This window comes from Xanthomonas sp. WHRI 7065, assembly GCF_040203115.2.
GTDB lineage: Bacteria > Pseudomonadota > Gammaproteobacteria > Xanthomonadales > Xanthomonadaceae > Xanthomonas > Xanthomonas arboricola.
On sequence record NZ_CP168194.1, the window covers coordinates 4970172 to 5027842 of the forward strand.

45 protein-coding genes and 1 other RNA gene (2 of these 46 cut by a window edge) are annotated in these 57671 nt (G+C 66.3%); 19 read left to right on the plus strand and 27 right to left on the minus strand.

Annotation, left to right across the window (positions count from 1 at the left end; genetic code table 11):
• Positions 1 to 2303, minus strand: the 5' portion of a protein-coding gene (gene recC, locus ABQY64_RS20655) for an exodeoxyribonuclease V subunit gamma (RefSeq protein WP_349779571.1). 1102 nt of this gene lie to the left of the window's left edge; the window shows 2303 of its 3405 coding nt (coding positions 1-2303); it begins with the start codon at positions 2301 to 2303; the stop codon falls past the left edge of the window.
• 380 nt (positions 2304 to 2683) lie between these two features.
• On the minus strand, positions 2684 to 7309 hold the full coding sequence (locus ABQY64_RS20660; RefSeq protein ID WP_349779572.1) for a putative Ig domain-containing protein: 4626 nt from the start codon (positions 7307 to 7309) through the stop codon (positions 2684 to 2686).
• A gap of 318 nt (positions 7310 to 7627) precedes the next feature.
• On the opposite strand from ABQY64_RS20660, the gene ABQY64_RS20665 reads away from it, so the two are divergent.
• The 4 genes from ABQY64_RS20665 to ABQY64_RS20680 all read left to right on the plus strand — a co-directional run bounded on the left by ABQY64_RS20665 (position 7628) and on the right by ABQY64_RS20680 (position 9939).
• A complete protein-coding gene (locus tag ABQY64_RS20665) occupies positions 7628 to 8173 on the plus strand; it encodes a tail fiber protein (RefSeq protein ID WP_349779664.1) in 546 nt (181 codons plus the stop codon).
• A 65-nt stretch (positions 8174 to 8238) separates the two neighbouring features.
• Entirely contained in the window at positions 8239 to 8766 is a 528-nt protein-coding gene (locus tag ABQY64_RS20670; RefSeq protein WP_024940540.1) for a phage tail protein, read from the plus strand.
• 59 nt (positions 8767 to 8825) lie between these two features.
• Positions 8826 to 9365, plus strand: coding sequence for a phage tail protein (locus ABQY64_RS20675; RefSeq protein ID WP_024940541.1), 540 nt, complete (start codon positions 8826 to 8828; stop codon positions 9363 to 9365).
• 4 nt (positions 9366 to 9369) lie between these two features.
• Entirely contained in the window at positions 9370 to 9939 is a 570-nt protein-coding gene (locus ABQY64_RS20680; protein ID WP_024940542.1) for a GNAT family N-acetyltransferase, read from the plus strand.
• Here ABQY64_RS20680 and ABQY64_RS20685 read toward each other — a convergent pair.
• The gene (locus tag ABQY64_RS20685; protein ID WP_024940543.1) at positions 9932 to 10219 is read right to left on the minus strand and encodes a hypothetical protein; all 288 of its coding nucleotides are present in this window, start codon (positions 10217 to 10219) and stop codon (positions 9932 to 9934) included. The two genes, ABQY64_RS20680 and ABQY64_RS20685, sit on opposite strands and share 8 nt — an antisense overlap.
• Positions 10220 to 10454: 235 nt before the next feature.
• On the opposite strand from ABQY64_RS20685, the gene ABQY64_RS20690 reads away from it, so the two are divergent.
• The 6 genes from ABQY64_RS20690 to ABQY64_RS20715 are packed head-to-tail and all read left to right on the plus strand — an operon-like array spanning position 10455 to position 14563.
• On the plus strand, positions 10455 to 11249 hold the full coding sequence (locus ABQY64_RS20690; RefSeq protein WP_039518202.1) for an ABC transporter ATP-binding protein: 795 nt from the start codon (positions 10455 to 10457) through the stop codon (positions 11247 to 11249).
• A complete protein-coding gene (locus ABQY64_RS20695; protein ID WP_016902129.1) occupies positions 11249 to 11998 on the plus strand; it encodes an MlaE family lipid ABC transporter permease subunit in 750 nt (249 codons plus the stop codon). Before ABQY64_RS20690 ends, ABQY64_RS20695 begins: the two co-directional genes overlap by 1 nt.
• A gap of 11 nt (positions 11999 to 12009) precedes the next feature.
• Complete coding sequence (mlaD, locus tag ABQY64_RS20700) at positions 12010 to 12555, plus strand: outer membrane lipid asymmetry maintenance protein MlaD (RefSeq protein WP_016902127.1); 546 nt, start codon at positions 12010 to 12012, stop codon at positions 12553 to 12555.
• On the plus strand, positions 12552 to 13214 hold the full coding sequence (locus ABQY64_RS20705) for a phospholipid-binding protein MlaC (protein ID WP_016902124.1): 663 nt from the start codon (positions 12552 to 12554) through the stop codon (positions 13212 to 13214). Before mlaD ends, ABQY64_RS20705 begins: the two co-directional genes overlap by 4 nt.
• Positions 13204 to 13503: an STAS domain-containing protein gene (locus tag ABQY64_RS20710; protein WP_349779573.1), complete on the plus strand. Its 300-nt coding sequence runs from the start codon at positions 13204 to 13206 to the stop codon at positions 13501 to 13503. Before ABQY64_RS20705 ends, ABQY64_RS20710 begins: the two co-directional genes overlap by 11 nt.
• Before the next feature lie 10 nt (positions 13504 to 13513).
• Positions 13514 to 14563 carry a VacJ family lipoprotein gene (locus ABQY64_RS20715; protein WP_349779574.1) on the plus strand — a complete coding sequence of 350 codons (1050 nt, stop codon included), beginning with the start codon at positions 13514 to 13516 and terminating at the stop codon, positions 14561 to 14563.
• Between the two features lie 163 nt (positions 14564 to 14726).
• On the opposite strand, the gene ABQY64_RS20720 is transcribed toward ABQY64_RS20715, so the two are convergent.
• From ABQY64_RS20720 to rmuC, 4 genes are all read right to left on the minus strand, one after another.
• Positions 14727 to 15146 (minus strand): lysozyme inhibitor LprI family protein, encoded by a 420-nt coding sequence (locus ABQY64_RS20720; RefSeq protein ID WP_161961104.1) that lies wholly within the window; start codon positions 15144 to 15146, stop codon positions 14727 to 14729.
• 349 nt (positions 15147 to 15495) lie between these two features.
• Positions 15496 to 16047: a glutathione peroxidase gene (locus tag ABQY64_RS20725; protein WP_349779575.1), complete on the minus strand. Its 552-nt coding sequence runs from the start codon at positions 16045 to 16047 to the stop codon at positions 15496 to 15498.
• Positions 16048 to 16200: 153 nt separating this feature from the next.
• Positions 16201 to 16605, minus strand: a complete 405-nt coding sequence (locus ABQY64_RS20730) for a hypothetical protein (protein WP_206515220.1) — start codon at positions 16603 to 16605, stop codon at positions 16201 to 16203.
• Positions 16606 to 16788: 183 nt separating this feature from the next.
• Positions 16789 to 18324, minus strand: a complete 1536-nt coding sequence (gene rmuC / locus ABQY64_RS20735) for a DNA recombination protein RmuC (RefSeq protein WP_349779665.1) — start codon at positions 18322 to 18324, stop codon at positions 16789 to 16791.
• A gap of 279 nt (positions 18325 to 18603) precedes the next feature.
• On the opposite strand from rmuC, the gene ABQY64_RS20740 reads away from it, so the two are divergent.
• The 3 genes from ABQY64_RS20740 (at position 18604) to ABQY64_RS20750 (ending at position 21336) form a co-directional block, all read left to right on the plus strand.
• Positions 18604 to 19224, plus strand: coding sequence for a glutathione S-transferase family protein (locus tag ABQY64_RS20740; protein ID WP_104555859.1), 621 nt, complete (start codon positions 18604 to 18606; stop codon positions 19222 to 19224).
• Between the two features lie 134 nt (positions 19225 to 19358).
• Entirely contained in the window at positions 19359 to 19739 is a 381-nt protein-coding gene (locus ABQY64_RS20745; RefSeq protein ID WP_016902107.1) for a hypothetical protein, read from the plus strand.
• Positions 19740 to 19920: 181 nt separating this feature from the next.
• The gene (locus ABQY64_RS20750; RefSeq protein WP_228600259.1) at positions 19921 to 21336 is read left to right on the plus strand and encodes an amino acid permease; all 1416 of its coding nucleotides are present in this window, start codon (positions 19921 to 19923) and stop codon (positions 21334 to 21336) included.
• Positions 21337 to 21776: 440 nt separating this feature from the next.
• Here ABQY64_RS20750 and ABQY64_RS20755 read toward each other — a convergent pair whose 3' ends face one another.
• From ABQY64_RS20755 to ABQY64_RS20820, 14 genes are all read right to left on the minus strand, one after another.
• The gene (locus ABQY64_RS20755; protein WP_115510053.1) at positions 21777 to 24254 is read right to left on the minus strand and encodes a GH92 family glycosyl hydrolase; all 2478 of its coding nucleotides are present in this window, start codon (positions 24252 to 24254) and stop codon (positions 21777 to 21779) included.
• Between the two features lie 120 nt (positions 24255 to 24374).
• Positions 24375 to 24635, minus strand: a complete 261-nt coding sequence (locus tag ABQY64_RS20760) for a hypothetical protein (RefSeq protein ID WP_039518179.1) — start codon at positions 24633 to 24635, stop codon at positions 24375 to 24377.
• A gap of 580 nt (positions 24636 to 25215) precedes the next feature.
• Positions 25216 to 25608 carry a DUF2628 domain-containing protein gene (locus ABQY64_RS20765; protein WP_016902101.1) on the minus strand — a complete coding sequence of 131 codons (393 nt, stop codon included), beginning with the start codon at positions 25606 to 25608 and terminating at the stop codon, positions 25216 to 25218.
• 137 nt (positions 25609 to 25745) lie between these two features.
• On the minus strand, positions 25746 to 27476 hold the full coding sequence (locus tag ABQY64_RS20770; RefSeq protein ID WP_374151326.1) for a diguanylate cyclase: 1731 nt from the start codon (positions 27474 to 27476) through the stop codon (positions 25746 to 25748).
• A 142-nt stretch (positions 27477 to 27618) separates the two neighbouring features.
• Complete coding sequence (locus ABQY64_RS20775; protein ID WP_046345186.1) at positions 27619 to 28797, minus strand: sugar diacid recognition domain-containing protein; 1179 nt, start codon at positions 28795 to 28797, stop codon at positions 27619 to 27621.
• Between the two features lie 153 nt (positions 28798 to 28950).
• On the minus strand, positions 28951 to 30120 hold the full coding sequence (locus ABQY64_RS20780; protein ID WP_228600262.1) for a glycerate kinase: 1170 nt from the start codon (positions 30118 to 30120) through the stop codon (positions 28951 to 28953).
• Between the two features lie 25 nt (positions 30121 to 30145).
• Positions 30146 to 31456, minus strand: a complete 1311-nt coding sequence (locus ABQY64_RS20785; protein WP_349779576.1) for an MFS transporter — start codon at positions 31454 to 31456, stop codon at positions 30146 to 30148.
• A gap of 421 nt (positions 31457 to 31877) precedes the next feature.
• The gene (locus ABQY64_RS20790; RefSeq protein WP_349779577.1) at positions 31878 to 33134 is read right to left on the minus strand and encodes a dipeptidase; all 1257 of its coding nucleotides are present in this window, start codon (positions 33132 to 33134) and stop codon (positions 31878 to 31880) included.
• A gap of 122 nt (positions 33135 to 33256) precedes the next feature.
• Positions 33257 to 33733 carry a hypothetical protein gene (locus ABQY64_RS20795; protein ID WP_349779578.1) on the minus strand — a complete coding sequence of 159 codons (477 nt, stop codon included), beginning with the start codon at positions 33731 to 33733 and terminating at the stop codon, positions 33257 to 33259.
• Between the two features lie 82 nt (positions 33734 to 33815).
• Positions 33816 to 35948 carry an acylase gene (locus ABQY64_RS20800; protein ID WP_228608140.1) on the minus strand — a complete coding sequence of 711 codons (2133 nt, stop codon included), beginning with the start codon at positions 35946 to 35948 and terminating at the stop codon, positions 33816 to 33818.
• 11 nt (positions 35949 to 35959) lie between these two features.
• Positions 35960 to 38722, minus strand: coding sequence for a TonB-dependent receptor (locus tag ABQY64_RS20805; RefSeq protein ID WP_349779579.1), 2763 nt, complete (start codon positions 38720 to 38722; stop codon positions 35960 to 35962).
• Between the two features lie 156 nt (positions 38723 to 38878).
• Entirely contained in the window at positions 38879 to 39847 is a 969-nt protein-coding gene (locus ABQY64_RS20810) for a FecR domain-containing protein (protein ID WP_102257251.1), read from the minus strand.
• Positions 39848 to 39849: 2 nt separating this feature from the next.
• Entirely contained in the window at positions 39850 to 40437 is a 588-nt protein-coding gene (locus ABQY64_RS20815; protein ID WP_039529506.1) for an RNA polymerase sigma factor, read from the minus strand.
• 101 nt (positions 40438 to 40538) lie between these two features.
• Entirely contained in the window at positions 40539 to 40868 is a 330-nt protein-coding gene (locus ABQY64_RS20820) for a DUF3088 family protein (protein WP_228608145.1), read from the minus strand.
• A gap of 20 nt (positions 40869 to 40888) precedes the next feature.
• Between ABQY64_RS20820 and ABQY64_RS20825 the strand changes: the two genes are divergently transcribed.
• Positions 40889 to 41383 carry a hypothetical protein gene (locus tag ABQY64_RS20825; protein WP_349779580.1) on the plus strand — a complete coding sequence of 165 codons (495 nt, stop codon included), beginning with the start codon at positions 40889 to 40891 and terminating at the stop codon, positions 41381 to 41383.
• A 229-nt stretch (positions 41384 to 41612) separates the two neighbouring features.
• On the opposite strand, the gene ABQY64_RS20830 is transcribed toward ABQY64_RS20825, so the two are convergent.
• Positions 41613 to 41930 carry a hypothetical protein gene (locus ABQY64_RS20830; RefSeq protein WP_039518152.1) on the minus strand — a complete coding sequence of 106 codons (318 nt, stop codon included), beginning with the start codon at positions 41928 to 41930 and terminating at the stop codon, positions 41613 to 41615.
• A 31-nt stretch (positions 41931 to 41961) separates the two neighbouring features.
• Positions 41962 to 43128 carry a class I SAM-dependent rRNA methyltransferase gene (locus ABQY64_RS20835; protein ID WP_104646547.1) on the minus strand — a complete coding sequence of 389 codons (1167 nt, stop codon included), beginning with the start codon at positions 43126 to 43128 and terminating at the stop codon, positions 41962 to 41964.
• A 261-nt stretch (positions 43129 to 43389) separates the two neighbouring features.
• Here ABQY64_RS20835 and ABQY64_RS20840 point away from each other — a divergent pair, with 261 nt between their 5' ends.
• Together ABQY64_RS20840 and ABQY64_RS20845 are read left to right on the plus strand one after the other, a co-directional pair.
• Positions 43390 to 44346: a TerC family protein gene (locus tag ABQY64_RS20840; protein WP_016901852.1), complete on the plus strand. Its 957-nt coding sequence runs from the start codon at positions 43390 to 43392 to the stop codon at positions 44344 to 44346.
• Positions 44347 to 44702: 356 nt separating this feature from the next.
• Positions 44703 to 45488, plus strand: coding sequence for a rhomboid family intramembrane serine protease (locus ABQY64_RS20845; protein WP_047129934.1), 786 nt, complete (start codon positions 44703 to 44705; stop codon positions 45486 to 45488).
• 86 nt (positions 45489 to 45574) lie between these two features.
• Here ABQY64_RS20845 and ABQY64_RS20850 read toward each other — a convergent pair whose 3' ends face one another.
• A complete protein-coding gene (locus ABQY64_RS20850; RefSeq protein WP_349779581.1) occupies positions 45575 to 46675 on the minus strand; it encodes a glycerophosphodiester phosphodiesterase in 1101 nt (366 codons plus the stop codon).
• A gap of 77 nt (positions 46676 to 46752) precedes the next feature.
• Between ABQY64_RS20850 and ABQY64_RS20855 the strand changes: the two genes are divergently transcribed.
• A non-coding RNA gene (locus ABQY64_RS20855) (sX9 sRNA) lies at positions 46753 to 46828 on the plus strand.
• Positions 46829 to 46925: 97 nt separating this feature from the next.
• On the opposite strand, the gene ABQY64_RS20860 is transcribed toward ABQY64_RS20855, so the two are convergent.
• Positions 46926 to 49226, minus strand: a complete 2301-nt coding sequence (locus tag ABQY64_RS20860; protein WP_349779582.1) for a TonB-dependent receptor domain-containing protein — start codon at positions 49224 to 49226, stop codon at positions 46926 to 46928.
• A 195-nt stretch (positions 49227 to 49421) separates the two neighbouring features.
• Between ABQY64_RS20860 and ABQY64_RS20865 the strand changes: the two genes are divergently transcribed.
• A complete protein-coding gene (locus ABQY64_RS20865; RefSeq protein ID WP_349779583.1) occupies positions 49422 to 50282 on the plus strand; it encodes a phosphatase PAP2 family protein in 861 nt (286 codons plus the stop codon).
• Positions 50283 to 50982: 700 nt separating this feature from the next.
• Positions 50983 to 54042, plus strand: a complete 3060-nt coding sequence (locus ABQY64_RS20870; protein WP_102585323.1) for a TonB-dependent receptor plug domain-containing protein — start codon at positions 50983 to 50985, stop codon at positions 54040 to 54042.
• A 101-nt stretch (positions 54043 to 54143) separates the two neighbouring features.
• Here the strand turns inward: ABQY64_RS20870 and mnmE are convergent, their stop codons facing one another.
• Together mnmE and ABQY64_RS20880 are read right to left on the minus strand one after the other, a co-directional pair.
• Entirely contained in the window at positions 54144 to 55484 is a 1341-nt protein-coding gene (gene mnmE / locus ABQY64_RS20875) for a tRNA uridine-5-carboxymethylaminomethyl(34) synthesis GTPase MnmE (protein WP_349779584.1), read from the minus strand.
• Positions 55485 to 55648: 164 nt separating this feature from the next.
• Positions 55649 to 57671: the 3' portion of a polysaccharide deacetylase family protein gene (locus ABQY64_RS20880; protein WP_104571594.1), read on the minus strand. The gene runs 680 nt beyond the window's last position; 2023 of the gene's 2703 nt are visible here — the last part of the coding sequence; its start codon lies beyond the right edge, outside the window; it ends in the stop codon at positions 55649 to 55651.

Sequence of the window (57671 nt, forward strand, 5' to 3'; positions counted from 1 at the left end):
AAGGCGGCGGCGGCAAACGGCTGCAACGGGTGGTGCACCACCAGCGTGTCGATTGCCGCCAGGTCGGCGTGGTACTGCGCGGCGCTGCCCAGCAGCTCGCTGACCAGCACCGACGGTTCGCGCGCGCTGCCGTCGCGCGCATCGGCGCCGAGATAGCTCAGGTAGAACACTTCCTGCGCGGAGGCGAACAACTGCAGGAACAGGAACCTGTCGTCCTCGCGGGTCGAACGGTCGCCGTGCCGGCGACGCTCGGTGCCCAATTCCGCGGTGAGGCGATTGAGCCCGGCGGCCGGGTCGCGGCGCGGGAAGTCGCCATCGTTCATGCCGAGCAGGCAGATGGCGCGGAATGGCAGCAAGCGCATCGGCACCATGCGACCGAAACTGATGCCGCCGGTGAGCAGCGGCGCACGCGTGTCCGACTCGCCCAGCACCGCAGCAAAATGCGCGCGCACTACCTCGGCCGGCACGCTGCCTGCGTACTCGGCGCGCACTGCATCGCGGGCGAACTGGTCGATCAAGGTGCGCAGCCGATCCAGCGCGCGCTGCGCACGCGGTGCCGAAGGCGCTTTTGGCATCAGCGCCTCCAGCAGGCCGAGCAGCCGCTCGCGCCACTCGACCGGCGTCATCGCCTCGGCCAACACGGACTGGTGGCGTTCGAGCACGCGCAGCAGCTTCAACAAGATATCCAGTGCGGCCAGCGCGCTGCCTTCCAGCTGCGGCCATGGCGCCACGCCCTCGATATCGTCGTCGGCGCCGCTGGCATGGCCAAGCAGCAGCCGGTCCAGCGCGAAGCGCCAGGTGTAGGCGTCGTCGCTCGGTGCCTGATGCTGGCGCCGGTGCGCTGCATCCAGCCCCCAGCGCGCGCCGGCCGCATGCAGCCAGCCGCGCAGACGTTCCAGTCCGGCTTCGTCCAGGCCGGCGGCCTCGGCAATCGGCGCACTGGCGAGCAGGTCGAGGATCTCGTGCAGGCCGAAGCGTGCGATCGGCAGGCCGAGCAAGCTCAGGAACACTTCGGCCAGCGGCTCGCTGGCCAACGGGCTGGCATCGGCCAGCGCGTACGGCAAGGCATCGTCGTTGCCGTGGCTGCCGAACACCGCATCCAGATACGGCACGTACGGGTCGATATTTGGCGACAGCACCGCGATCTCGCGCGGCTGCAGCGGCGGGTCGAAGCGCGCATCGTCGAGCAAGGCGCGCAGCTGGTCGTGCAGCACCTGCAGCTCGCGCAGACGGGTGTGGCAGGCGTGCACCTGCAGGCTGGGGTCGTGCAGATTCACCGCCGGCAACACCGCAGGCACGCTGGGCGCGCGGCGATGGAACAGGTCGCTCTGCATGCGCCGCAGCAGGCTGTCGCCCAGGCCGCCGTCGGCCAGTGCGCGGCGGCCAGACTCCAGCGGGTCGGCGTAGGCGGCGATCTCGGCCAGCGGGTGCACCACCTCGTAGTCGCCGACCAATGCCATGAAGTCGCGCCCGGCCGCGCCCCAGGCCTGCAGCAGCGGGTTTTCCTGCACCTGCTCGGCAAACAGCTGCACCGCACCGTCTTCGCGACGGCGCTGCCACAGGGTTTGCAGGTCGCCCCAGTAACCTTGCGTGGGCGTGGGCAGGTAGAAATGCAGCGTGCCCACGCGCGCCTGCGTGGCCAGCACGCGCAGCACGTCGGGCGAGATGTTCAAGATGGCGAAGGCGAACAGGCGCCTGGGCAAGCCCTGCGGCAGCGGGCCGTCCGGGCGCGCGTAGCGATCCAGATACTGGCCGATGCGACGCGCGCGGTATTGCCGGCCGGTGGCGATGCTGCGCCACAGCCGCGCCTGCGGATCATCGGGGTCGGCGCCGCCTTCCCAGCGCAGCAACCAGTCGCGTCGCCAGGCCTGGTACTTCTCGAACACATTGCCCAGCTCGCCGGCCAGCGCCCAGGGCTTGAGCGCATCGCCATCGGACAGATAACCGGCCAGGGGCGCCAACGCCGCGTCGCTGCCCAGATCGGCCTGCAAGGCGGCATAGAGGCGCCACTGCGTGGTGGCCATGTCCAGGTCGTCGTCGGCCGGGCCAAGATTGCATTCCAGCGCGCGCGCGACGAATTCGCCGGGGGTGAGGAATTCCAGATTGGCCGCAACCCCATGCTCGGCCGCCAGCGTGGACTGCAGCCAGCGCCGCATCGCCACCTGCGGGATCAGCACCACCTCCGGCTGCAGCAACGGCTGCTCCGGCACCGGCCGGCGCAGCTCCTGTGCGAGCAAGGCAGCCAGCGTATCCAGCGCATTTGAGGGATAGAGGCGGAAATCGGGCGCGGAAGTGGCGTGCATGCGTACGCGCATTGTGCCGGATGCGGCCGTACTGCGCTGTTGGCCCAGGGCCGGTGCGCAGCGAGTGGGGCCGCTGTTCGGGCCCTACTGGAGTGGGCAGGCGCGGGGCCAACCATGGCGATGACGGCCGACACGCTGCGGAGCTACTGCACCCGAACGCAGCAGGCGCGAGCGGATTGCCGATTGCCTGCAATGTAGTATTGCCTGCGATGCCGTGCGGCCGCGGCGCTCGGCGGTATCGCTGCAAGCTACCGTCGACCAACGCGCCTCCAGGCGCAGGCGCCGCCATGCAATACCCCTGCGGCGGCATCACAAAAAGCGATGGGCCGGGGTCTTCGCCCGGCCCATCGTGTTGGCTTGGTGCACGACGCTGGAGACGATCAGTATTTCTTTTCCAGGTTGATCATCCAGGTCTGATCGTTGTTGCTGTCGCCGTCGGTGATGCCGCGGTATTCCAGCCGCGTCGACAGGCCCTGCTCGGTCAGCAACGCCGCGCCGATGCCCACCATCAGGCGGTTGCGATCGAACGCGCTCTGGCCCGCGCGGTAGAACGGCCCGCCGTTCAGATCGGCGTAGCTCAGCGTGGCATCGCCGCGGCCCTGGAAGTCGCGCTGATATTCCACGCGCAACTGCGGGGTCAGCCGGCCCCAGGCCACTTCGCGGCGCCATTCCAGGCGCAGGCCCAGGTTGCCGGTGGTGGTGGCCACGTCCATGTCGTCATAGCGCAGCGCGAACGGCGCCACGCCATCTTCGACATAGCCATCCAGCGTGGCGCGCGCCACATCCACACGCGCATACGGGGTGATCTGCAGCTCGCCGCGTTGCAGGTCCGCACCGGTGGACAGCGAGGCGATCCACTGCTTGCCGTCGCGGTTGCCTTCGGCCATCGAGGCGTCGTCGGTGACATAGCGGCGCAGGTCGTAGGACAGCAGCTGGTAGCCGACCAGGGTGTCGAAGAAGAACGCATTGCCCGGATGGAAGCTGGCATACAACGCCATGGTGTAGGCGGTGGCCTTGGAGTGGCTGCCGTTCCTGCCCACATCGCTGTCGTCGCGGCCCCAACCCAGGCCCGCACCGATCGCCAACGACTGCGCCACCCGGTAATCGGCGCCCACGCTCAGGCCGTCGGTCTGGAAGTCCACGCCGTTGCTGTTGGACTGCTTGTCCAGGCTGCCCGAGCGGATCGCACCACCCACCCACAGCCCCAGATCGCCCTGGCCCTGCGCGGTGCTGGTGCCGCTGCTGGCCACTGCCGGCGCATCGCGGAAGTCGTTGTCGGCCTCCTGCGTGTCCGGGCTGCACGGCTGCGCACTGATGCCGCGGTCGGCCTGGCGGCAATGCGAGGTCGGCTGGAAGCTCACCGCGTTGCTGAAGGTGCTGCCGCCGCGATGGGTGGCTTCCAGACGGCGCTGGAAGTTGTCGATCTGCGCCCGCGCAAAACGCCGCGTGGACTCGGACTGCGCATCGATCAGGCCACGCACTTCCGCATCCACGCTGGGGTCGCGGCGCGGCGCGATGGTGAACACCACGTTGGCCGGCACCGAGGTGGCGAACGCGTTGGACAAGGTGAACTGCACCGTGGCCTGGCCGACGAAGGCCGGGTTCGGGGTGAAGGTCAGCATGAAGGTCGGCGTCTCGGCCATTGCAGCAGCCGCCGGCGACGGGCCCGAAGCACGTGCCGCCGCCGCGGTGGCGAGACCACCAACCTGGGTGATGGTGGCGGTACCGGCCGACGCAGGCAGCACCGCGACCACGGCCGCCGCCACGAACGGCCCGCCGGTGGCATTGCGGGTCAGGTCGACCTGCTGCGCCTCGCCCGGCACTGCCGCCGCAGTCACCGACACCGCAACCGGCCGCGCGTTGACCGCGATGGTCACGGTGGCCGCCGCCGAGGTGCCGCCGCTGCCGGTGACCGTGTAGCTCACCACATCGGTGCCGACGAAACCGGCAGCCGGCGTGTAGACCAGCTCCAGCCCGTTGACCACGGCGGTGCCGTTGGTCGGCGCAGTGGCAATGGCGATCGTGGTGATGTTGCCGGTGTCGTTGGCGGTCACCGCCACCGACACCGCAGCATCGGACATGGTGGCCGCCACATCCGCCACCGCCACCGGCGCCGCATCGCTCACCGTGAAGCTATAGGCCTGGGTGGCGCTGGCATTGCCGGCATCGGCCACCGCGATGGTGAAGGACGAAGTGCCCTGCGTCGTCGGCGTGCCCGACAGCGTGCCGTCGCTGGCCAGCGTCAGGCCGGCCGGCAACGTGCCGCTGGCGATGCTGTAGCGATAGGGCGCAACGCCGCCGCTGACCGTGAGCACCTGGTTGTAGGCGCTGCCGCGCACCGCCGGTGGCAGGGTCGGTTGCGCCAGCACCAGCGTTGCCGCCGCGATGGTGACCGAGTAGTTCTGGCTGGCCTGCACAGCCGGGCTGGGCGTGCTGTCGGTGGCGGTCAGGGTGAAGTTGAAGGTGCCGGACAAGGTCGGCGTGCCACTGAGCGCGCCGGTCGCTGCATCGACAACCACGCCATTGGGCAATGCGCCCGCAGTCAATGCATAGCGGTAAGGCGCAGTGCCGCCGGTGGCCGAGGCGATCGTCGCCGCATACGCCTGCCCGGCCGTGCCTGCAGGCAAGGTGCTGGCCGGCAACGCCAGGTTCGGGCCGGCCACGGTCAGTGCATAGGCCTGCGTGGCGGTGAAGGTGTTCGCATCGGTCGCGGTCACGGTGACGTTGAAGCTGCCTTCCACCGTGGCGGTGCCCGACAACGTGCCGTTGCTGGCCAGCGTGATGCCGGCCGGCAGGCTGCCCGCGCTGACTGCATAGGTGTACGGCGCGGTGCCGCCGCTGGCGCTCAACGTCTGGCTGTAGGCGGTGCCGCGGGTGGCGGCCGACAGCGTTGTGGGCGCGATCACGACCACAGGTGCCGTGATGGACAGCGTGTAGCTGCGGCTGGCCTGCGCCGCCGGGCTGGGCGTGCTGTCGGATACGGTCAGGGTGAAGTTGAACGTACCCGCCACGGTCGGCGTGCCGCTGAGCGCGCCGGTGGCCGCATCCACGACCACGCCCGCCGGCAGGACACCGCCGGTCAATGCATAGCTGTAAGGCGCCGTGCCGCCGGTGGCCGGCGTGATCGCCGCGGAGTACGCCTGCCCGGCCGTGCCTGCCGGCAAGGTGCTCGCCGGCAAGACCAGATTCGGGCCAGCCACGGTCAGGGTGTAGGCCTGGTTGCCGGTGAAGCTGCCCGCATCGGTCGCGGTCACGGTGACGTTGAAGCTGCCTTCCACCGTGGCGGTACCCGACAACGTGCCGTTGCTGGCCAGCGTGATGCCTGCCGGCAACGTGCCACTGGCGAGCGAGTAGGTATACGGCGCGGTGCCGCCGCTGGCGCTCAACGTCTGGCTGTAGGCGGTGCCGCGGGTGGCGGACGGCAGCGCGGACGGCGCGACCACGATCGGTGGCGCAGCGATGGTCAAGGTGTAGCTACGTGTGGCCTGCGACGGCGTGCCTGTGGTGCTGTCGGTGGCGGTCACGCTGAAGCTGAAGCTGCCCACGCTGCCGGGGGTGCCGGTCAGGGCGCCGCTGCTGCCGTCGAGCGTGATGCCCGCCGGCAAGGCACCGGCGGTGACGGCGTAGGTGTACGGCGCAACGCCGCCGGTCGCCGGATTAAGCGCACTCGAATAGGCCTGGCCGGCGGTGCCGGCCGGCAGGCTGGTCGCCGGGAAGGTGGTCGTGGCCACGGCCACGGTCAGCGTGTAAGCACGGGCGCCGCTGGTGGGGCTGCCGCCGCTGTCGGTGGCGGTCGCGGTGAAGTTGAAGCCGCCGCTGGCGGTGGGCGTGCCGGACAGCACGCCGCCAGCGCTCAGGCTCAACCCGGCCGGCAACGCACCGGCCGTGATGGCAAAGGTGTACGGCGCGGTGCCGCCGCTGGCGCTCAGGGTCTGGCTATAGGCGCTGCCCGCGGTCGCCGCCGGCAGCGATGCCGGCCCGACCACCACCACCACATCGTCGTTGACGATGGTGCCGGTACCAGTGGCGCGGGCGATGCTCGCGTTGCTGGCGCCGGACAGGCCGACGCTGAAGGTCTCGTTGGGTTCGACCGCGGTGTCGCCATTGACGGTGATCGCCACGCCCTGCGCGGTAACTCCCGGCGCGAAGGTCAGCGTGCCGGAGCGGGCGGCGTAGTCGCTGCCGGCGGTGGCGGTGCCATCGGCGGTGATGTAATTGACCGACACGGTCTGGCCGCTGGCCGCACTCAGGCTCACCGTGAAGGTGGCCGTGGTGGTGCCGCTGTTGCCTTCATTGACGCTGACGTCGTCGATCGACAGTGCGGGCAGCGCATCGTCGTTGACGATGGTGCCCTGGCCCTGGCCATCGCCCACGCTCGCCCCGGTGACGTTGCTGACGTTGACGAAGAAGGTCTCGTTCGGCTCGCTGAGCGTGTCGCCGTTGACCAGCACGGTGAAGGTGGCGCTGCTGCTGCCGGCGGGAATGGTCTGCCCGGTCAGGCTGGAGGCAACGTAGTCCACGCCGGCAGTGGCGGTGCCGTCGGCGGTGGCGATATCGAAGCTGACGCCGCCGGTGCCCGCCGGCTGGCTGAGCGAGACGGTGAAGGTGGCATTTGTGGTGCCGGCATTGCCCTCGTTCACCGACACGTTGTTGATCGACAGCGTCGGCTGGTTAGGAGTGATGGTGATGTTGACGGTGATGGTGTCGCCCCGGCCATCTTCCAGCGGGAACGTATCGCTGGTGGCGCTGTCACCGTTGTGGGTGTAGGTGACGATCTGCGTGCCCTGCGCACCACTCGGATTGGGCACCACGAGCGTGCCGTGCGGGGGTTGCACGCCGTTCCAGCCGATGCCGATATCGTCTGCTCCCGTGCCATCGCAGGTCGTCACGTCGATCTGTACCGAACCGCCCTGCACCACGGTGGCGTTCAGCGTCGGGCAGTAGGTCGAGGCTTGCGCCATCGCCCAGCCTGGCGCCAAGAGCATCATCGCGAACAGGACAAACATCACGGCCAAACGTGCGCGGCCGCCGGTGGCGTCCGCTGGAAACCTACGTTGCTTGTTCACTGTCCACACCCCTGGAGCGCGCCATCCCCGGCGCCGGCAACGATCCTCGTGCCTGAAGACAACGTCGCCCTAGTGGGATTGCTCCCTTCGACATTGCGAGGGTATTTGAACAGGAACTGACTAACGAATAAAGAACAAAAACTTAATACTTCATTCCAATTCTGAATAGTTGAGACTTGCTCTATTCAAACATGACATGTATCTGTGCAAATTATTCCGACACGCAGTCGGCGTTGCACTTACGGGAAGGAAGTCCGCATGAGTGAGTTCTTCTTGGGTCAGATCATGATGACCGGCTTTGTGTTTGCGCCCAAGTATTTTGCGCAGTGCAATGGCCAACTGCTGCCAGTCAATCAAAACCAGGCACTCTTCAGCTTGCTTGGTACGCGTTTCGGTGGCGACGGCCGCACTACCTTTGGTTTGCCGGACATGCGCGGGCGCACGCCCATCGGCTTCGCAGCGTCAACGGATCCGAGCTGGCAACCGCCGGTACCGCCACTGGGCCAGATGGCTGGCAGCGAGAACGTGACGCTGCTGCCAAGCAATTTGCCCGCACATGCCCACCTGATGGAATCCACCAGCACCGCGGGCAATAACCGCAGTCCTTCTGGCCGCAACTTCGGCAACAATGCCAGCACCACGGGTCCGGCCACTGCGCTCTATGCGGCACCGGGGACGCTGGTGTCCTTGGACCCGAAGTCGGTAGGCCCTGCCGGCGGCAGCCAACCGCATCCAAACATGCAGCCTTACACCACGATCAATTTCTGCATTGCGCTGTCCGGCATCTTTCCCTCGCGTAGCTAGTTCGCCGGCACTTCTACACGCTGCGTGCCGATGACGGCGCGGCATCACAGACCAGGAAGGACACCATGGCCACTCCATTCATCGGCGAGATCCGCATGTTCGGCTTCGGCCGCACCCCGCAGGGCTGGCAGGCCTGCGACGGCAGCCTGCTGTCGATCTCCGAGTACGAGACCCTGTTCGTGCTGATAGGCACGCTCTATGGCGGTGACGGGCAGAACACCTTTGCGGTACCGGACCTGCGCGGACGCGTGCCGCTGCACCAGGGCCAGGGCCCTGGTCTGAGCAACTACGTCATTGCCCACACCTCTGGCACCGAAACGGTGACGCTCGACAGCCTGCAGATGCCGGCGCACACGCACACGCTGGTCGCCACACCCACTGCCGCCACCGCGACCGCGCCTGCGGGATTGCTGCCCGGCACAGTGACCGGCGACGTGTTCTACGCGACCGATACGACCGGTGCCACGGCAGCGCCGATGGCGACGCAATCGACGACGATCACCGGCGGCGGCCAGGCGCACGACAACACTATGCCGACCTTGACGGTGCAGTACTGCATCTCCACCGCCGGCATTTTTCCACAGCAGAGCTGATCGATTCGGCGCACCGCACTCATCGCGACGCCCACCCGTTCCATCGGAGGAATGAGTTCATGACCGAACCTTATACCGGCGAAATCCAGCTGTTTGGCTTCGATTTCAATCCCGTCGGCTGGGCGCTGTGCAATGGCGCCACATTGCCGATCGTTCAGAACACTGCGCTGTACTCGCTGCTGGGTGTCGCCTACGGCGGCAACGGCTCCAGTACGTTCCAGTTGCCCAACTTCTGCGCGCGCGCCGGCTGCCAGCAAGGCCAGGGCGGCGGACTGAGCAACCGGCAGCGTGGTGACACGTTCGGCACAGCCGGGGTGAGCCTGCTGAGCAATCAGATTCCGCCGCACCAACACGGCATCAACGCATTTTCACAAGCGGACTCGACCAAAAAGACCGGCACACCCGCCAATGGTGCGGCACTGTCGACGATGAGCAGCAGCACCGCACGTCCATTCGTGACGGTGACGCAGCCTGATACGCAGTTCTCGCCGACCGCGCTGCTGCCAACCGGCAATGGCGTAGCGCACGAGAACCAGCAGCCCTATCTGGCAGTGAACTTCTGCATTGCGTTGTACGGCGACTACCCAGACTTCGGTTGACGTCATGGCACGCCTGCTTTCCAGCAAGGTGATGACAGCATCATTGGGCGCAGGCCAGGCCGCTGTACCGGATGCGCATGCCATCGCATTGCGGGCCGAGCAGGATGCCGATCTACCCTGGCTGCAGGATCTCTACGCGAGCACGCGCAGCGAAGAGCTGGCGCAGGTGCCCTGGCCGGACGCAACCAAGCGCGCGTTTCTGGATCAGCAGTTCGCCCTGCAGCGCGCGCATTATCTGCGCCATTTTCCCGATGCGGACTTCATGGTCGTGCAGTGGCAGCACGAACGCATCGGCCGGCTGTATCTGCAGCGCGCACCGTCGCAACACGCAGTGATCGATATCAGCCTGATGCCGGCATGGCGTGGTAAAGGCATCGGCACTGCGTTGATTGTGCAGGCGCAAACCCGCGCATGTGCAGCGGGATGCGGCTTATCGCTGCACGTTCTGCATGCCAATCCAGCTGCCCAACGTCTCTATGCGCGTCTGGGGTTTGTCGCCGGCGATTCCGGCGATACGCATCTGGCAATGCATTGGCGCGGCGCCGAAGCAGACGCGGTCACGCAGCTCAGTTGAAGATCGCCTGATACAGGAACCCGTCGCGCTCGCGTGCCACCGGCACCAGGAAGATGCCGATCTCGCCAAGCCGCGTGTGACGTAACCGATAGGTCTGCTGCGGAAACAGGAATGCCGAGCTGTTGCGAAACAGCAGCGAGAATGGCGCGCGATGCACCGCATGCGTGGTGGGCAGCGCGCGCGCCTCGACCAGCACGAATGGAACCTCGCCTTCGTTCAATGCGGCAGAGAACGTGTCGTTGACGCTGCCTGCAAAGTGCTCCAGGGTCAGTAAGTCCATTTTGTGCTCGTGGTCGGCAGAAAATCCGATCATCCACATAGGGCATACCTGCCACAACACCTGCGCATTCGAAGATTGCGTTGCGTCATGCATGAGACGGCCTGTTGCATACGTACCGGCGGTGACGCGTCTGCTGCAGTACAGGCGTCATGCGACAATACTGCACGCGTCGGTTCGGTTATGTTCAGCCGTGTGACGGTTACTCTATCGCGTTGGAATTCTGTTAAAGGCTTCGATGACGGCGTCCGCATCCCCTGTCGTGCAGTTGTCCGGTGTCCGCATCGATCGCGGCGGTCGCACGATCCTGCGCGACGTCTCGCTCGACGTGCCACGCGGCAGCATCACGGCCGTGCTCGGTCCTTCCGGTAGCGGCAAGTCCACCTTGCTGGCCGCACTGACCGGCGAACTGCGTCCGGTTGCCGGCACGGTCACCCTGTTCGGCAGCGAGATCCCGCATGGCAACCGTGCACTGCTGGAGATGCGTCGCAATGTCGGCGTGCTGCTGCAGGGCAATGGCCTGCTGACCGACCTGAGCGTGGCCGACAACGTCGCGCTGCCGCTGCGCACGCATACCCGCCTGCCGGCGCCGGTGCTGCAGCGCCTGGTGCAGATGAAGCTGCATGCGGTGGGCCTGCTGGCCGCCGCCGATGCCTGGCCGCGCGAACTGTCCGGCGGCATGGCGCGGCGTGTGGCGCTGGCGCGGGCGCTGGCACTGGACCCGCCGCTGATGATCTACGACGAACCGCTGACCGGGCTGGACCCGATCGCGTCGGGCGTGATCATGAGCCTGATCCAGCGCCTCAACGACAGCCTTGGCCTGACCAGCATCATCGTCAGTCACCACGTGCACGAAACCCTGCCGATCAGCGACCAGGCGGTGGTCATCGCCAATGGCGGCATCGTGTTCGCCGGCACGCCCGCGCAATTGCAGGACAGCACCGACCCGCTGGTGCAGCAGTTCCTGCATGGCCAGCCGGATGGCCCGATCGCCTTCGATGCGGCGCCGCGGCGCGACCGGAGTGCTGCCTGATGGCCATGGTCGACTCGATCCGCGCCTTCGGCCGCGCCGGGCTGTTCTCGCTGACCGTGCTGCGCGGCTCGGTGCCCACGCGCGACTTCATCGCCGAACTGGTGCGCGAGATCTACAAGGTCGGTGCGCGCTCGCTGCCGATCATCGCCGTCGGCGGCGCCTTCGTCGGCCTGGTGCTGACCCTGCAGGGCTACCGCACGCTGACCACCTATGGTGCGTCGGATGCGCTGTCCACCTTGCTGGGGCTGTCGCTGTACCGCGAACTGGCACCGGTGCTGACCGCGCTGTTGTTCATCGGCCGGGCCGGCAGTTCGATCGCGGCCGAGCTTGGCCTGATGCGCGCCACCGACCAGATCAAGGCGCTGGAGCTGATGGCCATCGATCCGGTCGCCAAGGCGGTGGCGCCGCGCTTCTGGGCGGCGGTGCTGACGGTGCCGTTGCTGACCGGCGTGTTCTGCTCGCTGGCCATTACCGGCGGTTACTTCGAGGCCGTACACGTGCTGGGCATCGACAACGGCACATTCTGGTCGGGGTTGAGCAACAGCGTGGACTTCTGGGACGACTTCGGCGTGGCGATGCTCAAGTCGGCGATCTTCGGCGGCACGGCCGCGTTGGTCGCCGCCTACGTGGGCTTCCACGCCGAGCCGACAATCGAAGGCACCTCGATCGCCACCACCCGTGCGGTGGTGAACGCCTCGCTGCTGGTGCTGATGTTCAACTTCGTCCTTTCTGCAATGTTGTTTAGGTGAGTGGAATAACTATGGCCATGCGTGGACCACGACTCGAATTCGCCGTCGGCGCCTTTCTGCTGCTGACCCTGGCCTCGCTGCTGGTGCTGGCGGTGGCCTCGACCAACCAGCGCTGGGGCTTCGGCTCCAGCCAGTACACGCTGACCGCGCGCTTCAGCCAGATTGGCCAGCTGCGGGCACAGGCGCCGGTGAAGATCGGCGGCGTGACCATCGGCAAGGTGTCCGACATCAGCCTGGACCCGACCAAGTTCGACTCGGTGGTCACCCTGTCGCTGGACAACAAATACAAGGATCTGCCCGCCGATACCTCCGCCGGCATCTTCACCAGCGGTTTGCTGGGCGAGAGCTATATCGGGCTGCAGCCGGGCGGCGACCCGGAGACGCTCAAGCCGGGCGAAGAAATTGGCTTCACCCAGCCGGCGGTGGATCTGCTGCAGCTGGTTGGCAAATACATGTTCAGTGGTGGCGGTGGTGGCAGCAATGCCCCGGCCGCCACCGATGGCCAGGCCCCGGCGCCTGCCCAGACCGCTTCTCCCTCTACGGAACCACATCAATGAAGACCACCCTGCTTTCCGCCATCCTGGCCTCGACCCTGCTGGTGTGCGCACCGGCCACCGTGCTGGCGCAGCCGGCTGCCGCCAGCGCGCCTGCGCAGGGCGCGGCGACCAAGACCGTCATCGACAGCAGCACCCGCATCCTGAGCACGCTGGATCAGCGCCGCGCCGAGTTCCGCAGCAACCCGGCCGCCCTGCGCCAGTACATCAATGGCGAATTGAACAAGGCCTTCGACCGCGACTACTCGGCCCGCCTGGTGCTGGGCGTCAACGGCCGTGGCGCCTCCGATGCGGACGTCAAGCTGTTCGCCGATGCGCTGGCCGACAACCTGATGCAGCGCTACGGCACCGCGCTGCTGAACTTCGAAGGCAAGCCGACCTTCCGTGCCAAGTCCGAAAGCGCGCTGCCGGGCAACCGCGGCGTCAAGGTGTCCACCGACCTGATGCGCGCCGGCAACGACCCGACCCCGGTCGACTACATGATGCGTAACGTCGGTGGCCAGTGGAAGATCTTCGACGTGATGATCGAAGGCATCTCCTACGTGCAGACTTTCAAGACCCAGTTCGACGGCCCGCTGCGCGAAAAGGGTATTGCCAAGGTTGCCGCAGAGCTGCGTAGCGGCAATCTGCAGGTCGGTCCGGCACCGGCCAATGGCAAGTAACAGCTCCGTGCAACGCAATGGCGACACGCTGGTACTCACCGGCGTGCTCGACCGCGACGCGGTCACTGCGGCCTGGCCGCAGGCGATCGCGCAGCTGGACGGCATTCGCACGCTGGACCTGTCGGGTGTACAACGCCTGGACAGTGCCGGCGTGGCGATGCTGGCCGAACTGGCTGCGCGTGCGCGCAGCAGCAGTGCCGGTCCTGTCACGGTGGTGGGTGAAGCGTCCGGTCTGGACGAATTGCGTGCCGCCTACCGTTTGTCCCCTACTTTCGATTTCCAGGCCTGAGCGCCACCCCATGACCCAGCTTCGCCCCCTTTCCCTGTTGGCCTGCCTGCTGCTTGGCGCCTGTGCCAGCCATGCTCCGAAGCCCGCACCGCCTGCGGCCGCTGCCGCGCCCACCCCGGATGCGACGCCGGCGCCGGCACGCGACGATGCCGGTGTGACCGCGCAGCCGGCCGCCGCCGGCTTTGCCGCCCCTGACGCCCTGCCGGCCACCGCGGCGGCGCCTGCCGACCAGACCGGCGCCGATGCCGGCACGGCCGGTGCCCCCACCTCGGCCGAGGACGACTTCGCGGCGCTCTACGGCCCCACCACTCCGCAGGCCGGCGCCAACGGTGCACCGGCACAGCCCGGTGACGCGCCGTCCTACGATCCGTGGGAGCGCTACAACCGCGGCATGCACCGCTTCAACCTGGCGGTGGACCGCGGCGTGGCGCGTCCGTTGGCCACCGGCTACACCAAGGTGGTGCCGCGTCCGGCCCGCCTGGGCGTGACCAACTTCTTCGACAATCTCGGCACGCCGCTGACCATGGTCAATCAGCTGCTGCAGGGCCACCCGGTGTATGCGGTGCAGTCGCTGGGCCGCTTCGTGATGAATTCCACGCTGGGCGTGGCCGGTCTGTTCGACCCGGCCTCCGCGGCCGGCATCCCGCGCCGCAGCGAAGACTTCGGTCAGACCCTGGGTGTATGGGGCTGGCGCAATTCGCGCTACTTCGAGCTGCCGTTGTTTGGCCCGCGCACCGTGCGCGATACCTTCGGCCTGGGCGGCGACATTCCGCTGTCGCCGTTGCGCCAGGTCGACGACAGCGGTGCACGCTTCGCCCTGCAGGGTCTGCAGCTGGTGGATACGCGCTCGCAGCTGATGTCGCTGGATTCGCTGCGCGACCAGGCACCGGACGAATACGCGCTGACGCGCGATGCGTGGATGCAGCGCCGCAATTACCAGATCGTGCGCGATCTGCGCAGCCATCGCGAGAAGGATAACGAGCTGCCCGACTACCTGCGCGAAGACAAGGACAGCACCGTGCCGGTGGATGCGATGCCGATACCGCAGTGGATTCGTTGATCGGTTGAGCTTGCGGTTTGCAGTAATACGAAAAGCCCGGGATCGCTCCCGGGCTTTTTGTTTTCCGCAACAATCATGCGAGGTGGTCACCGAAGACCTGGTTGCGTCTGCGGGTGATTACTTCGGGCAACCAGAACCGAAGAATTGGATTGCACTTGCGATATCACTTGCCGGAGCGCAACGCGGGTTCGGGCCTGAGCGACGGCGTGCGGTCGACATAGGTGAGGTAGTGTTTCCACAGGTCGTGCGCCCGCTGATCGTTGAGGTCGACGATGCAGCTCGCTACCTTTGCCGGCCGGACTGTCGCATCGCGCCAGCGCGTTCGCACATTGCCGCATTGAAGATCGCGGTAAGTCGTCCACGCCGTCTGTGCATTGTCGAACGCGTCGGCGGGAACATCCGACGTGGAAATGGCGGTGTCGCGCGCGGTAGCCAGATAATCGTCCAGACGTTCCTGCGATATACCGACTTGCTGGTTCCAGCAGGCATTACTTGCCGAGGTTGTCTGCAGGTCGCGGCAAGGTTCCGCAGCGTGCAGCGACAAACTGCCAAGCTGCATCAGGGCGACAAAGATAAGACGCATCGACAGGCTCCTTGTTGTGTCGCCTTCGCGGTGATGGCACTGCCACATCGGATGCAGCTTGCTCGCAGCTCGGGCGGCCGGTGACTGAAAATCGAGCAGTGCAATCGCCTGCTGCTAGTAGAGCCCGGCCATCCGCAACCGCCATGATGTTTTGGCCAAGCCAGCAAACGCAGCGTGTTCCTGCGCTCATGGGATCACTCCAGACATCTGCCTGTTTCAGCGTCGAATGTAGATGGTGCAGCCGTCTTTAAGCGTCTCCCTCACGCAAGCCCTGCTTCGCGGTGTGCGCTTCAAGCCACGCGTGCCACTAGTGCGCACGCGTGGTGTCTGGCCCTGGTAGAGAGGGGCCTCAAGCAGCCGCCGCCAGGGCCGCATCCACCGCTGCACGCAGGCGCGCATCGTCTGCCGGCACGTCGGGGGCGAAGCGGTCGATGACCTGGCCGTCGCGGCCGATCAGGAATTTCTCGAAGTTCCACAACACGCCCGGTGCCGGGTTGGGTGCGATGCCGTAGCCGGCCAGCTTCTCGCGCATCGGGCCATCGCCGGTGGCTTGCGGGCGGGCGTTGGTCAATGCCTGATACAGCGGATGGGTTTCGGCGCCGGTGACGGCGATCTTGGAGAACATCGGAAAGCTCACGTCGTAGGTGAGCTGGCAGAACTGCGCAATCTCCGCCTCGCTGCCCGGCTCCTGTCCCTTGAAGTCGTTGGCCGGAAAGCCCAGCACTTCCAGCCCCTGTGCCTGCTTGTCGCGATACAGCGCCTGCAGGCCTTCGTACTGCGGGGTCAGCCCACACTTGGAGGCAACGTTGACCACCAGCAATACCTTGCCGCGATAGTCGGCCAGCGTAGCGGGCTCACCGTCGATGCGGGCCACGGGGATGTCGTACAGCGTCTGGCTCATCGGTGCGTCCTGGACAGGTGGAGCCGAGAGCATAAACCGCCAGGGTGGAGCGAGCGATGCCGCTGGCTCATGACGCTTGCAGTTATCTGCCGCGACGCGCACAGGTCGATCGACTGATCGGCCCGTGCGCGCGCTTGGCCCTGTTCGCAGCCATCAATCGATGCACAACGCGGCCTGGCCCATGCCGCCGACCACTTCCTGGCGGCAACCGAAGCGGTCGCTGTCGCGCTGGCAGGTGCCGGAGGTCGCGGTGCCGGTCGGCACGATGCTGGTGGCCAGGCAATCGCCGCTGCAGTCGGAGTTGTCACTGCAGGTCTTGCCGGCGTCGGCATACGGCACCACGCAACGCACCGTCTGCATGCGGCCGACCGGACGCAGCTGCCCGCCCTTTGCCGTGCATTCGGCAGCGTCGGCGGAAACGGCGCGCGGAGGCTGCGGGGCGTCCGCCGCAGCGCCCGACCTGGCCGCCGGGGTACTGCTGCATGCGGTCAACAGCAGCGCGCAGAGCACTGCGTGGATCCATCGGGTTGCCATGTTGAAACTCTCGTCTTGAACCAGGTAAGTGCAAGCATCGCGGTGGCGATGTCTGCGCGGCGTGCTCGCTATCGGCGCAAGAGGACTCGCCAAAGACCTGCGTTGGTAGGAGCGCACCCGGGCACGATGAGGCGTTATCGGTAACGGCTGGTCGCGCCCGGGTGCGCTCCTACGTCATGGCGTGTGGCATCACCGTCTGCAGCCGGATCACTCCTGCTCGTCTTTGCTGTCGTCTTCGCTGCTGCTTCCGGTGTCGTCGCTGCCGGCATCATCCAGCAGTGCCTGGGACTGTTCGCTGGCCAGGGTTTCCACGCCGCGCAGGCGGCGTTCGATGGTGCGGGTCTTGCGGCTGGCCTCGCCCAGGCTCTTGCCGACCGTGCTGATCTGCCGCTCGGCCTTTTCGAGAATGCCGGCGAACTTGCCGAACTCGCTCTTCACCGCGCCCAGCACCTGCCAGACCTCGCTGGAGCGCTTTTCGATCGCCAGCGTACGGAAGCCCATCTGCAGGCTGTTGAGCAGGGCGGTGAACGTGGTCGGGCCGGCCAGCACCACGCGATGTTCGCGCTGCAGCAGGTCGACCAGGCCGGCGCGGCGGATCACTTCGGCGTACAGGCCCTCGGTCGGCAGGAACATCACTGCGAAGTCGGTGGTCTGCGGCGGGCAGACGTACTTGTCGCTGATCGACTTGGCCTGGATGCGGATGGCGCGTTCCAGCTGCGCGGTCGAATTCTTGATCGCGTCCAGGTCGCCCTTTTCCTGCGCATCGATCAGGCGTTCGTAGTCCTCGCGCGGGAATTTGGCATCGACCGGCAGCCACACCACGGTGTCGTCGCCACGCCCCGGCAGGCGGATCGCAAAATCCACCGCTTCGGCGCTGTCGGGCTTGACCCGCACGCTGCGCGCGTACTGCTCCATCGTCAGCGTCTGCTCGAGGATGTTCTCCAGCTGCACCTCGCCCCAGCCGCCGCGGTCCTTGACGTTGGTCAGCACGCGCTTGAGATCGCCCACGCCGGTGGCCAGCTGCTGCATTTCGCCCAGACCGCGCTGTACCTGCTCCAGGCGTTCGGAAACAAGCTTGAAGGAGGCATCCAGGCGTGTGTTGAGCGTGGTCTGCAGTTTTTCGTCGACGGTGGCGCGCATCAGCTCGAGCTTGCTGGCGTTGTCGTTCTGCAGGTTGGCCAGCTGTTGTTCCAGCGTGGCGCGCATTTCGCCGATGCGCAGTTCGTTGCGCTGGGTGAGTTCGGTCAGACGTTGGCCCAAGGCCTCGGTGAAGCGCTGCTGCGACTCTCCGGCCTCTTGCCGGCCCTTGCGGGAATCTTCGGCTAGCGCATCGCGCAGGGCGGCCATGTGGGTATCGGTGCGTGCGATCAGCTCGGTCAGTTGCTGGCCGAACACCTGGATACGGGTTTCCTGCTGCTGGCCGAAGCCGTCGAGCTGGGTGCGCAATTCGGTCAGCCGCAGCGTCAGCAGTTCGCCGGTGCGTTGTTGCGCCAGGGCGCTTTCTTCGCGGGCCTTGCGGGCATCTTCGCCGAGTGCGTCGCGCAACAGGTCCAGGCGCTGGTCGGTGCGCGTGGACAGTTCGGTGAGATTGCGCGCGAAGGTTTCCAGGCGGCCGTCCTGCTGCCGCGCCAGGCCTTCGAGTTGCTCGCGCAATTCGCCGCGGCCGTCGCGTTGCTCGGCGCGCAGCGCCAGCTCCAGGCCGCTGGTGGAAGGACGTCGCAGCAGCGCGATCAGCTGCAGCACCAGGACTGCGACGAGCAGTCCGAGAAGGATCAGGGATTCGGATGACATGTGCGCAGTGTAGCCGGGCCGGTCGCAGGGGCTGCGTCAGTGGCTTGCCGGCCGGCGGCGGCTGCAGGGCGCAGTTGGGGGCGCGCGCACTACGCCGGACCCAGGTGGGCGAAGCTTGCGAGGTGCCTGGCGGTGGTGCGAAGCGGCCTGGCATCGCGCCACGGTCTGGGCTGCTGCGCAGATGCAGGCATGCGCGCTAAGGTGAGCGACCTGCCCAAGCCGCGACCGACCGTGCTCGAACTTTACGGAAAACCGACCTCCATCAATGTGCGCAAGGTGCTGTGGCTGTGCGAGGAACTGGCGCTGGACTACACGCTGCACGCGTATGGCAGCGGGTTTGCATCGGTGGAGACGCCGGCGTTTCGCGCGCTCAATCCCAATGCGCTGGTGCCGGTGATCCGCGATGGCGATCTGGTGCTGTGGGAGTCGAACACGATCTGCCGGTATCTGGCCGCACATGCAGGTCGCACCGACCTGTTGCCGACGGCTCCCGCTGCACGTGCGCTGGTCGAGCAATGGATGGATTGGCAGGCCACCGAACTCAATAACGCCTGGCGGTACGCGTTCATGGCCACGGTGCGTGGCAGCGCGGCACATGCCGATGTGCAGGCGATTGCCACGAGCGTGCGCGAGTGGAATCGGCACATGGGAATTCTTGAGGCGCAGCTGCAACGCGGCGGCCCGTTCGTGCTCGGAGCGGACTTCACCCTGGCCGATATCGTGTTGGGGTTATCGACGCAGCGCTGGCTTGCCAGCCCGATCGAGCGGCCGGCGTTGCCTGCGGTGGCGGCGTATCACGCTCGCCTGAAGACGCGTGCCGGCTTTCAACAGCATGGCTGCAACGCGCCGTAAAGGATGCGGCAGCCGCTGCGCGAAGCGGGCCAGACAGCGCCGCGGTGATGAAGTTGCAGGCAGATTGCAGCGCATTGACCTCAACGTGACCTGCGCATGGCTAGGGTGGGGCTTCGTTCCTGCCAGGCCAGCTGATGACCACTGCCACCAACCAAACCCGTCTGTTCGCGCTGGGCCTGTTCGCGTTTCTCGGCAGCTTTGCGGCAATCGTGTGGTACCTGATGCGGCCATACGGCACGGCGTATTTCTTCCCGGTGCACTTCTTGATCGGCGCGGCCTTGCCGTTCGGGTTCTATGCGATCGGCGGCACGCGGCTGTGGTTCTGGATCGGGATCGGGGTCACCGCACTGGTGCTGCTGTGGTTCAACTTCTGGGGACATGATGCCAACGGGGCGGCGCCACGCCTGCTCGACTGGACCCACTTTGCCGCCGGTGCGGTGGGTCTGGTGGGCGCGTGGGCGGTGCAGTTGGTGTATCGCAATGTGCGTCCACCGCATCGCCCGTCGGTCGAGTGAGCGGGGATTGTGCGGGGCGGGCGCGTTTGGCCAGGGAACGGCGAGGTGCGGCGCGCGCTCAAATAACGCGGTGGGCGTGTCTGCGCTGCCATGCTTGCGCCGACGCATGACCTTGGACCGATAGCTTTGCTGCGGCGCGTTGGGCGACACTCGGGAATTCTTTGATTCCCGCGAGGTCCGCATGTCGTCTTGGCTCAGGCGCAAATCCATCGATCAGGTCACCGTGCACGAGGCCGGTCGGCAACTGGTCCGCAGCCTGAGTTGGCCGCATCTGGTCGCGCTGGGTATCGGCGCGATCGTCGGCACCGGCATCTATACGTTGATCGGGGTGGGCGCGGACAAGGCTGGCCCGGCGGTGCTGCTGTCGTTTGTGGCCGCCGGCATCGTGTGCGCCTGCGCGGCGCTGGCGTATGCGGAGATGGCCACGATGATGCCGGCCGCCGGCAGCGCCTACACCTACAGCTACACCGCGCTCGGCGAGAGCATCGCCTGGGTGGTGGGCTGGAGCCTGGTGCTGGAGTACTCGCTGGTGGTGAGCACGGTGGCGGTGGGCTGGTCGGGCTATTTCGTCGGCTTCCTGCAGTGGTTGGGGGTCAACCTGCCGCATGCCCTGGTGGCCGGGCCGCACGCCGGCGGCATCGTCAACCTGCCGGCGGTGGTGATCACCTTCCTGGTGGCCGGCATGCTGATGGCCGGCACCAAGGAAAGCGCCACGCTCAATGCGGTGTTGGTGGTGCTGAAGATCGTGGCGCTGGGCGTGTTCGTGGCGATCGCCCTGCCGGCCTTCGACAGTGCCAACCTGCAGCCGTTCATGCCGTATGGCTTCCCCAAGACCGCGGGCCCGGATGGCGTGGAGCGCGGGGTGATGGCGGCGGCGGCGATCATCTTCTTCGCGTTCTATGGCTTCGATGCGATCTCCACCGCGGCCGAGGAGACCAAGAACCCGGGCCGCGATCTGTCGATCGGCATCGTCGGTTCGATGATCGGCTGCACGCTGATCTATGTGCTGGTGGCGTTGTCGGCGGTGGGCGCGATGAGCTTCACCGTGTTCGGCAAGAGCCCGGAGCCGCTGGCGCTGATCATGCGCGAACTTGGCCACGGCAAGGCGGCGTTGGTGATCGGTGCGGTGGCGATCATCGCGCTGCCGACGGTGCTGCTGGCGTTTCTGTACGGGCAGAGCCGCATCTTCTTCGTGATGTCGCGCGATGGCCTGTTGCCGCGCGGCTTGTCCAAGGTCAATGCACGCACCGGTACGCCGGTGGCGATCACCTTGTTCACGGCGGTGCTGGTGGCCGCGTTGGCCGGTGTGGCACGCCTGGATGAAATTGCCGCATTGGCCAATGCCGGGACCCTGGCCGCGTTCACTGCGGTAGCGGCGTGCCTGCTGGTGCTGCGCGTGCGCGAGCCGACGCGTGCGCGCTCCTTCCGCACGCCGCTGGCGTGGGTGGTGGGACCGGTGGCGATCCTGGGCTGCCTGTACCTGTTCTGGAGCCTGCCGAGTACCACGCAGGGCTGGTTCCTGGTCTGGAACGTATTGGGCGTGGTGGTGTATGTGGCCTATGGGCGGCGGAATAGCCGCTTGGCGAAGGTTGGGTAGTTCCAGCTCCCATCGGGCGAAGGTGGCCCGAAGGGCCGGATGAGGGGCGCCCCGGATATCCACCAATAGCCAGCGATGACGAACGCGTCGCCACGCGCCTTCAAGCTTGAATCGTCGATGGGAAAGTCATGGCGGTTGCAGTCCCGTGCTGCACGACTGCTTGCGGATGCACGCTGACCACTCCCCTCTCCCATCGGGAGAAGGTGGCCCGAGGGGCTGGATGAGGGGACGGGCGACGCCTGGTGTTATCCAACTTGGTCAGGTGCTTCGCTCCGTACCCGCGCCCCGGCCCGCGCTAGCAGCGCGGGCGCTCCCAGGCACGCGCGCCAGTGGCGCGCAAGCTGTGCCTTATCGCCCCGCAGGAGAGGGGCTTGAGCACGTGCGCCGGCAACGTCAGGGCTTTCCCTCGCACTCCCCACAACCCGGGGAGGAGCGTTGGCTCAAGGCGCGGCTGCAGGCGTGGCGCAGAACGAGGTTGGGAGTGCATCCGCCTGCGTGCCCCAGCCCTGGGTCGGGGGCTGTTTGGTCAGCGCGAACGACAGCGTGCCGCCCTGCTGCAGCTGGGCCCAGTCCAGGAACACCTGACGCTGCGGTGTGCCGTTGAAACGTACGCTGTCCACGTATTGCAGCGCGCGGCCGTCGGCGCCGGGGGCGTCGATGCGCAGGCGCTTGCCGTTGCCCAGGTCCAGCGTGGCCCGCTTGAAGCGTGGGGCATGCAGCAGGAACTGCCCGCTGCCCGGCACCGCCGGATACAGGCCCAGCGCGCTGAACAGGTACCAGGCCGACATCGTGCCGAGGTCGTCGTTGCCGGTGACGCCGTTGGGCGCATTGGTGAACAGCTGCTGGGCGGCGCGCACCACGGTGGCGGTCTTCCACGGCTGGCCGATCAACGTGTACATCCACGGTGCGTGCAGGTCCGGTTCGTTGTTGGGGTTGTAGCGGTACTGGTTGTAGTAGCTGTACGGGCCGACCACCCAGTGCGTACGCGCGGCATTGAGCGGGTCCTTCAGCAGGTCGTCGTAGGCGAAGAAGGCATCCAGGCGTTGGCCGGCCTGCTCGCTGCCATGCATGGCCTGCAGCATGCCGGGGATGTCCTGCTGCACCAGCCACTGGTATTGCCAGGCGGTGCCTTCGTGGAAGCCGTGCTGCGAACGCGGGCTGTAGCGATCGTCTGAGGGTGCGTACCAGCTGCCGTCTTCCAGCCGGGGCCGTGGAAAGCCGCTGAAGCCGGTGTCGGCATCGCGCACGCCGGCGTCCCAGACGTTATGCCAGTTGCCGCCGCGTTTGCGCAGCAGCGCGCTGTCGTCGGGGTGGCCGAGCGCCTGCGCCATCTGTGCCAGCGCACAGTCGGCCAGCGCGTATTCCAACGTGGCCGAGCCGCCGTGGTGCGGGTCCACGTCCATGCCCTTGGACGGGAACGCGCGGTCGTACTGCACGAAGCCGTTGGCCAGGTAGCTGGCGTTGCCGGAGCGGCCGGCGTGGCGCGAGTTGATTGGCGGTTGTTCGAAGGCGTTCTGGCGCAGCGCTGCGTACGCCTGCGCCTGGTTGTCCTGCAGCGCGCCGAAGCGCCACAGGTCGACCAGGAACGGGGTCACCGGGTCGCCGGTCATGATGTTGGTATCGAAGTTGGCATAGCCCCAGCGCGGCAGCCAGCCGCCTTGCTGATGGATCGCCAGCAGCGAGCGGCCGATGTCGCGCGCGCGCGCCGGCTGCAGCAAGGCGAGCAGCTGGTTCTGCGAACGATAGGTGTCCCACAGCGAGAAATACTCGTAGTAGGTCCAGCCATCGGCGCGGTGGATCGCATCGTCGAAGCCACGATAGCGGCCATCGGCATCGCTGCCGGTCAGCGGCTGCAGCAGGGCGTGATACAGCGCGGTGTAGGCCACGCTGCGATCGTCGTTGCTGGCGCCATCCAGTTGCAGGCTGGCCAGTTGCTTGCGCCAGGCCTGTTGCGCGCGCTGGCGCATCTGCTCCAGGCCCAGCAGCTTGCCGCCGAGCATGCCGTCGGCGCGCAGGTTGTTGCGTGCACCTTCGGCATCCACGTGCGAGATGGCGCTGACCACAGTCACTGCGCGCGCGTTCTTGTTGTTGCCCAGCGGGAAACTGAGCCAGGCACCATTGGGCTTGAGTTCGCCGCCCATGCCGTGGCGCGCATCGGGCACGCCGCCGTCTTCGCCCCAGACCCCGTGCGCGGTGAACGGGCGGTCGAATTCCAGCCGGAACCAGGTGGTGTATTCGTGGCCGCCGCAGAAACTTTGCGTGGTCAGTTTGCCTTCGACCACGCGGTCGCCGACCACCTGCAGCTGGCTGCCGATCACCACGTGACGGTCGTTGGCCTGGCCCAGGTTGACCAGCACATGCCCGGTATCGGCGCCGGGGGCAAAGGTGTAGCGCTCGGCGGCGGCGCGGGTGAGCGCAGTGGCTTCGGCGTCGATGCCGCCGTAGTCGGTCAGCCGCACCTTGTAGTAGCCGGCCTGGCCGACTTCGCCGTCATGGGTGTAACGGGCGGCATAGCGCTTCTGGTCGAAGGCCTTGGCGTCGCCGGTGTCGAAGTCGCCGCCCGGGCCGATGCGGCCGGTGACCGGCAGCACCGAGACCTGCCCGCCCTGCTCCCAGCAGCCGGCCCCGGACAGGAACGAATGGCCGAAGCCGCGGATGCTGGGGTCGTCGTAGCGCCAGCCGGCGTAGTGCGCGCCGATCGGGCTGACCTGGACCAGGCCGAACGGCGCCGAGGCACCGGGGAAGGTGTTGCCGTCGTCCTTGCTGCCGATGAAGGTGTTGACCTGCGCCGGGTCCTGCGCGGCCAGCGGCGCGCACACCGCCATGCCGAGCAGGCACAGGCCGGCGGCGGCGCGGCGCCACCGCGGCGTGGATGGGAAATGCGACGAAGAACGATCGGATGCAACGGCGAAGGGCATGCAGGACACCTCGGGGGAGAGAGCGGCCGAGGCCGCAGGTGGATGACGCGTGCCGACGGCCCGGACGCGGCGACCGGTCGATATCCGCCTGACGGCGGCTTGCGACAGGTGGGCAGCGGCTCAGAAATCGAACACGTATTCTGCCGCGATCTCGCGTCCGACCGGGCTGAACAGGCGGCTGCGGATCTCCTCGGAGCCGGTGATCTGCACCGGCGCCGGCCCTTCGGCCTGGATGCGCTTGATGCGCGAACCGGTCACGGTGACGGCATCGAGTTGTTGCGGGGCGCTGGCCTGCTGGGCCAGGGCGGACAGGGGCGACAGCAATGCGAGCAGCACGGCACGGGACAGCAGCTGCGGGCGACAACGGCGGTAGTCGGTCATTCAAGCGTCTCGTCGAGGGCGGTGGTACGACGGAAAGACTTCGTCTTTTTTTCAAACACTTGCGGGGGATTGGCGTAATTGGATCGATCTAAATCCGGTACCGCTTTATGTCATCGATTGGCAAAGATTAAGCATTCCCGACCCGCGGCTGCACACCGCGGCGCAGCAAAGTGTGCGGGGTCTGGCAGTTTTTCGGCGTTTTAGGCGTTTTGAATCAGGCTGTTGCACGTGGCCGGGTGCTGCAGTTTTGAAGCGTGCCAGTTGCGCTGACGGATGAGCTGGCTTGGGGCGATTTGGCTGCGTTGCGCGCGGTTGGTTGAGAGGCGTGCGCCTGGGCGTGTCGCGCGTCGGAGGCCGGACCATCACCCCAACCCCCGCTCCGCGCCCCGGCCCGCGCTGGCAGCGCGGGCACTCCCAGGCACGCGCGCCAGTGGCGCGCAAGCTGTGCCTTATCGCCCCGGGGGGAGAGGGGCTTGGTCCGCGGGGCTTGGTTGGCCCATAAAAAAAGCCCGGTCAGTGACCGGGCTTGGCGACGCTGGCGTGGCGGCGGGAGGGGCCGACGCGCCGGTGACGCAGTTGCTCAGATCCAGCGCATGCCTTCGAACGGGTTCCAGCTGGTGCTGCCCTTCACCTTGTCCAGGTAATAGGCGTAGTTGGCGATCATGCCGGTCAACAACGACAGCGGCAGCCACAGCACATTCTGAAACGCGGCCGGCAGGAATGAAGCCACGATGCTCACCACGACGCTGATGCCGATCAGGCTCAACGCCTTGCGCCACAGGCCGATGATGAAGAAGTAGATGACGCCGAAGAAGAAGGCATAGAAGTTCATGCCGACCTTGACCTTCTCACCAAAGCTCAAGGTCTTCAGTGCGTTCTTGTAACTGGGGTCCTTGGGGCCACCGTGCCGGTCGAAGAAATCGAAACGGAACTGCCACTTGGGGCTGAGCTGGGTGCGATCGAAGGTGTCCATTCCAAACCATGTAGTTGAAAACGGTTACATGATAGGCGATCGCGTATTCACCGGACACGTCTGCGGGCGCCGGACGGAAGACGGGGTCAGCCGCCGATCAGCTTCGGCAGTGGCCGCTTGCAGCAGCACAGCGCGCGTTATTCGCGCTGGTCGCTGAGGCCGGTGCCGCGGCGCGCCCGGCGCAGCGCATACAGCGAGTGGTCGGCGCGGTCGACCACCGCCGCCAGCGCCTCGCCGTCGTTGCGCAGGGCGGTGCCCAGGGTGAACCGGATTGGCGCCTCGTCGATGGCGGCCATGTAGTCGCGCACCAGGGCCGCCAGCTGCGGCTGGGTGGGTTGATGCAGCAGCACCAGGAACTCGTCGCCACCCAGGCGGATCAGGCGGTCCTGGGTGCGCAGCGGCTGGTTGAGGAACCAGGCCATCTGCACCAGCACCTCGTCGCCGCGCTGGTGGCCATGGGTGTCGTTGACCAGCTTGAACTTGTCCAGATCCACCACGATGCAGCCCCAGCGCACGCTGGGGTCGCGCTTGTCGAGCTCGTCCAGGAAGCGGCGGTTGTAGCAGTTGGTGAGCGGGTCGGTGAACGACCATTCCAGCAGCTGCTTCTCCTGCTGGTACTGGTTGGTGATGTCCTGGGCGTGCGCCAGCACGATGGTGGCGTCGGCCTCCACGTCCAGCACGTTGCGGTACTGCCAGTGGCGCAGGCTGCCATCGCTGGCGACCAGCTCGATCACGCCGGCGTCCTGGCCGTCGAGCACCATCCGCGACAGATAGCCGTGCAGGGCGGCATGCAGCTCGGGGCGGACGAATTCCAGCAACGAGCGGCCTTCCATGCCCTCCACGCTGCGGCCCAGCGAGCGCGCGGCAGCCGGATTGACGCTGATCAGGCGGCCATCCATGTCGTGGGTGCAGATCAGGCCCAGGCTGTACTGGAACATGTTGCGGAACTTGCGCTCACTGGCGGCCAGCGCATCCACCGCGCGGTGGCGGTCGGTGACGTCCTGGATCGCGCCGATCAGGCGCGTGCGTCCGTCCACATGCTCCATCGAGCCGGTGCTGTGCACCCACAGCTGCCGGCCGGTGGCGCTGACCAGCGGCAGTTCCAGATCCCAGGGCGTGCCATCGCGCACGCAGGCCTCGACCGCTTCGGTGATCACCGCGCGCGCATCGAGCGGGTAGAAGCCGATGCCTTCGGCCAGGGTCGGCCGGTAGCCCGCCGGCAGATCGTGCAGGCGGCAGGTCTGGTCCGACCAGGTCAGGGCGCCGCTGGCCACGTCCACTTCCCAGCCGCCGACGCCGGCGACCCGGCCGGTGCGCTCCAGGAATGCCTCGCTCTCGCGCAGGCGTTGCTGCAGCTGTTCGTTGGCGGCCTGGCGTTCCAGCATCAGCCGGCGCTGCTCCAGGCCTTCGGCGGCAACCCGGGCCAGCTGCTGCAAGGCGGCCAGTTGCGCCGGTTCCAGCGCGCGCGGGCGCTGGTCGATCACGCACACCGTGCCCATGCGCAAGCCGTCGGACAACACGATCGGCGCACCGGCGTAGTAACGGATCCCCGGCGCATCGGTGACCAGCGTATTGTCGCGAAAGCGCGGATCGGCCGGCGCATCGCGTACTTCCATCACCGCATCGTCCTGGATGGTGTAGGCGCAGAACGCGAGTTCGCGTGGGGTTTCACTGGCGTCGGGCAGGCCGATATTGGCCTTCCACCATTGGCGATGTTCGTCCACCAGCGACACCAGCGCGATCGGCGTGCCGGCGATCGCCTGCGCGGCGGCGGCCAGCGCGTCGAAGAACGGCTCGGCATCGGTATCGACGACCTGCAACAGCGCCAGACGCGACAGCCGCTCGGCCTCGCGGGAGGTGGATGACACGACGGCGTCGCAGTGGCTCAATGAAATGCTCGCTTGGTCCCCCGGGCAATCCGCTCAGTCTAGCGGACCGAACATACCTGCTAACGCAGCGTTGCGTGCGCCATCGCACAGAAGGTGCGTTGTGCGCAGCCCACACGCTCCGTCACTGGATGGGCTCGGTCCCGCTTGCCGCAGTGTCATCGCGCATCTGCAGGGCCAGATACAGGCGCACGCAGTCGTCGGTATTGCGCAGGTCCACGCCGCAGAGTTCCGCGATGCGCTGCATGCGGTAATCCAGCGTATTACGGTGGATGGCCAGTGCCTTGGCGGTGGGCGCCATGCGCATGCCGGCGCCGAACCACACCGACAGCGTCTGCACCAGGTCGCCGCGGCGGTCCTGGGCCAGCAGCGCCTGCAGCGGCTTGCGCAGTTCCTCGGCCTGCCAGGCCTGGCGCAGGTCGTCCACCAGCACCGGCAGGCGATGGTCGTCGTAGAAGAACGCATCGGCCTGCGGCGCGCGCGCCTTGCCGATGCGCATGGTGGTGCGCGCGATCTGGTGCGACAGCGCCAGCCCGCCGGGCTGCGGGAAGTACTGCCCCAGCGCGAGGCGGATCCGCAGCGGGCTGCTGGCGCGCATGCGCTCGAGCAAGGTGTGCGCGCGGCGGCGTTGTTCGTCGACATCCCAGTGGCCGCGGCGGTCCAGTGCGGGCTTGAGCACCACCAGTTCGTTGAGCGCGGTGGCGGCGATCAGGTTGCCGCGTTCGGGCGTGGACAGCAGTGTGTGCAGGCGCTGCAGTTCCACCAGCATCGCGTCCAGGTCGAGGGTGTCGCTTTCCACTTCGATCACCGCCGCCACGCGCGGCAGGTCGAGCGCGATGCCGAGCCGTTCGGCCCAACCGGCCAGTGCCGGGGTCGGCCCGTCGGCGCGGATCAGGCCAAGCGTGACTTCCTCGCGCAGGCGCGCATCGCGGGCCAGCAGGCGCAGCAGGCCGGCCTGTTCCAGCATCGCTTCGGCGGCCATGCGCACCAGTTCGGCCTGTTGCCCGATCCGCTGCGGGTCGCCGGTCAACCCGACGCAGCCGACGATGCGGCCATCGGCGATCAGCGGCAGGTTGACGCCCGGGCGCACCGCATCCAGCTGCTGCGCCAGCGCCGCATCGATCTCCACCCGGCCCTGCCTGGACAGCACCAGCAGCGCGCCCTCGTGCAGCTGACCGATGCGCGCCGGTTCGCCGCTGGCGATGATGACGCCGGTGTGGTCCATCACATTGACGTTGCCGTCGATGATGGTCATCGCGCGGTCGACGATGGACTGCGCCAGGGTGCGGTCGAGCGTGAGCATGGGCGTGGGGTCTGTTGGCGCGATCGCGGGAGGACACGGTGGCATGTTCGGTGCTGCGTGACGGTGCAGCGCTCATGCATCAGGCGGGCGGCGCCCGTGGATCAGGTGGCGACCGCGTGGCACAGCCTGCGCACGGCATCCCGCGCGCTGCCGTCAGCGCGTGGCTGCACGCGCAGGCAACTGCGCCAAGGCCTGGCCCACCTGCAGCGCGGCGGCCACATTGCGTGCGGCGATGCGCACGTTGCTGGCGGCTTCGGCCAGCGCCTGCTCCACCGTGCAGGCGCGATGCACCACCGCAAACATCGCGTCGATGCCGTGCCCATGCAGCAGCGCAGCACCATTGCCCAGGCAACCGGCGATGGCGATCACTGGCTTGCCGTGGCGTTGCGCCAGCCGCGCGACGCCCACCGGGGTCTTGCCGTGCAGGCTCTGGCTGTCCAGGCGGCCTTCGCCGGTGATGACCAGATCGGCCTGGGCGACCAGTGCATCCAGCCCCAGCGCCTGCGCGACGATCTCCACCCCGGGCCGCAACTGCGCGCCCAGGTAAGCCACCAGCGCCGCGCCCAGGCCACCGGCCGCACCGCCACCGGGCAAGTCATGCAGGCGCACGCCCAGGTCGCGTTGCAGCACATCGGCGTAGCGCTGCAGGTTGCTGTCGAGCTGGCGCACCATGCTGGGGGTGGCACCCTTCTGCGGGCCGAACACCGCCGAAGCGCCGGTCGGGCCGATCAGCGGGTTGTCCACATCGCAGGCCACTTCGAACTGGCAGTCCTGCAGCCGCAGGTCCAGGTCCTGGGTGTCGATCCGCGCCAGCGTCGCCAGCGCGCCGCCGCCGGGGCCGATCGACTCGCCCTGCGCATCCAGCAGCCGCACGCCCAGCGCCTGCGCCAGGCCGGCGCCGCCGTCGTTGGTGGCGCTGCCGCCGATGCCGATGATGAAGCGCCGCGCGCCGGCATCCAGCGCAGCCAGGATCAACTCGCCCACGCCCGCGGTGCTGGTACGCAGCGGCGCGCGCTCGGCCGGCGGCACCAGTGCCAGGCCGCTGGCGGCGGCCATTTCGATCACCGCGGTGCGGCCGTCGCCGGTCAGGCCGAAGAACGCCTGCACCGGGGTGCCGAGCGGGCCGCTGACCGTGCAGTCGATCACCCGCCCGCCGGTGGCCGCCACCAGCGCATCGACCGTGCCTTCGCCGCCATCGGCGACCGGCACCTTGCGGTACTGCCAGTCGGGGAACACCTCGCGGAAGCCGGCCTCGATCTGGGTGGCCACCTCCAGCGCGGACAGGCTTTCCTTGTAGGAATCGGGGGCGATGACGATCTTCATGGGCACACTCGCTGGGACGGACGCATCACTGGTTCACCGCGCGTGCCGGCACCCGCAGCACCAGCACGGCGCCCAGCAGCATGGCCCCGGCCAGCACGTACAGCGCCAGCTCGGTGCTGTGGGTGGCGTCCTTGATCCAGCCCACCAGGTACGGGCTGACGAAGCCGGCGACCTGGCCAGTGGAGTTGATCAGCGCCAGCCCGCCGGCCGCGGCGGCGGCGGTGAGAAAGCCATTGGTCAGCGGCCAGAACAGCGGCAAGCCACTGACCGCGCCCATCGTGGCCAGGGTCATGCCAAACAGGGCCAGAGCCAGGTTGTCGGTGACGCTGGCGGCGATGCACAGCCCGGCCGCCCCCATCAGCAACGGGAGTACCAGATGCCAGCGGCGCTCGCGGCGGCGGTCGGCCGAGCGCCCCATCAGCAGCATGAACACCGCCGCGGCCAGATACGGGATGGCGCTCATCAGGCCGATCCGGGTCGGGTCGGTGACGCCGCTGCCCTGGATGATCGAGGGCAGCCAGAAGTTGATCGCATACACCCCGCTCTGGATGCAGAAGTACACCGTGCCCAGCATCCACACCGCCGGGTTGCGCAGCACCGCGCCCAGCGAGCTGGAGGCGCCGGCCGGCTTGCCGGCTTCGTCGGCGGCCAGCGCGCGGGTCAGTGCCTGCTTCTGCTGCGGGTCCAGCCAGGTCGCCTGCTGCACGCCATCGCTGAGCAGGAACCATACCCCGGTGCCCAGCAGCACGGTCGGCAGGCCCTGCAGCAGGAACATCCATTGCCAGCCGGCCAGCCCGCCCTGCCCGGCCGAGAAATGGCCGAGGATCCAGCCCGACAGCGGCCCGCCCAGCACGCCGGAGATCGGGATGGCCGACATGAAGACGGTCATGACCCGGCCGTGCTGGGCGCGCGGGAACCAGCGCGTCAGGTACAGCACGATGCCGGGGAAGAAGCCGGCCTCGGCCGCGCCGGTGAGCAGGCGCAAGGTGTAGAAGCCGGCCGGCGTACGCACGAACATCAGGCAGGTCGACAGCAGGCCCCAGCTGACCATCATGATCGCCACCCAGCGGCGCGCACCGATGCGCTGCAGGATCAGATTGCTCGGCACCCCGCAGGCCAGGTAACCGATGAAGAAGATGCCCGCACCCAGCCCGTACACGGTCTCGCTCATGCCCAGATCGCCGAGCATCTGCAGCTTGGCGAAGCCCACGTTGACCCGGTCCAGGTAGTTGAACAGGTAGCAGACGAACAGGAACGGGATCAGCCGCCACAGGATCTTGCGGTAGGTCGGGGCCATGCCGTCGGGGGGCGGCAGAGGCCGGGTGGCTTGGGTCATCGCACGCTCCAGCAGTCGGTGGGCCCACCGGAGCGCAGTGCTGGCACCGGCACCACACAGGGGTCGGCGCATTCTAGTTGGAGCTTTTTCCCGGAAGCATCGTCAGCCTGCTGCCTGTCTGCGGGCGGGCACACGCTGGTTTTTGTGCAAATGCCCAAATCAGCCACAACCGCTCCCGGCGTGTGCCGGGCTCGGAACGCAACAGCAACGATGCTGTTGGTGCAGGGCTGGCCGCCCGATGCTGCGACGGCGACCCGCCCCCAACCACCTGGCTGACAACTAGCGCCGACGCGCCTTACCCCAGCCCTGCACCAACAACCAAGCCGGCGCCCCACCACCAAGCCCGACGCAGCACCCAGCCCCGCACGACAGACCGCCTCGGCCTTGCGAATCCCGAATCCCCAATCCCAACTCCCGCGCTCTACCGATTCCCCACTCCCGACTCCCGATTCCCCACCGCATACGCCTGCGCCTGCCCCATCACCCGCAGCAGGTTGCCGCCCCAGATGCCGGCGATCTGCTGCTCGGTGTAGCCCTTGCGCAACAGCCAGGCGGTGATGCGCGGCAGGTCGGAGACGTCCTCCAGGCCGACCACGCCACCGCCGCCGTCCCAGTCCATGCCGATGCCCACGTGCTCGGGCCCGACCACCTTGAGCACATGCTCCAGATGGGCGAAGAAGTCCTCCTCGGTGGCGCGCTTGATCGGGTAGCGCGCATCCAGCTCCTTGAGCGCGGCGCTCAGGGCCGTGCCGTCGGCGATCTTGATGTGCTCCCAGCCGCCGTATTGCTCGGTCAGCGCCTTCTCGGCGGCCTTGCGCTCGGGGCTGGCGCCGCTGTCGACCAGATAGCCGCCGTAGGAATTCACCTGGATCACCCCGCCGTGCTCGGCCAGCACCTTCAGCCGCGCGTCGTCGATATTGCGCGGATGGTTAAACACCGCACGTGCGCCGCTGTGCGAGAGCACGATCGGCACCGGCGACAGTGCGATCAACTGGTCGAACACCGCATCGGAGGCATGCGATTGGTCGATCACGATGCCCAGCGCCTGTGCCTGCTGCACCAGGTGCCTGCCGGCCGGGCTCAGGCCCTTCCACTCCGGCCCCTTGGGGTCGGTGGCCGAGTCGGCGAACTCGTTGTTGAGAAAATGCACGGTGCTCATCAGGCGCAGGCCCTGCGCGTAATAGAAGCGCAGCAGCGTGGGGTCGGCCACCAGCGGGCTGGCGTTTTCCATGCTGATGTACACCACGCGCTTGCGATCGGCCTTGATGCGCGCGGCATCGGCGGGCGTGGTGGCGAAGGCGAAGCGCTGTGGTTGCGCGGCCAGCAGCGTGTGGATCTTCAACAACCGCTGCAGACCGGCATCGCGATCGTCCAGGTGCGCGGCCGCACTGCGATTGCCCTGCCCGGTGTAGACCGCCCAGAAGCCGCCATCCAGCGCGCCTTCGACCATGCGCGGGTAGTCCACCTGCGACAGCCGGTTGCCGGCATGCGCCTGCAACACGTCGAAGTCGGGGCGCTCCAGATTGGCCGGCGTGTCCAGATGCGAATCCAGCGTGACCAGGCGCTGTTGCAGCGCCGTGGCGCGCGCCAGCTCGGCCTTGGAAAACTCCAGCGCGTGGCCGGGTGCGACCACGGCCAGACTCAGGAAAATGGCGGTGCACAGGCGATGCAGGGTCATGGCAGCTCGCAGAAGATGGGGGATGCATCGATCATAGCCGCGCTTGCCTCAGCCGCTGCACGATCATTGGCTGTCGTGGCGCGTGGTCGCAGACATTGCTGCCCGCGACCACGCGCCAGTGCTCACTTGCGTTCGAAGAACTCGTGGTAGGCCTTGGATTTGCCTTCCGGCGACTTGCCCACGCCATTGCGGATCAGCGTCTTGCCGTCTGCGGAAAACGACCAGAACTCGCCGACGATCACGTCGTCGTCCTTCATCTTGAGGATCTGGTAGGTGTCGGCGCCGGTCTTGCTCACCGCGATCTGGTTGAAGCGCGCCTGCTCGTTGAGCGGGCTGGGCTTGCCATCCAGCGTGGTGACGTAATCGACCTTGTACGGGGTCTGCGGCCGGGTGGTGTTGATGGAGTGGTATTCGATGCGGTTGTCGGAGAACTGCACATTGATGGTCAGCCGCATGCCCTTGGGAAACTTGCCGTCGCTCCAGTTGGATTTGGATTCCACCAGGGTCCAGGCACCGTCGTGCGGATCGGCCGCAGACGCGGTGAACGTGGCGGTCAACGCCACGATGGCGAACAAGGCGGCGGTCGGAAAGGTGCGCATGGTCTGTGTCCTTGGATGCTGGGATGTCGGGCGGTGCTATCGGGTAGCTGCTTCAAGCTGGGGCGATCGTCGGGAGTAGTCGTCAGAAGTCGGTGCGTGATTCCAGGTGCTGTTCGACCTGCTCGCGGGTGGTCCACAAGGTGCGGAACTCGCCCCTGGACAGCAGCTGCAGCTGGTCGTTGATATGCGCCGAGCCAGGCTGGCTGGCATTGCCGTAACTCATCAGGCCCTTGGCCTTGATCGGCGTGGAAAATTCCACCAGCGAGACCCAGGTTTCGCCGTGCTGCGGCAGGCGTTGGCCATCGGCATTGGGCGGGTTCCAGGTGATTACGTCGAACGCGCCCAGATTGCCGAAACCGCCGCGGCCGGGCACATCGACATCGCCCAGGTGGAAGCGCGACACCTCGCCGTACGGGCGGTCGATGGCGCCATAGGCCTGCCTGGTGCTGGCAACGGCCTGCTTGAGCTGACGCAGCGCTAGTGCCGGGTCCTTCAGGCCGCTGGGCGTGGTCAGCGGAGCATCCAGCGACCACGGCGTGGCATAGCCGGCCTGCGAGAGGTAACGCGCATCGCCGGTGAACAAGCGCGCCCATTCCTCGAACAGCAACGCGCCGCGGCTGTCGGCTTCGAAGTGGCGGTCCCAGGCCTTGAGCACCTTGACCGCAGCGACGATGTCCGGATCGGTGCTGTCTGCGGCGGCAGCGTACAGCTGCGGCAACGTGCGATCGGCCGCCAGCGCCTGCGCGGTGCGCTTAAGCGCCACCAGCTGGTCGAAGTCGATGCTGTCGTGCTCGGCCAGCATCTTGACCGAGTTCTGCGCGCGCAGCGACATCGGCCCCGTCGGTGCGACATAGGCCGGGAATTTTTTTGGGTCAAGCACGCGCGGCCAACTGGCCAGCCACGGCGGGTCGTTGGTGTTCTGCACGAAACCGCCGGCCGGGTTGATCACCTTGGGCAGCTCGTCGTAGCTGTGCACATCGCGCCATAGCGTGGACGCGGTATCGCCCGGCACCAGCCCGCTCCAGTACGTCAGATCGCCCTGCGCATGTTTGGGCAGGATGCCGTTGTCCAGGAACAGCACGTTGCCGGCGTTGTCGGCGTAGACGATGTTGAACATCGGCACCTGCAGTTGCTTGAGCGCGCGCTGGAACTGCGCAAAGTCCTGCGCCTTGCCCATGTCCCAGTACTGCTTGAGCATGTCGGGCCGATCCAGGCCGGCCACACGCAGCGCCACGGTGCTGCCGTCGTAACGCTGGAACACCGGGCCGTGCACCGACTGCCGCACCTGCAAGGTCTGTTCTTTCAGCGCGCCATCGGCCTGGCGGATCTTCAGCGTTTTGGTTTCCCGCTTGAACGGCAGCACTTTGCCGTCCAGCAGATAGCCCTCGCCCGACAGCGTGAGTTTGTAGGTGGTCTGGCCCAGCAGCGTGTTCACCGTATTGGTGAAACCCAGTTGCTTGTTGAAGCCGAAACGCAGGATCGGCAGGCCCACCTGGGTGGCGCCATACAGATCCACGCCCGGTCCGTTGAGATGCGCTTCGTAATAGGTGAAAAAGCCGCTGCCCCAGGGCAGATGCGGATTGGCCAGCAGCATGGCGTGGCCGTCGCGGGTCTTGCTCGGCATCAGCGCCCAGGCGTTGGAGCCATCGCGCGCCTGGCCGTCCTTGGGTGGCTCGCCCAGCACCTTGGCCGGCGAGGCGATGTAGACGTAATTCATCAACCGGTGCGCGTGCGCCACCACGTCCACGCCGGTGATCGGCAGCACCACCTTGACCTCTGCGTCCAGGGCCTGCGGGTGTGCGGCTGCGTAGTCGTTGATGCCTTGCGCGAAAGCATCCAGGTCGGCCCGAAAGCCGGGGGTCTGTTGTCGGTACCACTGCTGCGCGCGTGGGTAGACATCGTTACTGGTCAGCCAGCGATCCTGTTCGGCGTACTTCTCGCCCCAGTATTCGGCGGCGCGGCCGCGTGCTTCGCCATAGAGATGCAGCAACAGATTGCCGTGGCTGTGGGTCTGCGCCCAGCCGAAGCCGTAGAAGGTGCCGGCTTCGGTCCTGGCATAGATATGCGGCACGCCGTAGCGGTCCCACAGGATTTCGCCACTGTCCTTGCCGGTGCCGGCAAGCGCCGCCTGCGGGGCGCAGAACAATGCGATCAACAGCCCTGCGCAGAGGGAAGCGCTGCGCGCATGCGCCCGCATCGAAGAAAGTCGCGGCACTGGATCACTCCTCAAAAGGTGTAGGTCAACTTGGTGTAATAGGACCCGCCGGTGAAGCCGTACGGCACGCTGGTGACGTAGAAACCGCTGCCGGTGCTGGCGACCGCGCCGATGTTCTTCGGGTATTGGTTGAACAGGTTGTTGGCGCCCAGCGTCCAGGTGATGTGTCCGGACAGTGCGTAGGACGCTTCCAGATCGGTGATCCATTTGGCCGGCACGTGTTCGTCGTTGGCCGGATTGTTTTCCAGCACATCGAAACTGCCGAAGCGGTTGACGCGCACGTTGAGCGCGAAGTCGCCGATCACCCAGTTGCCGCCCAGCAACACCTTGCTGCGCGGGGTGCGCGACAGATAGCCGCGCGAGGCACGGTCAAACAGTTCGTAGCCGGCGCCCAGCGAGTCCAGTGCGGCCGGGTTGTCGGCGATGCGGGTGATCTCGGTAGTGTTGTAGTTGTAGCCCAGGTTCCAGTTGACCCGGCCCCAGTCGCCGGCCTCCATGCGCCAGGTCGCCACCACGTCCACGCCTTCGGTGCGGGTATCGATGGCGTTGGTGAAGTACTGCGCGCTGTCGACCCCGGACACGCCGGCGCGGGTGAGCAGGTCGGTGATCGCCGCACCGGTGATGTAGCCGGTCATGCCGATGCGGTCGTCCAGATCGATGCGGTAGGCATCCACGGTGAGGCTGAGCGCGCGCGTGGGGTTGTAGGTGAAGCCGATGCTGGCGTTGGTGGATTCCTCCGGCTTCAGCGGTTCGGCGCCCAGTGCCAGCGCGGCGGGGGAATCCACCGGCAGCGTCTTGGCCAGGAACAGTTCGCGATCGCCGTTGTCCAGCGTGCGCCAGCTGCTGTTGGTGGCCGCGTACAAGGCCTGCGCCAACGCGGGCGCGCGGAAGCCGGTGCTGGCCGCGCCACGCAGCGCGAAGGTGGGGGTGATGGCCCAGCGCGCGGTGAACTTGCCCACCGCGGTGTCGCCGGCCGAATCGTCGAAGCGCTCGTAGCGCCCGGCCAGGCCCAGCGACACGCTGTCGGCCACGTCCCAGGTCAGGTCGACATAGGCCGCGCCGCTGTTGCGATACAGGCTGCCGGCCTCATCGGGCTGGAAGGTGATCGCGCCCTGTGCGCCGGGCGGCGGAGCTTGGCCGGCACGTGGATGGCTCGCCGGGAACACGTAGTCACCGGCCGCATACGCCGCCTGCTCGCCGGCCTGGATCTGGTATTTCTCGTAGCGGTATTGCACGCCCAGCGACACCTGCAGCGGGCGCTCGGCCAGTTGCAGGCCGCGGGTGATGTCCAGGCTGGTGGTCCAGTCGGTGGAAGTCAGCTGGCCCAGATAGAACGCGGTGGGGCTGGTCGGCCCCAGGCTGGCGTTGAGCGTGTGCAGGCCGTCGCGTTCGGAGGCGTTGCGGCCGTAGCTGGTGGCCAGGTCCCAGTCCCACTCACCCCACAGGCCCTTGATGCCGGCAGTGAACTCGTAATCGGTCTCGTCGATGCGCAGGCGCGGGCTGTACCCGTCCGGGTAAATCTCCTGCAGCGTGTTGTTGGCGTTGGGATTGCGGAACGACCATTCCAGATCGCTCAGGCGGCGGCTGTAGGTCGCGTAGGAATAGCCACGCAGGTCGCCGCCCAGGCCGAGTTCGGCGTTGTAGGACAGGTTGGCGCCCTTCTGCCAGGGCTGGCCGAAGTTGCGTGTGATCAGGCGGTCGGCGGTGGCCTCGCGCGGGTCCGGCTGGCCGTTGACCGGGTAGTACAGCCGGTAATCGTCGGCCACCGGCACCGCGCGATTGGAGGTCTGCTGATACCTGGCGTCTGCGGCCAGATAGACGAAGCCGGCGCTACCCAGTGCCAGGCCCTTGCCGATGCTGGCGCTGCTGCTGTCGCCATCGGCGCGGTCGATGTTCTGGCCCCACAGGATGTCGGCCTTGCCGCCCTCGGCATCGGATTTGAGAAGGATGTTGATGACGCCGGCGATCGCATCCGAACCATATTGCGCGGCCGCGCCATCGCGCAGCACCTCGATGTGGTCCACCGCCGAGACCGGAATCAGGCTCATGTCCACCGGCACCGAGCCGCGCCCGACGATGCCGGCGATGTTGATGCTGGCGGTGCGATGGCGGCGCTTGCCGTTGACCAGCACCAGGGTGTGATCCGGATTGAGCCCGCGCAGCCCGCCGGTGGCGATCACATACGAGGTGCCGTTGCCGGATTTGGCCGGCGCATTGAACGACGGCACCAGATCGTTGAGCGCCGCCAGCAGGCCCGGGCGACCGGTCTTTTCCAGTTCCGCCGCGCCGATCACATCAATCGGGGTGGGACTTTCGGTGACGGTGCGCTGCACGCCGCGCGCGCCGGTGACCACCACCGCATCCAGATTGCCGACGGCGGCATCTGCGGGTGGCGATGACGCTGGTGGCGTGGTTGCGGATGCGTCCACCTGCGCATACCCCGTCCCCGGATGGCCGTGGAGCGCGGCCGTCAGCGGCTGCGCCGAGGCCAGCGTGATGCGTTCGCCATCGTCTTCGACCACGCTCAATCCGGTGCCGGCCAGCAACTGCCGCAATGCCACGCGCGATTCCAGCGTGCCCTGCACGGCCGGCGTGCGTACCTGCTGCAGGTATTCGCCCGGTGCCACGATCTGCACCCCGGCCTGCCGCGCAAACTCCGGCAACGCCACCACCGCATTGCTCTCGGGGAGCGAGAAGGTGCGCCCCTGCGCTGACGCGGCCACCGCATGTCCCGCTGCCATCATCGCCACGGCGGTGCCGATGGCCTTGCTCAAACGCCTGCTTGCTGCCTGCATCACTGCTCTCCGCTGGCGCGCGTGCGCCGCTGTCCGGTCGTTGTCACCGTTGCTGTGTGGCCCCCTGTCTGTTGGATGCGTGGCCATTGCTTTTCCGCCATCTACATCGCTGGTGGTGACGTGCAGCACTGCACCTCACTGCGCGAGTGCGCCACGCAGGTGGATGCCGCCACGGGTGTGTTCGATCTGCAGGCCCATGCTCAGCGCAACGGAGCGTGCAAAGCCTTCCGGATCGTTGGCCGAGTACAGGCCGACCACGGTGCGCCGCGCCACCGCGGGGTCGTCGATCAGGATGCGCATGTCGTTGTAGCGGGCGAATTCGGCAGCGGCCTGCGCCAAGGTGTCGCCGTCGAAGGCGATCATGCCCTCGCGCCAGACCAGTAACTGCTGCACGCGCCGTGCTGGCAGCGGCTGTACCTGCACCGCCCGCGTCGGGCTGACCATGGCCAGCATGTTGGCTGTCACCCGCTGCGGTGCGCGCTGGTCGGCTTCCACGTCGACGGTGCCTTCGCGCACGACGACCTTGACGGCATCGTCCTGCCGCCGGCGCACGCTGAAACTGGTGCCGACCGCGCGCACTTCCGCGCCGGCCGCCATCACCACGAACGGGCGATGGCGGTCCTTGGCCACGTCGAACAAGGCCTCGCCGCGCAGCAACTGGACCTGACGACGGGCGGCGCTGAACTCCACCACCACCTCCGAGCCGGAGTTCAGCGTCACCGCCGAGCCGTCTGCCAACGGCAGGCGCAATACCTCGCCGATGCGGGTGAGGTGATGGCCGCTGCCGGGCGCGCCGTGGTCGGGCACGGCCTGCTGCAATGCCAGCATGCCGGTGGCCGCAGCGACCACACAGGCGGCCAGTGCGGCCAGCCACCTGCCGCGTCGATGCGTGCGCCGTGAACGCGTCGCTTCCGCGCCAAAGCCCTGCCCCAACGCACGCGCGCGATCGAAATGCAGGTGCACCGCGTGCGCACGTGCATAGGCACCGCGATGGCGCACGTCTTCGGCCAGCCAGCGGTCGCGCTGCATGCGCTCGGCCGGCGTGAGCCGGTCGCCGTCCTCGCGGCCCACCCAGGCAGCGGCAATGTCGTCGATGCTGCGCATGCTCAGCTGCCGCGCTGCGGATCGGCCAGGCGCGTGGCCGGCGCGGCCTGGCCGGCAGTCGGTGCGGGTGCGGGGGTGCGGCCCATCCGCGCCATCAGCAGCCGCAATCCCTTCACGATGTGTTTTTCCACGGTGTTCTCGCTGATTCCGAGCCGCGCGGCGATCTCGCGCTGCGACAGGCCATCGACCTTGCGCAGCAGAAACACCTGGCGGCATTTGTCCGGCAGTGCCGCCAGCGCTTCGCCGATGCGGCGCAGCTCCTGACCGGCAATGGCGTGGCGCTCGGGTGAACGCTCGTCCTGTGTGATGTCCAGGCGCTCGATTTCCGCCACGCTTTCGATCGAAACAATTCTGGCGCGCCGCACCTGCTGCAGCAGCACCGACTGCGCCGCGGTGAACAGATAGGCGCGCGGGTTGGCGATATGGCCCACCTCGCCCAACCCGGCGAGGATGGCGTAGGTCTCCTGGATGACATCGTCGCAATCGACGTTGCCGGGGGCGTGCTTGCGCAGCCAGCGCCGCAGCGCCGGCTCGTGCGGCAGGACCTGCGTCGCCAGCCAGGCGGCGCGTTGGGAATCGATGGCCGGCATCTAGGACGCGGCCGCTGACGTGCCCGCACGTCGAGGTGAGGAAGTCATTGCGTTCTCCGGGGGATTCGAGCGAATGACCTGCTCTTCAAAGGCACGATGCGTCAGCGCCGCAACTCCGCCATGCCCTCTGACGGGTGGTTCGCTGCGATGGCACTACCCGCGCAGCGCGCGCTGCAGGTCACCAGCGTGGGCAGCGATCGGTCGCTTTCGCCGACCAGGCCGATCACACCGCGACGCGGCCGCGGGAAGCCGATCCGGCGCACCTCCAGCCGGTCGCGCACTCCGTCGATGCCCGGCAACGCAGCTTCCAGCAACCAGCCATGGCGACAGAAAAAGCGTCGGCCGGCGTGCTTGGGATCTTCGAAGTCGTGCTCCAGCAACAGCAGAACCGGTTTGGCGCTAGACAGCGCGGACGTGGACACATCGGACATGGCGGTGGCGTCCTCGCTGCGTGGAAGCATCGATCGCGATCGATGCGGGTGTGTCCAGCCTGGTGACCGCCGCCGCGCAGATCGCGGCAGACATCGACAATGTCCGCTCAGATGCGGCCAACGAAATGGCCGTTGGCAATGACCTGACTGCTTTGGGTTATGCAGGCGCGCCACGCACCAGGGCGCGCTGCCATGCGAATGGCCACGCCACGGCGATGGGCGGCACCGTGCAGGGCAATGCGGTACCTGGCGGTCTGACCGTGTGGCATCCGGGCGCGACGATCGGCGCCGATGCGCAGGCCAGTACCGTCTTCATGAGGCGGCCGGGCGCATTCGTTGCAGTCAACATTGCCGGCACCACGCAGGTGCGTGACGATATCGAATTGCGCAAAGGCACCACGCCTACCCAAGGCATGTTCCACGGCTACGCCGATGGCGCGGCGATGCGTAATTTCGAGTTCGGTGCCGACCTGCGCCAGGCCGTGCCGGAGATCACCGGGCGGCCGTTGGGCTGATGATCGGTTGCTGCTGCAGCTGCAGCCCACCGCGGGTCATCGCCTGATGTGACCGATACGCGCAGGCCGCATATGGCCTGCGACACGCGGTATGTCGCGCGGCTGGCAGAAGCGATCGGATGTTCGCAGTGGGCTGCTCACAGCGCTCAGCATGCAAGCGATTTGATCTGGCCTGCGCGCAATCCATCGCACGCGCCCGATTGGCGCGCAGTGGTATTGCGCGTCGTGTTCAATCGCCCAGTTCGGCCAAGCGCGCGCGCACGCTCTCGACATCGACGTGCTCGCGCACGTGCAGCCACTGCCGCGCCCACACCGAGCGCAGCACGATCCAGGCACCGAGCACGCCCAGGCAGGTCGAGCCCAGCGCCAGCAGCAACGGATGCAACGGCGAGCCGTTGCCGGTCTGGAACAGGTACATGAAGGCGCCGGCGAACAGCAGCCACACGCCGAACACCGGCCAGTTGCTGGCCAGCAGACTGGCATGGGGCCGCTCGATCTCGCGCAGCAACCGGCTCAGCGCCTTGCGTTCCTCATCGTCCGCTGTCATCGACTGGCCGCTCCAGGGGTTGATCGCTGCGCTAGATCACGCGGCAGAAAACAGCCTTCAGATAGCGCGATTCCTGCACGTGCGCCATGAACGGGTGGTCCGGACCGGCACCGGCGACCTTCAGGATCTGGATGGTGCGCCCGGAGAAATACGAGGCGCGCCGCAGCATGTCCAGGAATTCCTGTTCGGCCACCAGCCCGGTGCACGAGAAGGTGGCGAACAGGCCACCGGGCTTGACCACGCCCAGCGCCAGCTTGTTCATGTCCAAGTACTTCTTCAGCGCCGGAATCACCTGCTCGCGGTCGCGGGTCATCTTGGCCGGGTCCAGGATCACCACATCGAACTGCTCGCCGCGGTTGGAGGCATCGCGCAGCCAGGGGAAGATGTCGGCCTGCACGAACTTCGGCCGCACGTTGTTGAGCTTGGCGTTGCCCTTGGCGATGGCGATCACGTCCTCGTCGATGTCCACGCCCAGCACCTCGGACGCGCCGCGCGCAGCCGCATACACCGCAAAGCCGCCGGTGTTGCAGCACAGGTCCAGCACGCTCTTGCCTTCGACCTGCCCGCTCAGCCACTGGCGGTTCTCGCGCTGGTCGGCGAAGAAGCCGGTCTTGTGCGCACCGGCCGGGTCGGCGCGGAACTTGATGCCGTACTCGGTGATCACCGACGCTTCGGTGGTGGTGTTGCCGTGGAAATCGAAGCTTTCCTGCTTCTGCACGTGTTCGTCGGCAAAGCTGTGGAAGCGGCAGCCCGGGAACTGCTCGCGCAGCGCCTCGTAGATCCATTCGCGGTGGCGGAACATGCCGGCGGCGAAGAACTCCACCACCACCAGGTCGCCATAACGGTCCACCACCAGGCCGGACAGGCCGTCGCCTTCGCTGTGCACCACGCGCCAGGCATCGGACACCGCGTCGAGCTTGAGCCAGTCGCGGCGCAGGCTCACTGCCGCGGCGATCTTGCGCGAGAACCAGCCCGCATCCACCGGCACCGCCTGGTCGGTCTCCAGGATGCGCACGGCGATGCGCGAGTGGCCGTTGTAGAAGCCGCGGCCGACCCACTCCCCGTCCACGCCGACCACATCGACGATGGTGCCGGGTTTGGGCTTGGCGGCGGGCTTTTCCACCAGCTTCTGGAAGATCCACGGGTGGCTGGAGCGCCACGCATTCTTGAGTCGGACGACGGGGACAGGAGTATTCATCCGCCCATTGTATCCGGCTGGATTGACGTGCCTGCCCCGGGCACGCAGAATCGGCTGCAGAAGGGGAGTAGCTCCCAGCGTTGTCGCCGTCATGACGAGCCCTGCCATCAGGCGCTCCGGTGCAACGGCAACCGGCCCGGCCGGTTGTGAGCGAGACCTTCGCCGCGCAGGCGAAGGTCCGTCACCCGGAATCCACGATTTCCGTGTCACAAGGCCTCAGCCCACCGGCTGTCCAGGTCGTTTCACTTTCGGGATTCTTTTATGCAAACCATTGGCAATGTCTGGTTATGGGGCGGCTTCGCGATCGTGGTGATCGTGGCGCTGTTGGTCGATCTGGTGCTGATGCGCCACGGCGGTGCCCACAAGGTCACCTTCAAGGAAGCCACCTGGTGGAGCATCGGCTGGGTGCTGCTGGCGCTGGCCTTCAACGCCGGCCTGTGGTGGTACCTGCAGGGCAGCATGGGCGATGCGGCGGCCGACCGCATCGGGCTGGAGTTCCTGACCGGCTATTTGGTCGAGAAATCGCTGGCGGTCGACAACATCTTCGTGTTCCTGATGGTGATGACCTACTTCGGCGTGCCCGAGGAGCAGCGCCAGCGCGTGCTGATCATCGGCGTGCTGGGTGCGATCGTGCTGCGCGCGATCATGATCTTCGCCGGTTCGGTGCTGCTGACCAAGTTCCATTGGCTGCTGTACGTGTTCGGCGCCTTCCTGCTGCTGACCGGCATCAAGATGTGGTTCTCCGCCGGCAAGGAGCCGGACCTGGAAGCCAACCCGGTGCTGCGCTGGATGCGCGGCCATCTGCGCCTGAGCCCGCAATACCACGGCCATGCGCTGAGCGTGATCAAGGACGGCAAGCGCTGGTTCACCCCGCTGTTCGTGGTGCTGATCCTGATTGCGGTGATCGATGTGATCTTCGCGGTGGACAGCATCCCGGCGATCTTTGCGATCACCACCGACCCGTTCATCGTGCTGACCTCCAACGTGTTCGCGGTGCTGGGCCTGCGTGCGATGTTCTTCCTGCTGGCCGGCATGGCCGACCGCTTCCACCTGCTGCCGTACGGCCTGGCGGTGATCCTGGTGTTCATCGGCACCAAGATGATGATCATCGATCTGTACAAGATCCCGGTGCTGGTCTCGCTGGCGGTGGTGATCGTGATCCTGGTCTTCACCATCGTGCTGAGCCTGCTGCGGCCGCCAAAGCCGGCTCGGCACTGAGGGGCTGGGAGTCGGGAATCGGGATTAGGGAATCGGGAACGGCAGCGCCGCGTGCGCTGCTCGCATCCAAGCGCACCGACCAATTCGACGAGTCCTTGCCTGCTCACCGTCGCGGGACCTTACGCGGCATGGATGCCGCATAAGCGCCTACAGGGACGTACTTGCGGCGTGTCCCGCGAGGGTGGGCAGGCAAGGACCCTGCAGCCAATGGGTGTCGCGCTTCGGCCACCTGCGTGATGCCACGCGAGCCGCTGCGCGAATCTCCGGTGGCGGAGCTGGATTATCCCGTCGTCGGGCCTGCTTATCCCGCGCCGGACAGGCTTGTAAAACATCCGCGCGACGCCATCCGTGAAGGCATGACACCGCATCCTGTTGCCGCCGACGCCACCTCGCAAGATCGCCTGGATCGTTCCCGGGTCTTGCGTGCCTTCAACTTCAGCCTGGCCGCCGTGCTGCTGCTGGTGGCGGTGTTCACCGCCCAGGGCATGTTCGACTGGCGCGCCTGGGCGGTGGCACCGCTGCAGGCCGACGGCCTGCTCGGCATCCTCACCGCGCCGCTGCTGCACGGCTCGCTGGCGCATCTGGGCGCCAACGCCGCCGCCTTGTTGATCCTGGGCACACTGGCCGGCAGCGTGTATCCGCGCGCCACCGCCCTGGCGCTGCCGTTGCTGTGGCTGGGCTCGGGGCTGGGCGCGTGGTTGCTGGGCGAGCCCGGCAGCCGGCATCTGGGCGCCAGCGGCGTGACCCACGGGCTGATGTTCCTGGTGTTCGTGCTGGGCCTGCTGCGCCGCGACCGCCCGGCGATTGCCACCAGCATGATCGCCTTCCTGTTCTACGGCGGCATGGTGCTGACCATCCTGCCGCACGAGGCCGGCGTGTCCTGGCAATCGCATCTTGGCGGCGCGGTGGCCGGCCTGATCGCCGCGCTGCTGCTGCGCCTGCGCGACCCGCAACAGGCCAGACCGCGCTACAGCTGGGAAGACGAGGACGAAGACGCCGCCTGGGAGATCAGCAACACCGAACGCGACGTGCTGGAACCGCCGCCGCCACGCCAGGTGCCAGTGCTGTGGCAGCGCCAGGAAGACGGCTCGCAGAACGTGGTGCTGCACTTCCCGCCACGCGAACGGCCACCTGGGACGTAGGAGCGCGCTTGCGCGCGATGGAGCGTTATCGGGAACGCTTCATCGCGCGCCAGCGCGCTCCTACAGACCGCAGATGCGTCCAACGTTTAACGCGTTGCACGCTCGCTCAACGCACGCCGCGCCAAGCCGGGATCATCCGCAAAGAACGCATCGATACCCGCATCCAGATACGCCTTCAACTCGGCCAATGCACCGGCCTCGTTGCGCTCGGTCACCGCACCACTGCTGCGGTTGTTGGCGGCCAGGAAATAATTCTCCGGGCGGAAGGTATACGGCTGTACCTGCAATCCTGCCGCGTGCGCGTCGTGCACCAAGCTGGTCGGCGTGCCCAGGCGTTGCTGCGCATCCAGTGGAATGATGCTGCGGATGTCCGGGCCGATCGCATCGGCATAGCTGGCGACCTGCTTCAGCCCCTCGGGCGTGATCATCTGCCCGTAGGTGCGCGGCGCGTTGCCCACGCCCGCATCGGGCAGCGCCATCTGCGCGCCGCCCAGCAACTGCAGCAAGCGGATATTGCTGCTGCGCCCGATCTTGCCGCGCAAGTAACGCAGGTTGCCGGTCTCGAACGACTGGATCACCACCGGCGCCGTCTGCGTGTAGGCATGCGCACGCAGGCTCGCCAGCACCTTGTCTTCCATCGCCAGATTCAGCCCATTGAAATAGCTCGGGTGCTTGATCTCAGGAATCAGCCCGATCGTGCGCCCGGTCGCTGCTGATTCGGCTGCGACAAAATCGATGATCTCGTCGAAGGTGACGATCTGAAACTGCCCATCCCAACGCGTGCCGCGCAACTGCGGCAACCGCTCGCGCGCACGCAAGGTCTTCAATTCGGCAAGAGTGAAGTCTTCGGTGAACCAGCCTTCCATCGCCTGGCCATCGATGGTCTTGCGGGTCTTGCGCGCGGCGAACTCCGGGTGGCTGGCCACATCGGTGGTGCCGCCGATCTCGTTCTCATGACGCGCCACCAGCACGCCATCCTTGGTGGACACCAGGTCCGGCTCGACAAAATCGGCGCCATCGACAATCGCCTTGGCATACGAGGCCAGGGTGTGTTCCGGGCGCAACGCGCTGGCGCCACGGTGCGCAAAGATCTGTACCGTCTTCGCCAACGGCGCCTCTGCCAACGCGGGCCCGCTCATGCCGACCATCATCGCCCCCAACACCAACGCACGGTGGAACTGCATCATGCCTTTCTCCAACAAAAAAGCAGCCATCAACACCACGGTGCAACCGCCAGACGAGCGCGGCCGATGATTGGTGCGGGATGTACGACGTGTACATCCCGCTTTCTCCGCATCGTCCGCACTAGCCTGACAACCACTCCCTAAGTCTTGCCAGCCACTCTAAAACCATTCACGTCGATCGCCACCGGAAATCAGTCAGCAGCCACAAGACCCGCTGTTACCAATCCCCAATCCCGACTCCCCAATCCCTAACTCAGAACTTCGCATCCAAGGTCAAAAACACCTGCCGCGGCGCACTGGCATGGAATGCCAGCTGACGGCCATTCGGGTCGCTGTTGGCGAACGCGGTGAGGTTGGACGCATAGCGCTTGTCGGTGAGGTTGGTCACGTTGAGCGAGAGCTTGAGCCCCTGCAGCACGCCGGCCTGGCCGAAGTCGTACCCGGCGCCCGCATCGAACGAGGTGTAACCGCCGAAGCCCTGGTCGTTGGTGTAGGTGTAGTAGCGCTGGCCGGTGTACTTGCCGCGCAGGTTGACGTTCCAGTTGGCGTAGTTGAAGGCGATTTCGCTGGCAAACATGCGCTTGGGCGTATCCACCGTGGTCTTGCCGGCAGTCGGAATGATCACCCCGTTCTGCACGTAGTTGTCGTCGTAGGTCGAGCGGTTGATCGAGGCCGAGTTGTACCACTGCAGGTAGCTGGTCGGCTTCCAGATCACGGTCAGTTCGCCGCCGCGGCTGCTCACCGAGCCCACGTTGAAGAAGCGCGTGGTGCAGGCCGGCGTGGTGCCCTGCTGGATGCTGGCGCAGGGATTGAGCGAGAGCAGGCGGTTGTCGAAGGTCACGTCGTAACCCACCAGCGAGGCTTCGAAGCGGTCACGCACGAAGCGGTAACCGGCTTCCACGGTGCGCGACTTCTCCGGCTCCAGTGCGCCGACACTGGCATCGAAGGAGGCCTGCGTCACCAGCAACGGACCACCGGCGCCACCGCCCTGGAACGCGGCGATGTTTTCCGCGTACGAGGCGAACACTTCCTGCCCGTCTGCGATGCGATAGCCCAGACCGACCTGCGGCAGCACCGACTCGCTGGCCTTGATCGAGCCCGTCGCCACCGGCGCTTCCACCGCCAGCCCCGGCGTTTCGCGCGCGGTCATTTCGGTGCTCGGGCTCTTGATGCCCAGATCCACGCTCAGGCGCTCGTCGAGGAACTTGAAGTTGCCCTGCACATAGAACTGCCGCGTGGTGATGATGTAGTTCTGCGAGAACAGCCGGCGGTCGGGATCCTGCAGAAACTTGTCATCGCTGACCGGCCCGTCGATCCAGTAGAAATTGCGCTCCACATCGTGGTGATTGCGCTCGTACCAGAGCCCGGCTTCGAGGTGATGCGGGCCCAGGTTCCAGCCGAGCGAGGCGATGCCGCCGGTGCGGTTGATCCAGTAATTGGTGCTGCGGATGGAGATCGGCAATGCCTGCGGCGTGCCCGGGTTGGACGCCTGGCCCGGCGACCACCAGTGGCCCTGACCCTTGTTTTCGTGGTGGTAGACCTGGGTGTGCAAGCTGATGGCATCGTTGGGCTGGAAGTCGCCGGCCACATAAAACAGATCGTCGTCGCGCAACGCGCGGCTCTGGTAGTACGCATCGTCGATGTTGTCCACGCCGCCGCTGAAACCGCAGCGCGCCGCATTGCGCGTGGCCGGTGCGCAGTACGCCGCGGCCAACGCCCGGTTCCAGTCCGGTGCGTACAGGTTCCAGTCCCAGCCCAGGCCACGCGCCATGCCGCTCTTGGACAGATACGAATAATCGGCCTGCGAGGTCCGCGAGGTGTCGGCGAACGCGGTCAGCTTGCCGCCGTCGAACTGGTACACGCCCTTGGCATTGAACTGCCGCGTGGTGGTCGGCGACTCCGGGCGCGCCCACATGTCGGCTTCGGCATTGATGCCGGACAGATACGCCGAAAACCCGTTGTAGTCGCCGGTGTCCACGCGCAGGAAGGTGCGGCGGTTGGCATCGGAGCCCACCGTCTGCGACAGCTGCCCGCCGAACACGCTGGACGGATCGGCCGAGTAGTACTGGATGGTGCCGCCCAGGTTGCTGGTGGACGCGGTGCCCAGTGCGCCGATACCCGAGGCCAGCTCCACGCCGCCGAAGTTTTCCGCAATCAGGGCGCGGCTGATGTTGAGGCCGTTGTAGTTGCCGTAGGCGTTGTCTCCCAGCGGCAGGCCGTCGAGCGTATAACCCAGGCGCGTGCCGTTGAAGCCGCGCAGGCTGATCGTCTGCGACTCCTCGTTGGCACCGAAGGCATCGTTGGATTGCACGTTGACGCCCGGCATGCGGTTGAGCAGCTTCTGGATGCTGGTGCCCGGCGGCAACACCGGAATGTCCTGCTGGGTGATGCGCTGCACCTGACGCGTTTCGCCCTGGCCGATCACCGAGACCGCGTCGAGTTGCTGCGCGGTCGTGCCGGTGTCGGCAGTCACCTCGGGATCGGCGGCGTGGGCAGTCGGCGACAGCACGAGCGCGGTAAGGACGGCGGCACTTAACAGATGGGTCTTGGGCATGAGCGGCAGGGGGAACGAGTCAAAAGATGACGGCAAGCGTGCGACAGCTGTCTTGCGTCGATGCGACCGGGACATGACAGTGCTGCGACAGCTGCTGCGCATTCCGCGCCGCAACTGCGTTGCGCTGGCATGCAGATGTCATCTGCGCGTCGTAATCTGCGCCCTCATCCATCCGTGTTGTCTGAGGGTTGCTGCATGTCCGATCGCATTGCTCGCGCTTGTTCCCGGACGCTGACCAGCGTCGCCATCGCGGTGTTGGCAGTGGGATGCGGCAGTGCAAGCGCGCGCGACAAGGTGGCCCCGACGGGCTCGGTGATCGCCACCGATGCACATGGCTACCTGGAAAAAGCACAGGTGCCCGACAGCCTACGCCTGGTACCGCCGCCGCCGCAGGACGGCAGCGCCGCGCTCGCCAACGATCAGGCCATCGCCACATCCATGCTCGCCCTGCGCGGCACACCGCGCTGGGACCTGGCCACACAGGATGCTGCGCTGAGTTTCCCGGCGGCCGCCAATCACTTCAGTTGCGCGCTCGGCATCCAGATCGACCAGGCGCACACCCCGCACCTGCTGCGCCTGCTCGAAAGCAGCATGCGCGACGCCAGCACCAGCACCAGCGCAGCCAAGGCCCGTTACCAGCGGCCACGCCCGTTCATGCGCAACGACCAGCCGATGTGCACGCCCGACGACGACGCGGCGCTGCGCAAGAACGGCTCCTACCCCTCCGGCCACACCGCGATCGGCTGGAGCTGGGGCCTGATCCTGGCCGAGCTGGCACCCGCCCAGCGCGACGCCCTGCTCGCCCGCGGCCGCGCCTTCGGCGATAGCCGCCTGGTCTGCAACGTGCACTGGCAGAGCGATGTCCTGCAGGGCCGCATCATGGGCGCCGCCACCGTCGCCGCCCTGCACGACAACCCCGAGTTCCAAAAGGATCTAGCCGCTGCGCGCCGCGAGATCGACAAGGCACGTGCGAAGCAACCTGCCACCGCCGAGGCATCGCCAGCATGCGATGCCGAGAACGCGGCATTGCAGACGGTGTTGCCGGGTGTGATGTAGCGGCAGGACGGCTCCGCCTGCGGGCTGTTGCTGACCTCGCGCAGTACAGAGTGTGTCGGACGTGCATCCGCGCTCTGTTGTCCAGCGTCACCGGATTTTTTTCTGATCCCGGATGCATGTCGTTTCACCGACACAGACTGGCCGCAGACACAACAGCCAGATCAACCACGCGCTGATCGAGACCACCTGGCCTCGCTCATTCTGCGCGCACGCACGCCGCCGGCTGCTTACACGAGTTCCGCAGGATCGATGCAAGCACATCGCTGCCGACCCGGATATCCGGCGTAGCGCTGGCACGTTCACGGCAATCACCGTCTCACCGCCGCCCGCACTGTGACGACCCTTCGCAATTTTGCTGCGCCTAGCTGATCGGTCAGCTCATGACTATTGGGAGAGCGAGTACCTGTCGCCTGTACAGGACCCCGGACGCGGACGACATCCGTATTCAACCGGACCAGCACCCATTACACGAAACGGATCAGCAAGTCCTGGTCCGTAAGCCCTGTTTCACGAAAAAGTTCCCGAAAAATGACACGGCCGTAAATCTTGGGTTAATCTTCAGACACCCTTCAGGAAAGTGACGAGCTGGGCTGGTCGACTCCCTTCGAAGAGGCTCCCCCCCCCCCCCTCAACTGCGGCAATGCAGTTGGGTTCTACGGTTTGCAGTCGTTGTGACGGTACTTCATCAGGAGAGAGAGGAATGACACGTCCAGGGGTTCGTAGGTCTTTGTCGAAGAACATCACACGCAGCGCGTTGAGCATTGCGCTGAGCATGTGCGTTGCCGGCGGTGTGCAAGCACAGAGCGCGGTTGGCTCCATCTTCGGTAGCGTGGAGCCTGGCAGCACCATTGCCATCCAAAGCCCCCAGACGGGTGTAAGTCGCTCGGCCACCGCTGCTGCCGATGGCCGATTCACCTTCAGTCAGCTGCCTCCGGGCAAATATGTGATCACCGCAGACGGGGTCACCCGCGAGGTCGAGGTCAAGGTCGGTAGCGGCTCGCAGGTGCTGTTCGGGAAGCAAACCACCGAGTTGGACAGGATCAATGTGGTGGGTACACGCGCGCTCAATCCCATCGACGTGTCCTCGGTGGAATCCACCACGGTATTCACGGCCGAACAGATGATCTCGCTGCCTGTGGCCAGCGACGTTTCCTCGGTTGCCTTGCTGGCTCCTGGTGCCACCAGAGGCGATGGCGGCCTGGGTGACAACGGTCTCGGCAACGGCAATCTTGCTTCGTTCGGTGGCTCCTCAGTGGCCGAAAACGGCTATTACATCAACGGCTTCGACGTCACCAACATGCGTACGTTCCTGTCGTTCGCCAATGTGCCGTTCCAGGGGATCGCGCAGCTGCAGGTGAAGACCGGTGGCTATGGGGCCGAGTACGGTCGCTCCCTGGGCGGCATTGTAAGCATCGTGACCAAGTCCGGCTCCAATGACTGGCATTACGGTGGCAGCGTCGAGTGGGCTCCGGATTGGGGGGCTGCGAAGGGCAAGAACGTGCGTGACCGTGATCCGGATGCTGCGGATCCGCTCTACCAATATCGCAGCGACAACCAGTTCGACAGCACCATCTATTCGGCGTATGCGAGTGGTCCGATCATCAAGGACAGATTGTTCTTCTTCGCCATGGCCGAGGGTCGCAACGAAACGATCGATATTTTCAGATCGGTCAACAGCGAACGTCGGCGCGACACCACGCCGCAAGGTCTGGTCAAACTCGACTGGTACATCAACGACAGCAACCTGGTGGAGTTCACCGGCATCTACAACCAGGCCAAAACCAAGTACAGCACCTACGAATACAACCCGGACGCCAACGGCGAGAGCCGTTACAACGTCGGTCGACACGAAGCACCGATCGAACAGTACGAGATGGAAAACGGCGGCAAGGTCGGCATCCTCAAATACACCGGCTATTTCACTGACAACTTCACCTTGTCGGCGCAATACGGCTATCTGAGCAATCTCATTGACTCACGCCTGCCGACCGATCCGGCCGGCAGTGAGTGTCCGTGGGCCTACAGCTTCGGCCTGACTACCAGCGTGGTCGATCGCTACATCGGCTGTAACCCTGGCACGATCTCAACGGTTGCCGATCGCAATGCTGAGCCGGACGAGGACATCCGCAAGGCATTTCGCGTTGATGGCGAGTGGGTGTTGGGCGACCACCGCGTGCGCTTTGGTGTGGATCAGGAAAAGTACGAGTCCAGTCATCGCGGTCAGACCTACGCCGGCGGAATCAACTGGGCGTATTACACGGTTCCCGGCAATGCCGTGGCCACTGGCGCTTTTGCTGGCCAGCCGGGGCGGACGGTGAATGGTCAATTGGTACCACGTGGTGCGCTGTACGCGCGCTCCCGTGTCTATCAGACCAGCAGTTCCACCTATGAAAACATCAACAGCGCCTTCTATGTCGAAGACAATTGGCGAGTGACGGAAAACTTCCTCGCCGTGCTCGGTCTGCGCGGCGAGAAGTTCGAGAACAAGAACGGCGACGGTATCGCCTGGGTAGAATCGGATTACAAACTCGCGCCACGGCTTGGTTTTTCGTGGGACGTGCTCGGCGATGCCAGCTTGAAGCTGTTCGGAACCGCCGGTCGGTACTACATTCCGGTCGCCACGAACTCAAGCATCCGTGCAACGGGTGCCGAATCCACGGTCTCCAACTGGTACTTCGTCAACGGCTGGAGTGAAGCAGACGGCACACCGGTGGGCCAGGGCGCCCAGATCGGTGCGACTCAGACCAACGGCTCGCTGGTTGCGCCAAACCCGGCTTCGGTTGCGTCCACCAATCTTTCGCCCATGTATCAGGACGAGGTGATTCTGGGTGGGCAACTGCAGCTGACGGAAAACTGGATGGCGGGCGCACGTATGATCCGCCGCGAAGTGAAATCGGGCATGGACGATACCTGCACGACCAATCCGTGGATCGATTGGGCCGCAGACAATGGCTTTACCGACTTTGATCCGAGTTCGGTCCCGAGTTGCTACTTCCTGAATCCGGGTAGCGACGTCACCATCAATGTCGACTTGAATGGCGATGGTGAAGTGGAACTGGCAACCCTGCCAGCCTCGTATCTCGGCCTTCCCGAGTACCGGCGCATTCACACCGCACTGGAGTTCTTCTGGGAGCGCACCGGGGAAAAATTCAATTTCCAGGGCTCCTATACATTTGCCAGAACGCGCGGCAATGTGGAGGGCTACGTCAATTCCACATTGGAGCAGGAAGATCCGGGCCTGACGCAGGACTTCGACCACCGTCTGTTCACCGACGGGACCTACGGGCCGACACCCAACGATCGCCAGCACACACTCAAGCTGTTCGGCGCTTACGCGCTCACACCGGAATGGCAGCTCGGCGGCAACCTGATTCTGCAGTCCGGTCGTCCGGTCAATTGCCAAGGTTATATCCCGCTGGACGACATCCCGCAGCCCGACCAAGGCACGCTGACCAACTACAGTGGTTCAAGTTTCTATTGCTTGGATGCTGAAGGCACGCGTGTGCTGCGTCAGCGTGGTGATGAGGGGCGGACACCCTGGACCTGGACGTTCGACCTGGCTGCGGTGTACATGCCGAACTGGGCTGATAACAAGCTGCGTATCAAGCTGGATGTCTTCAACCTGTTCAACAATGACCGCGTCACCGAGTACAACGAGTTCAGTGAAGCGTCTCGCGATGTGATCAGCCCGAACTATTTGAACGATCAGAACTATCAGACGCCTCGTTCGTTCCGGTTGACCGCTCGCTACGACTTCTAGCTCGCAGTATCCGTGTCTTACTACGATGTCCGGCCTCGTGAGAGGCCGGATTTTTGTTTGGCGAATGCTGCATTCATCGCTGCACGTGGTGCCGCGCCGCATCACTTACCGATACAAAAACTCGAAAAGATCTTGCCCAGCAATTCGTCGGCGCTCAGCTTGCCGGTGATCTCGCCGAGTGCTTCCTGTGCCAGGCGCAATTCTTCGGCGGCCAGTTCGAGTTGTTCGAAGCCCAGCTCCAGATCCGCTGCGTCTGCATGCTGTTCGGCGCGACGCAATGCCTCGACATGCCGCGTGCGTGCGGAGAATTCGCCTTCCACGCTGTCCGCTCCGTCGCCCAGCGCGAGCTCGCGCAACCGGGCGTGCAACTGCTCCAGTCCCTGCCCGGTCACCGCCGAGACCGCGATCGCGTCGCGATCGAGCGCTGCGGGGCCGGCCAGCAGATCGCATTTGTTGTGGATCCACAGCTGACGCGGCACCACATCGATGGCATCGCCGATCGCATCGCGCGCGGCTTGCGGGTCGCGTGCATCCAGTACCACCAGCGCCAGATCGGCGCGCTGCAACTCCGCACGCGCGCGACGCATGCCCTCGCGCTCGATCGCATCACCGCCCTCGCGCAAACCGGCGGTGTCAACCAACATGAGTTCGAAGCCATCGAGCTGGATGGCTTCCTGCAAGGTATCGCGGGTGGTGCCGGCGACATCGGTGACGATGGCACGCTCGCTACCGGCCAGTGCATTGAGCAAGGAACTCTTGCCGGCATTGGGCGGGCCGATCAGCACCGCGTGCAGGCCGTCGCGCAACTTGCGCCCGCGCTCGGCATCGCGCAGCAGTTGCGCCAGCAGTGCGCGCGCCTGCTGTAGCCCGTCGCGCACCTGCGCCCCGCCCAGGGTGTCGAGCGGCTCGTCGGCAAAGTCGATCGCCGCTTCCACATGGATGCGTAAACGGGTGAGGCTGTCGCTGAGCGCATCGACCCGTTGCGAAAACACACCGTCCAAGGATCTGCGCGCAGCGCGTGCCGCGCGCAGATCGCCGGCGGCGATCAGGTCGGCGATGGCTTCGGCCTGCGCCAGATCGAGTTTGCCGTTGAGAAACGCGCGCTCGCTGAATTCGCCCGCGCGTGCCTGGCGCGCACCCAGCGCAATGCAACGCGCCACCAGCTGCCGCAACAGCACCGGGCTGCCGTGTCCCTGCAGCTCCACCACGTCTTCGCCGGTAAAGCTGCGCGGTGACTTGAACCACAGCGCGATGCCATCGTCGATGACCTCGCCCTGCCCATCGCGAAAGCGTGCGTACTGCGCCTGCCGTGGCTGCAACTGCGCAACGCCCAGCCCGGCGGCAATCTGCGCCGCCTGCGGCCCGGACAGGCGCACGATCCCCACCCCACCGGCTCCGGCGGCACTGGCGATGGCAACGATGGTAGACGTGGAAGACGACATGGGCATTGCTCTGAGGTGGATTGAAGAAGACAAGCGCGGCGATGCAGCGACTGCGCGGCCGGCAGCGGCATCCTGCCGATGCCCGGGTCCCTGGTGTATCACGCCTCCATCGCGGCACGCGCTCTCCTGACGCCTGTTCGCAACGCTGCGTCAGCCGCCGCGAATCACAGCGATTGCAACTGCATGCGTGCCTGCGGGGCGCCGCTGCCTTGCGGCTGCAGTTCCAGATAGGTGGCGTAGGCCTTGCGTGCCTTGTCGCGATCGCCGGCTTTTGCGTAGGCATCGCCGAGATTGAGATAGGCCACCGCACGCGATGGATCGATTTTCAAGGTGTTTTCCAGCCAGCGTGCCGATTCGGCAAAGCGTTCCTGGCGGTAATACACAAAGCCCAGGTTGTTGGCGGCCAAAGCAAAGTCCGGACGCAGCTTCAAGGCCTCGGCAAACTGCTCGGCCGCTTCGGCGTAGCGTTTTTCCTTGTACAACTGCAGGCCGCGCTCGTTGGCCAGCTGCGCACGTTGGCGGTCGCTGCTCTTCACCGCAGTGGGCAACACCAGCTTGGCTTCGCCACCTTGCAGGGTTTTTACCGTCACCGGTGCAGCCGCCACTGCCGCACCGCTGGTGGTGGCGGCAGGACGCGCCGCATCCACGCGTCCGTTGAGTGCGATCGCATCGGCAGACAGCTGCGCGGTGCCGGCGGTCAGGAACTCTTCGCCGCTCGGTACCTGGAACACGAACTCGCCGCCCTGCGAGCCGGGCAGGCTGCCGAATGCCGGGGTCTGCGCTGACACTGCCGACACCGCCGGTGCGACATAGGCTGCCAGTTCGGTACCGGTGATCAGGCCATCGCCATTGAGATCGCCCTTGCCCGCCAGCGCCTGCAGCAGCACCCAGGTAAACACCGAATGCCCGTTCGGGCCGCTGTCGGCCACCTGCTGATCGGCACCGCCGGCAGTGAGCATCTGGCGGGCGATGCGTCGCGCGTTCTCGCGCAGGTAAGCACTGGATGTCGGCCCGCCGCGCGTCAATCCGAGCCCGCTATAGCAGGCATCCATCACGAACAGCACATGCTTGGCCTGCAGGCTTTCGGCGATGTTCTGCAGGTCGCTCATCGCAATCGCATCGCTGGCCAGCTGCTGCGGATCCGAGTCGACCGGAATGATGTAGCCCAGGTCGCGCCCGGATGCCAGCCGGCGCGTGGCGCCATGCCCGGCGAAGAACACGAAGACGCGGTCGTTGGTCTGCGCGCGTCCCTCGCCGAGGCGATCGTGGAACGCCGCAAGAATATTGTTGCGCGTGGCCTGCCCGTTCTTGAGCACGATCACCTGCGAGGACGGAAACCCCAACGGGCCGGTCAAGGTGCTGGCAATGGCCTGCGCATCGTTAGCGGCATATTCGAGCTTGGGCCAGTGCGCGTAGTCGTCGATCCCGATCACGATCGCCCAGGAGTTGGCATAGCCAGTGGTCACGGTCGCCCCGGCCGCCGCGCTGGGCGCGTGCGCCACCGAAAACTCGCGGCCATTCCAGCCGGCGAACTGGTAGCCATCGGCGATCAGTCGGTCCAGGATCTGCGGCAGCGCCTTCACTGCACGGTCGTGGATGTCATGGAACAACACGATGCCGCGCTGCTCCTTGTTCACCTGGTCGAGCACGCGCTGCACGATCGACTCGGGTACCGGGTCGGCCCAGTCCATGGAGTCGATGTTCCACATGATCGACTTCAGGCCTGCCTCGCCCAGCAGCTGCAAGCCTTCGGCATTGCGCGCCCCATACGGAAACCGGAACAACGGCGCACGCTTGTCGTCCACCGCGCGCAACAACGTGTCGGTGTCCAGCACCTGGCTGCGCAACGCATCGCCGGTGGTCTTGGACAACTGCGCATGGGTCAGGCTGTGGTTGCCCACCGCATAACCTTCTTCCATCAGCGCATGGCTGATCTTGGATAACGGCGCGAGTGTCGGCTTGCCCTGCGCGTCCAGGCTGCCCAGGTTGCGGCCCACTTCGAAGAACACGCCCGGCACGTCGTAGCGTTTGAGGATGGCCACGATCTCTTCGGTATAGGCCTTGTGCGGGCCATCGTCGAAGGTCAGCACCACCGTCTTGGGCGGCAGGTCGCGGCCGAAGATCTCGCTGTCGCTGTCGCGTGCGGAGAACGGGTACGGCTCCACCACGCCATGATCGCGCAGGATC

Coding starts and splice junctions, on each gene's coding strand:
- ABQY64_RS20660 (WP_349779572.1), bottom strand. CDS start 7,309: ATGTTTGTCCTGTTCGCGATGATGCTCTTGGCGCCAGGCTGGGCGATG.
- ABQY64_RS20665 (WP_349779664.1), top strand. CDS start 7,628: ATGAGTGAGTTCTTCTTGGGTCAGATCATGATGACCGGCTTTGTGTTT.
- ABQY64_RS20670 (WP_024940540.1), top strand. CDS start 8,239: ATGGCCACTCCATTCATCGGCGAGATCCGCATGTTCGGCTTCGGCCGC.
- ABQY64_RS20675 (WP_024940541.1), top strand. CDS start 8,826: ATGACCGAACCTTATACCGGCGAAATCCAGCTGTTTGGCTTCGATTTC.
- ABQY64_RS20680 (WP_024940542.1), top strand. CDS start 9,370: ATGGCACGCCTGCTTTCCAGCAAGGTGATGACAGCATCATTGGGCGCA.
- ABQY64_RS20685 (WP_024940543.1), bottom strand. CDS start 10,219: ATGGACTTACTGACCCTGGAGCACTTTGCAGGCAGCGTCAACGACACG.
- ABQY64_RS20690 (WP_039518202.1), top strand. CDS start 10,455: ATGACGGCGTCCGCATCCCCTGTCGTGCAGTTGTCCGGTGTCCGCATC.
- ABQY64_RS20695 (WP_016902129.1), top strand. CDS start 11,249: ATGGCCATGGTCGACTCGATCCGCGCCTTCGGCCGCGCCGGGCTGTTC.
- mlaD (WP_016902127.1), top strand. CDS start 12,010: ATGGCCATGCGTGGACCACGACTCGAATTCGCCGTCGGCGCCTTTCTG.
- ABQY64_RS20705 (WP_016902124.1), top strand. CDS start 12,552: ATGAAGACCACCCTGCTTTCCGCCATCCTGGCCTCGACCCTGCTGGTG.
- ABQY64_RS20710 (WP_349779573.1), top strand. CDS start 13,204: ATGGCAAGTAACAGCTCCGTGCAACGCAATGGCGACACGCTGGTACTC.
- ABQY64_RS20715 (WP_349779574.1), top strand. CDS start 13,514: ATGACCCAGCTTCGCCCCCTTTCCCTGTTGGCCTGCCTGCTGCTTGGC.
- ABQY64_RS20720 (WP_161961104.1), bottom strand. CDS start 15,146: ATGCGTCTTATCTTTGTCGCCCTGATGCAGCTTGGCAGTTTGTCGCTG.
- ABQY64_RS20725 (WP_349779575.1), bottom strand. CDS start 16,047: ATGAGCCAGACGCTGTACGACATCCCCGTGGCCCGCATCGACGGTGAG.
- ABQY64_RS20745 (WP_016902107.1), top strand. CDS start 19,359: ATGACCACTGCCACCAACCAAACCCGTCTGTTCGCGCTGGGCCTGTTC.
- ABQY64_RS20750 (WP_228600259.1), top strand. CDS start 19,921: ATGTCGTCTTGGCTCAGGCGCAAATCCATCGATCAGGTCACCGTGCAC.
- ABQY64_RS20755 (WP_115510053.1), bottom strand. CDS start 24,254: ATGCCCTTCGCCGTTGCATCCGATCGTTCTTCGTCGCATTTCCCATCC.
- ABQY64_RS20760 (WP_039518179.1), bottom strand. CDS start 24,635: ATGACCGACTACCGCCGTTGTCGCCCGCAGCTGCTGTCCCGTGCCGTG.
- ABQY64_RS20765 (WP_016902101.1), bottom strand. CDS start 25,608: ATGGACACCTTCGATCGCACCCAGCTCAGCCCCAAGTGGCAGTTCCGT.
- ABQY64_RS20775 (WP_046345186.1), bottom strand. CDS start 28,797: ATGCTCACGCTCGACCGCACCCTGGCGCAGTCCATCGTCGACCGCGCG.
- ABQY64_RS20780 (WP_228600262.1), bottom strand. CDS start 30,120: ATGAAGATCGTCATCGCCCCCGATTCCTACAAGGAAAGCCTGTCCGCG.
- ABQY64_RS20785 (WP_349779576.1), bottom strand. CDS start 31,456: ATGACCCAAGCCACCCGGCCTCTGCCGCCCCCCGACGGCATGGCCCCG.
- ABQY64_RS20790 (WP_349779577.1), bottom strand. CDS start 33,134: ATGACCCTGCATCGCCTGTGCACCGCCATTTTCCTGAGTCTGGCCGTG.
- ABQY64_RS20795 (WP_349779578.1), bottom strand. CDS start 33,733: ATGCGCACCTTTCCGACCGCCGCCTTGTTCGCCATCGTGGCGTTGACC.
- ABQY64_RS20810 (WP_102257251.1), bottom strand. CDS start 39,847: ATGCGCAGCATCGACGACATTGCCGCTGCCTGGGTGGGCCGCGAGGAC.
- ABQY64_RS20815 (WP_039529506.1), bottom strand. CDS start 40,437: ATGCCGGCCATCGATTCCCAACGCGCCGCCTGGCTGGCGACGCAGGTC.
- ABQY64_RS20820 (WP_228608145.1), bottom strand. CDS start 40,868: ATGTCCGATGTGTCCACGTCCGCGCTGTCTAGCGCCAAACCGGTTCTG.
- ABQY64_RS20830 (WP_039518152.1), bottom strand. CDS start 41,930: ATGACAGCGGACGATGAGGAACGCAAGGCGCTGAGCCGGTTGCTGCGC.
- ABQY64_RS20835 (WP_104646547.1), bottom strand. CDS start 43,128: ATGAATACTCCTGTCCCCGTCGTCCGACTCAAGAATGCGTGGCGCTCC.
- ABQY64_RS20840 (WP_016901852.1), top strand. CDS start 43,390: ATGCAAACCATTGGCAATGTCTGGTTATGGGGCGGCTTCGCGATCGTG.
- ABQY64_RS20845 (WP_047129934.1), top strand. CDS start 44,703: ATGACACCGCATCCTGTTGCCGCCGACGCCACCTCGCAAGATCGCCTG.
- ABQY64_RS20850 (WP_349779581.1), bottom strand. CDS start 46,675: ATGATGCAGTTCCACCGTGCGTTGGTGTTGGGGGCGATGATGGTCGGC.
- ABQY64_RS20860 (WP_349779582.1), bottom strand. CDS start 49,226: ATGCCCAAGACCCATCTGTTAAGTGCCGCCGTCCTTACCGCGCTCGTG.
- ABQY64_RS20865 (WP_349779583.1), top strand. CDS start 49,422: ATGTCCGATCGCATTGCTCGCGCTTGTTCCCGGACGCTGACCAGCGTC.
- ABQY64_RS20870 (WP_102585323.1), top strand. CDS start 50,983: ATGACACGTCCAGGGGTTCGTAGGTCTTTGTCGAAGAACATCACACGC.
- mnmE (WP_349779584.1), bottom strand. CDS start 55,484: ATGTCGTCTTCCACGTCTACCATCGTTGCCATCGCCAGTGCCGCCGGA.